We start from the raw sequence: 43,902 nt of genomic DNA, 5'->3' as shown, positions 1-43,902 counted from the left end.
CGTCACTAAAGGCGCGAAACTGGCTTGCTGAAAACCATAGAATCTCCCACAGGGTTATGTGCAGCCTTCAGGACCTGCGCAATACCTGTGGGAGCGGGTTCACCCGCGAAAGGGCCGGTACTGCCATCCGCAAGCTTCTGCCATATTCAGAAACCATGATCTACGCAGCACCTGTATCTCAGCCACTACCTTTGAAAAGTCACCTGCTTTTCAAGGAAGAAGCCAATGTCGCGAGCCCAGTCTCACCTGCTTCGCCGTGGTCGCTATTCAGAACTTGGCCGGCTCTATCTGCTGACCACCGTCACCCACCAGCGCAAGCCGCTGTTCCATGATTTCCACCATGCCCGGCTGGTCATTCACCAACTGCGACAATCAGACCAGGAACATGCCTGCCGATCATTGGCCTGGGTGCTGATGCCGGACCATCTGCATTGGCTGATTGAGTTGAAAGGTACGACGTTGGGCACCTTGATGCGAAGGTTCAAGTCCAGGTCCAGTCTGGTTTTGCATCAGGCGGGGGTTGAGCATGATCCGGTATGGCAGTCTGGGTATCAGGACCGGGCATTAAGAAGGGAAGAAAGCATGGTGCATGTCGCCAGGTACATTGTTGCCAACCCCTTGCGGGCAGGCCTGGTCAGAAGTGTCAGGGACTATCCACATTGGGATGCAGTCTGGCTTTGAATCTGTGCTGGGGCCTTCGCGGGTAAACCCGCTCCCACAGGGATTAACACAGGCTCGAGGCAGTGATATTCCTGTGGGAGCGGGTTCACCCGCGAAGAGGCCAGATCAGGCAGACGCCGCAACCTGCGCCGGGCGCTTCACCTGTGGCTGCGAAGCATTCGCTGCAGCGCCCTCTTCGATCGCCTGCTGTATCGCCTTGCGACGGCGCTCTTCGGCCTGGCGGCTGAAGTACCAGACGAAGAAGGTCACCAGCGATACCGACAGCAGGATCAAGCTTGCCACGGCGTTGATCTCCGGCTTCACGCCCAGGCGCACCGCCGAGAACACTTCCATCGGCAAGGTGGTCGAACCAGGGCCGGAGACGAAGCTCGCCAGTACCAGGTCATCCAGCGACAGGGCGAACGACATCATGCCGCCCGCAGCCAGCGACGGCGCGATCATCGGGATGGTGATCAGGAAGAACACCTTCCACGGCTTGGCACCCAGGTCCATCGCCGCTTCCTCGATCGACAGGTCCAGCTCCCGCAGGCGTGCCGACACCACCACCGCTACATACGCGGCACAGAACGTGGTATGGGCGATCCAGATGGTGACGATGCCGCGCTCCTGCGGCCAGCCAATCATCTGCGCCATGGCCACGAACAGCAGCAACAGCGACAGGCCGGTGATCACCTCAGGCATTACCAGCGGCGCGGTAACCAGGCCACCGAACAGCGTGCGGCCCTTGAAGCGGGTAACCCGGGTCAGCACGAACGCCGCCAAGGTACCCAGCGCCACCGCCGCCACCGCCGTGTAGCAGGCGATTTCCAGCGAACGCATCACCGAACCCATCAACTGGGTGTTGTCGAGCAGGCCGACGTACCACTTCACCGACCAGCCACCCCACACCGTCACCAGCTTGGAGGCGTTGAACGAGTAGATCACCAGGATCAGCATCGGCAGGTAGATGAACAGCAAGCCGAGCACCAGCATCAGCTTGGAGAAACTGAAGCGCTTCATGCCCTGCCCTCCATTTCTTTGGCCTGGCTGCGGTTGAACAGCAGGATCGGCACGATCAGGATCGCCAGCATGACCACCGCCAGCGCAGAGGCCACCGGCCAGTCACGGTTGTTGAAGAACTCTTGCCACAGCACCTTGCCGATCATCAGGGTTTCCGGGCCGCCAAGCAGTTCAGGAATCACGAACTCGCCCACCACCGGGATGAACACCAGCATGCAGCCGGCGATGATGCCGTTCTTCGACAGTGGTACGGTGATCTTCCAGAAGCTGTTGAAGGTGCTCGAACCCAGGTCCGAAGCGGCCTCGAGCAGGCTCGGGTCGTGCTTCACCAGGTTGGCGAACAGCGGCAGGATCATGAACGGCAGGTACGAATAGACCACGCCGATGTACACCGCCAGGTTGGTGTTGAGGATCTGCAGCGGCTGGTCGATCAACCCGGTCCACAGCAGGAAGCCGTTGAGCAGGCCGTTGTTGCTGAGAATGCCCATCCAGGCATAGACGCGGATCAGGATCGCGGTCCAGGTCGGCATCATGATCAGCAACAGCAGGACCGTCTGGGTCTCCTTCTTGGCGTTGGCAATGGCATAGGCCATCGGGTAGCCGATCAGCAGGCACAGCAGGGTGCTGAAGAAGGCCATCTTCAGCGAGCCCAGGTAGGCCGAGATATACAGCTCATCCTCGGTCAACAGGCCATAGTTGGCCAGGTTGAGCACCAGCTGCAGCTTGTCTTCGACGTAGCTGTAGATCTCGGTATACGGCGGGATCGCCACGTCGGCTTCGGCGAAGCTGATCTTCAGCACGATGAAGAACGGCAGCATGAAGAACAGGAACAGCCAGATGAACGGCACGCCGATCACCAGGTGCCGCCCCTCCGGGGTAATACGCTGGAAGGCTCGCTTGAGCTTGCGCAGTTTCATGACCGCAGTACCACGCCGCTGTCGTCTTCCCACCACACGTACACTTCATCGCCCCAGGTCGGGCGGGTGCCCTGGCGCTCGGCGTTGGCGACGAACGACTGGACGACCTTGCCACTCGGTAACTCGACGTAGAACACCGAGTGGCCACCCAGGTAGGCAATGTCGTGAACCTTGCCGCGCGACCAGTTGTGCTCGCAGGTCGGTTGCTGGGTGGTGACCAGCATCTTTTCCGGGCGCAGGGCGTAGGTGATGTGCTTGTCTTCCACCGACGTGGTGATGCCGTGGCCGACATAGATCTTGCGCTCCAGCTCCGGGCTGGCAATGATCGCGTGGCCTTCGGCGTCGTCGACCACTTCACCTTCGAACAGGTTGACGTTGCCGATGAACTCGCACACCAGGCGGCTGGTAGGCGTCTCGTAGATGTCCACCGGCGAGCCGATCTGGGCGATCCAGCCCAGGTGCATGATGGCGATGCGCTGGGCCATGGTCATGGCCTCTTCCTGGTCGTGGGTCACCATCACGCAGGTCACGCCAACGCGCTCGATGATCTCCACCAGTTCCAGTTGCATCTGCGAACGCAGTTTCTTGTCCAGTGCACCCATCGGCTCGTCGAGCAGCAGCAGCTTGGGGCGCTTGGCCAGCGAGCGGGCCAGTGCCACGCGCTGGCGCTGGCCGCCGGACAGCTGGTGCGGCTTGCGCTTGGCGTACTGGGTCATGTGCACCAGCTTGAGCATCTCGGCCACGCGGGCGTCGATCTCGGCCTTGGGCATCTTGTCCTGCTGCAGGCCGAAGGCGATGTTCTGCGCCACGGTCATGTGCGGGAACAGCGCGTAGGACTGGAACATCATGTTGATCGGCCGCTCGTAGGGCGGCATGTCGGTAATGTCGACGCCATCGAGGAAGATCCGCCCTTCGGTCGGGCGCTCGAAGCCGGCCAGCATGCGCAGCAAGGTGGACTTGCCGGAACCGGAGCCCCCCAGCAGAGCGAAGATCTCGCCCTTGCGGATTTCCAGGGACACATCGTCCACGGCTACCGTTTCGTCGAACTTTTTCGTGACCCGGTCGATCTTGACCAGCACCTGCTTGGGTTGCTGGCCACCCTCGAGGGCTTTTTTATAGGCACCGGAGGCAACTGCCATGAGTGAAACTCCCAACAAGATTTTTGTGCCCGCGAGCCCTGTTCTAAAGGTGCCGCCACGGGCCTGGATTTTTACTTGCCCGACTTGACCTTGGTCCAGCTACGGGTCATCAGCCGTTGCACCTTGGGTGGCAACTCTGAATTCACGAACATCTTGTTCAGCACTTCCTGCGGTGGGTAAACCGCGGCGTCAGTCCTCACGGCCTGGTCCATCAGGTCGCCAGCCTTGGGGTTCGGGTTGGCGTAACCGACGTAATCACTGACCTGGGCGATAACCTCAGGCTTCAGCAAATAGTTGATGAAGGCATGCGCCTCTTTGACGTTCTTGGCGTCCTTGGGAATCGCCAGCACGTCGAACCAGAGGTTGCCGCCTTCCTTGGGAATGGCGTAGGCCAGGTTCACGCCCTTCTTCGCTTCTTCGGCGCGGGTCTTTGCCTGGAACACATCACCTGAGAAGCCTGCCGCGACGCAGATGTCGCCGTTGGCCAGGTCGGTGATGTACTTGGACGAGTGGAAGTAGGTCACGTACGGGCGTACCGCCAGCAGTTTCTTCTCGGCGGCCTGGTAGTCCTTGGCATTGGTGCTGTTGGGGTCCAGCCCCATGTAGTTGAGCACCGCCGGCAGCATTTCGTCCGCCGAATCGAGGAAGGCCACGCCGCACTTGGCGAGCTTCTTCATGTTCTCGGGCTCGAACAGCACTGCCCAGGAGTCGATGGTGTCCACGCCCAGCGCGGCCTTCACCTTGTCGACGTTGTAACCGATGCCGTTGGTGCCCCACAGGTAAGGCACGGCGTACTGGTTGCCCGGGTCGTTCCTTTCCAGGCGCTTCATCAGCGCCGGGTCCAGGTTGGAATAATTGGGCAGCAGGTTCTTGTCGAGCTTCTGGAACGCGCCCGCCTTGATCTGCTTGCCGAGGAAATGGTTGGACGGCACTACCACGTCATAGCCGGTATTGCCGGCCAGCAGCTTGCCTTCCAGGGTTTCGTTGGAATCGAACACATCTTGCACGGGCTTGATGCCCGTGGCTTTCTCGAAGTCCGCGAGTGTGGTCGGGCCGATGTAGTCGGACCAGTTGTAGAAGTGCACCGTAGGCGCCGCTTGGACGCTGCATGCCAGCGTCAGGCCCGCTCCAGCCATCAAGGCCTTGCGGAATACAGAAATGGACAAGTGGGTGGTCCTCACAATCAGTGCCTGGGTAGCGACAATGCTGCCGCACACGCAAAACCGGCGCGCAACTTACCTTCGCAGCTTCGATGCCGCAATCATCAATTGCCTTTCACTGGCTCTGGGCCGGGATTCCCCGGCCCAGAGGTACCGCATCGGGCTTATTTGCCCGACTTGATCTTGGTCCAGCTGCGGGTGATCACACGCTGGGCAGAAGCTTCAGGCGCAGCGATCGCGTACAGCTGCTTCTTCACTTCAGCTGGCGGATAGATGCTCGGATCGCTGGTGATTTCCTTGTCCACGAACTGGGTGGCGGCAGCGTTGCCGTTCGGGAAGCGCACGGCGTTGGTGATCTCGGCCATGATTTCCGGCTGCATCAGGAAGTTCATGAACTGGTAGGCAGCGTCTTTATGCTCGGCATCCTTGGGGATGGCGACCATGTCGTAGAAGGTACCGGCACCTTCCTTCGGAATGACGTAGTCCACCTTGACCTTGTCGCCAGCTTCGTGGGCACGGGCCTTGGACTGCTCCAGGTCACCCGAGTAACCGACAGCTACGCAGATGTTGCCGTTGGCCATGTCGCCGATGTACTTGGACGAATGGAAGTAGGTGATCGAAGGACGGATCTTGAGGAACAGGTCCTCGGCGGCCTTCAGGTCTTCCTTCTTGGTGCTGTTGCTCGGCAGGCCCAGGTAGTGCAGCGCAGCCGGGAGCATTTCGGTCGGGGCATCGAGGAAGCTCACGCCGCAGCTCTTGAGCTTGGCGATGTTCTCAGGCTTGAACACCACGTCCCACGAGTCGATCTTGTCCACGCCCAGCGCGGCCTTGACCTTCTCCGGGTTGTAGCCGATACCGATCGAGCCCCACATGTACGGGAAGGCGTGCTTGTTGTCCTTGTCGCTGGCATCGCCAACGGCCTTGAGCAGGTCAGGGTCGAGGTTCTTCCAGTTCGGCAGCTTGGAGCGGTCCAGTTCCTCGTACACGCCAGCCTTGATCTGCTTGGCCAGGAAGTTGTTCGAAGGCACGACGATGTCATAGCCCGACTTGCCTGCCAGCAGCTTGGCTTCGAGGGTTTCGTTGCTGTCGAAGACGTCGTACTTGACCTTGATGCCCGACTGTTTCTCGAACTTGGCGATAGTGTCCGGAGCGATGTAGTCCGACCAGTTGTAGACGTTCAACACCTTGTCTTCAGCCTGAACAGCGGTAGCCATGGCACCCATCAGGGCGGTGGCCAGCAACGTCTTGCCCAATTTATTCATGCGTAATGCTCCAGAATTTTTTATTTAGCCATCTGTTCAGCAGCCAGGACCTACGGTGCAGAGCGCGCGGCGACTGAAACAGTCGCTAGTCTGGCAAGTTACAAGGCTCTGTATCAAGGAAAGCAGGGCCTTGTAACGACTTAATGTCACATCGCTAGCCTAGCAAACTGTCAACGAATCGCTTCGAGCGTCAGGTCCAGGCATTTGCGTGCCTTTTCCACCAGTTCGTCGATCTCTGCATGGCTGATCACCAGCGGCGGCGCAATGATCATGGTGTCACCCACCGCACGCATGATCAGGCCGTTTTCGAAGCAGAAGGTGCGGCAGATCATGCCTACGCCCTTGCCTTCGTAACGGCTGCGGGTGGCCTTGTCCTTGACCAGCTCGATCGCGCCGAGCAGGCCCAGGCCGCGTACCTCGCCCACCAGAGGGTGGTCCTGCAGCTCACGCAAACGCTTTTGCAAATAAGGTGCCGCTTCGGTGCGCGCCTTCTCGACGATTTTCTCGTCGCGCAGGATGCGCAGGTTTTCCAGGCCCACCGCCGCCGCTACCGGGTGGCCGGAGTAGGTGAAGCCGTGGTTGAAGTCGCCGCCTTCGCTGAGTACCTGGGCCACGGTGTCACGCACGATCACACCGCCCATGGGGATGTAACCGGAAGTCAGGCCCTTGGCGATGGTCATCAGGTCGGGCTTGAGGTCGTAGTAGTCGGAGCCGAACCACTCGCCGGTACGACCGAAACCGCAGATCACTTCGTCGGCGACGAACAGGATGTCGTACTTGGCGAGGATCTCCTTCACCTTCGGCCAGTAGGTTTCCGGCGGGATGATCACGCCGCCGGCGCCCTGGATCGGCTCGGCGATAAAGGCGGCGACGTTGTCTTCGCCGACTTCGAGGATTTTCTGCTCCAGCTGATCGGCCGCCCACACCCCGAACTCGTCCGGGGTCATGTCGCCGCCTTCGCCGAACCAGTAAGGCTGCGGGATATGCACGATGCCAGGAATCGGCAGGCCGCCCTGCTCGTGCATGCCGCTCATGCCGCCCAGGCTGGCGCCAGCCACGGTGGAGCCGTGGTAGCCGTTGATGCGGCCGATGATGGTCTGCTTCTGTGGCTTGCCTTTCAGCGCCCAGTAATGGCGGACCATGCGCAGCACGGTGTCGTTGCCTTCGGAGCCGGAGCCGGTGAAGAACACATGGGTCATGCCTTGCGGCGCCACGTCGGAGATTGCCTTGGCCAGTTCCAGCGCAGGCGGGTGGGCAGTCTGGAAGAACAGGTTGTAGTACGGCAGCTCGCGCATCTGCTTTTCTGCCGCCTGCACCAGTTCTTCACGGCCATAGCCCACAGCCACGCACCACAGGCCAGCCATGCCGTCGAGGATCTTGTGCCCCTCGCTATCCCACAAATGCACACCCTGGGCCTTGGTGATGATGCGCGGCCCCTTCTCCTTCAGCTGCTTGTAGTCGCTGAAGGGCGCGAGGTGATGCTCCCCGCTCAGGGTTTGCCATTCACGGGTTTGCGGGTTGTTGACGCTCATGTGCTTCTCCGTTGTTCGACAGCCGCGTCCTGCGGCACCAAGTTGATCAGACAGCAAACAGCAGGAACTCACGCTCCCAGGAACTGATGACTCGCTTGAAGTTCTCGTGCTCGGCGCGCTTGGTAGCGACGTAGCCGGTGATGAACTTCTTGCCCAGGTACTGCACCAGTGCACGGCTGTTTTCCATGCGTTCCAGGGCATCTTCGATGGTCAGTGGCAGGCGCAGGTTGCGGCGTTCGTAGCCACGGCCCTGCACCGGCGCGCTGGCGTCGATGCCTTCGACCATGCCGATGTAGCCACACAGCAGGCTGGCAGCGATGGCCAGGTATGGGTTGGCGTCGGCGCCTGGCAGGCGGTTCTCGACCCGGCGGCTTTGCGGGCCGGCGTCCGGCACGCGCAGGCCGACGGTACGGTTTTCCTCGCCCCACTCCACGTTCACCGGCGCCGAGGTGTCGGGCAGGAAGCGACGGAACGAGTTGACGTTGGGGGCGAACAGCGGCAATGCCTCGGGGATGAACTTCTGCAGGCCACCGATGTGGTGCAGGAACAGTTCGCTCATGCTGCCGTCGTCGTTGCTGAAGATGTTCTTGCCGGTGGCCACGTCGACCACGCTCTGGTGCAGGTGCATGGCACTGCCTGGCTCACCGGTCATGGGCTTGGCCATGAAGGTGGCGGCCACATTGTGCTTGAGCGCGGCCTCGCGCATGGTGCGCTTGAACACCAGGATCTGGTCGGCCAGGTGCAGGGCGTTGCCATGACGGAAGTTGATCTCCATCTGCGCCGTGCCGTCCTCATGGATCAGCGTGTCGAGATCCAACTGCTGCAGTTCGCACCAGTCGTAGACGTCTTCGAACAGCGGGTCGAATTCGTTGGCGGCTTCGATCGAGAACGACTGACGGCCGGTTTCCGGCCGGCCCGAACGGCCTACCGGGGGCTGCAGCGGGAAGTCCGGGTCTTCGCTGCGCTTGGTCAGGTAGAACTCCATCTCCGGCGCGACGATCGGCTGCCAGCCCTTGTCGGCGTAGAGCTTGAGGACTTTCTTCAGCACGTTGCGCGGCGACAGTTCGACCGGGTTGCCCTTCTTGTCGTAGGTATCGTGGATCACCTGGGCGGTCGGCTCGATGGCCCATGGCACCAGGAACACGGCGTTCTCGTCGGGGCGGCAGATCATGTCGATGTCCGCCGGGTCCAGCAGTTCGTAATAGATGTCGTCGTCGACGTAGTCGCCGGTCACGGTCTGCAGCAGCACGCTCTCGGGCAGGCGCATGCCTTTTTCGGCGATGAACTTGTTGGTAGGCGAAATCTTGCCGCGCGTGATGCCGGTCAGGTCACTGATCATGCATTCGACTTCGGTGATCTTGTGCTCTTTCAACCAATCGGTGAGCTGGTCGAGGTTGTTACTCATAAATACCTCAGGAGGTAAGGTGGTCCGCGCACTGATTCTGGATGGAGTACATTGCTAAAGCAAAAACCCCCGCGCAGAGCCGCAGTGGATACACTGAAAACAAGTGTGTCCGTAATGAGTTCGAAAGGCAGGAAGACGAAACGAAGGGCGGCAAGCCGCTACGAGGGCAGGTCCGGGAGCGCCAAACGTCAATTATTGCGGCCAGGGCGGCCACGCCATTGACGAAGCTTGCAAAAATGACGGATGTACCCGATGGCACTGCGCAGGCAGTACTTTCAGGTCTCGGCAAGCGGACCATGTGACCCTCGTATTATTGTGTTCTGGGTTGAGACCGAGCTTAGCCTTGTTCATTTTTTTACACAACACCTCCGTAAAAAATAAAACACGGTTGGTCGGAGATAGCCCTTTGCGAGGGAAATAGCGGATAATGGCTTGCCCCGATATGCAGCAAATCTGCCGTCGATGTGCCATTTCAGGGCATCATGGGGTTGGCTTGACATCAGTTTGTCTTTTCGATTGACTGGTCTTGCAAGCCCCCCTTGATTGATATTTTTAACAACAAAGGTGTTGCATCATGTCGGTACCCCCGCGTGCCGTTCAGCTTAACGAAGCGAACGCGTTCCTTAAGGAACATCCTGAGGTTCTCTACGTTGACCTTCTGATTGCAGATATGAATGGTGTGGTGCGTGGCAAGCGCATAGAGCGCACCAGCCTCCACAAGGTTTACGAGAAAGGCATCAACCTGCCTGCCTCCCTCTTCGCCCTGGACATCAACGGTTCCACCGTTGAAAGCACCGGGCTGGGCCTGGACATCGGCGATGCTGACCGCATCTGCTATCCAATCCCTGACACCCTCTGTAACGAGCCGTGGCAAAAGCGCCCAACCGCTCAGCTGCTGATGACCATGCACGAGCTCGAAGGCGAGCCGTTCTTCGCCGACCCGCGTGAAGTGCTGCGTCAGGTGGTGAGCAAGTTCGACGAACTGGGCCTGACCATCTGTGCCGCGTTCGAGCTGGAGTTCTACCTGATCGACCAGGAGAACGTGAACGGTCGCCCGCAGCCACCGCGCTCGCCAATTTCGGGCAAGCGCCCGCAGTCGACGCAGGTGTACCTGATCGACGACCTCGATGAATATGCCGACTGCCTGCAGGACATCCTGGAAGGCGCGAAGGAGCAAGGCATCCCGGCCGACGCCATCGTCAAGGAAAGCGCCCCGGCGCAGTTCGAAGTCAACCTGCACCACGTGGCCGACCCGCTCAAGGCCTGCGACTACGCAGTACTGCTCAAGCGGTTGATCAAGAACATCGCCTACGACCATGAAATGGACACCACCTTCATGGCCAAGCCCTACCCGGGCCAGGCAGGCAACGGCCTGCATGTACACATTTCCGTGCTGGACAAAGATGGCAACAACATCTTCACCAGCGAGGATCCCGAGCAGAACGCCGCGCTACGTCACGCTGTCGGCGGTGTGCTCGAGACCCTGCCCGCGTCCATGGCGTTCCTTTGCCCGAACGTCAACTCGTACCGCCGCTTCGGCGCGCAGTTCTATGTACCGAACGCGCCAAGCTGGGGCCTGGACAACCGCACCGTGGCCCTGCGCGTGCCGACCGGCTCGCCGGACGCCGTACGCATCGAGCACCGCGTGGCCGGTGCCGACGCCAACCCGTACCTGATGATGGCCGCCGTACTGGCCGGCGTGCACCATGGCCTGACCAACAAGGTAGAACCGGGTGAGCCGATCGAAGGCAACTCGTACGAGCAGCTGGAGCAGAGCCTGCCGAACAACCTGCGCGATGCCCTGCGCGAGCTGGACGACAGCGAGATCCTGAACAAGTACATCGATCCGAAGTACATCGACATCTTCGTCGCGTGCAAGGAGAGCGAGCTGGAGGAGTTCGAGCACTCGATCTCCGACCTCGAGTACAACTGGTACCTGCATACCGTGTAAACGAAAACGCCGCCCACAAGGGCGGCGTTCTTGTTCAAGATTGGTGTCGACTGCTTCGCGGGTAAACCCGCTCCCACAGGGACCGCGCCGGCCTCAGGCCCGGTGAAGATCCTGTGGGAGCGGGTTCACCCGCGAAGAGGCCAGTACAGGTTTACAAGGGCTTCTCGAAAATCTTCGAATTACGCTGGTAGTTGTACAGCGAAGCCCGCGCCGCTGGCAGTCGCTCGACCCCACTCGGCGCAAACCCGCGTTCGCGGAACCAGTGCGCGGTACGCGTCGTCAGCACGAACAGGGTGTTCAGCCCCAGCTGTCGCGCCCGGCTTTCGATGCGCTCCAGCAGCTCGTCGCCACGCCCGCCATGGCGGTACTCGGGGTTCACCGCCAGGCACGCCAGCTCGCCGGCGTCGGAGTCGGCAATCGGGTACAACGCCGCACAAGCGATGATCATGCCTTCGCGCTCGACCACGCTGAACTGCTCGATCTCCCGCTCCAGCACCTCACGCGAACGGCGTACCAGGATGCCCTGCTCTTCCAGCGGGCTGATCAGCTCCAGCAAACCGCCCACGTCCTCGATGGTCGCCTCGCGTACCACTTCGAACTGCTCCTGCGACACCAGCGTGCCGCCACCGCCACGGGTGAACAGCTCGGTCAGCAAGGCGCCGTCCTCGGCATAGCTGACAATATGGCTGCGCGCCACGCCGCCTTTGCAGGCTTCGGCCGCGGCATCCAGCAATTCGCCCTGGTAATCGCTGCCCAGACGCTGCAGATGCGGGGCAACCTGCTGCGGGCGCAGCTCACGTACCAGCTTGCCATCGGCATCCAGCAGGCCCGGCTCGGCACCGAACAGCAGCAGCTTGTCGGCACCCAGTTCGATGGCGGCGCGGGTGGCCACGTCTTCGCAGGCCAGGTTGAAGATTTCCCCCGTGGGCGAGTAGCCCAGCGGCGACAACAGCACGATGGAGCGTTCGTCGAGCAGGCGGCTGATGCCCTTGCGGTCGACCCGACGCACTTCGCCGGTGTGGTGGTAGTCCACGCCTTCGAGCACGCCGATCGGCCGCGCCGTGACCAGGTTGCCGGACGCCACGCGCAGGCGCGAACCCTGCATCGGCGAAGCGGCGATGTCCATCGACAAGCGTGCCTCGATGGCCAGGCGCAGGGCGCCGACGGCATCGATCACGCAATCCAGGGTGGCGGCATCGGTGATGCGCAGGCCACGGTGGTAGTGCGGGGTCAGGCCGCGATCAGCCAGGCGGCTTTCGATCTGCGGGCGCGAGCCATGCACCAGCACCAGGCGCACGCCCAGGCTGTGCAGCAGCACCAGGTCGTGGACGATGTTGCCGAAATTAGGGTGTTCCACCCCATCGCCAGGGAGCATGACCACGAAGGTGCAGTCGCGATGGGCATTGATATACGGGGAGGCATGACGCAGCCAGTTGACGTAGTCGGGCATGACAGGGCCTGTGGATAAGTGGACGGAGAACGGCGATACAGGGGGCGTTCAGGATCATCGTCGGAACAGGCTTGCGGTCACGCGCGGTCTCCTCTAGGCAGGAACGAAACAGTTCGGTTGACGTTTAGTCCAGGCAATAGTGCCGGATCAGGTCACGCAATAGACGCACGGTAGGCTCGATTCGTGACATTTCAAGGTATTCGCCGGGCTGGTGAGCACAGGCGATGTCGCCGGGGCCCAGCACGATGGTCTGGCAACCCAGTTGCTGAAGATAAGGCGCTTCGGTGCCGAACGCCACCGCTTCGGCGCGATGGCCGGTCAGGCGCTCCGCCACTTGCACCAACTCGGCGTCGGCTGCCTGCTCGAAAGGCGGCACCTCCGGGAACAACGGCGCATAGTCGATGCGCACCTCAAAGCGCTCTGCCACCGGCATCAGCTTGGCGCGAATGGCCGCGCGCAGTTGCTCCACATCCATGCCTGGCAGCGGGCGCAGGTCGAACTCCAGGGCACATTGGCCGCAGATTCGGTTGGGGTTGTCGCCGCCGTGGATGCAGCCGAAGTTCATGGTCGGGGTCGGTACGGTGAACTGCGGGTTGCGGTAGGTCTGCTGCCATTGCTGGCGCAACCCCATCAGCTCGCCCATCACTGCGTGCATGGCCTCCATGGCGCTGCGGCCCAGGCTTGGGTCCGAGGAGTGGCCGCTGCGCCCGAGGATGTCGATGCGGTCCATGAGGATGCCTTTGTGCATGCGGATCGGCCGCAGCCCGGTGGGCTCGCCGATCACCGCCGCACGGCCGAGCGGCTGGCCAGCCTCGGCCAGGGCACGGGCCCCGGACATGGAGCTTTCTTCGTCACAGGTGGCGAGGATCAGCAGCGGCTGCTTGAAATCGTGCTCCAGCAATGGGATGACCGCTTCGATGACCAGGGCGAAGAAGCCCTTCATGTCACAGCTGCCCAGGCCGACCCAGCGGCCGTCGGTTTCGGTCAGTTTCAGCGGGTCGCTGGCCCACAGCTGTTCGTCGTAGGGCACCGTGTCGCTGTGCCCCGCCAGCACCAGGCCACCCGGGCCGGTGCCACGGCTGGCCAGCAGGTTGAACTTGCCGGGGCTGACCTGCTGGATGTCGCACTTGAAACCCAGGTCGCCCAGCCAGCCGGCCAGCAGGTCGATGACCTGGCGATTGGACTGGTCCAGCGCAGGCTGGGTGCAACTGACCGAGGGCGCGGCGATCAGGGCGGCGAACTGGTCTTTCAGCGTCGGCAACGGCATGCGCGTACTCCTCGGAAGCGTTGCCCATCATAACAATGCCGTCCAATCGTGTGGGCTTCTTCGCGGGTAAACCCGCTCACACAGGGAAAGCGCCGCACCTGAGGGCAGCACAGGACCTGTGGGAGCGGGTTCACCCGCGAAGAAGCCAACCACGATCCAACAGACGAGAGCCGACTCCTGTAGACTGCTGGGCAACCACGCCCCTCCTTCGAGCCTGTGATGCACAAAGAAACCGAACTCAAGCTCCGCGCCAGCCGCGAGACCCTTGCCGCCCTGCGCGAGCACCCTCTGCTGAAAAAGCGCAACAAGTCCGGCTGGCAGACCCGCGAACTGCTCAACCAGTACTTCGACACCCCCGAGCGCGAGCTCTCCGCCGCCCGTGTCGCCCTGCGCCTGCGCCGCGATGGCGAGGCCATCATCCAGACCCTCAAGTGCCGCGGCACCAGCGTGGCCGGCCTGTCCGAGCGCAACGAGCATGAATGGCAACTGGACAAGGTCAAGCTCGATCTGAAGAAGCTCGACGACAGCTGCTGGCCCGCGCAACTGGCCAACCTGGACAAAAAGACCATCAAGCCGTTGTTCACCACCGACTTCAGCCGTGAATACGCCGAAATCGCCTGGGGCCGTGGCAAGAGCAAGGTGGTGATCGAGGCCGCGCTGGACCAGGGTTTCGTGATCGCCGGCAAGCGCAAGGAAGAAATCTGCGAGCTGGAACTGGAACTGCGTGAAGGTGAGCCGCAGGCACTGCTGGAACTGGCCGCCGAGCTGGCCGCCAGCCTGCCGCTGATGCCATGCGACATCAGCAAGGCCGAGCGTGGCTACCGTCTGCTGGAGCCGGACAGCTACGAGCTGGGCCTGCCGCACACCGAGCTGGAAGCCGAAATGGCCGTGGACGACGCCTACGCCGCACTGGCCTGGCAACTGCTGGGTAGCAGCCAGCGTCTGGCCGAGCAATACCGCCACAACGGCCACTGGCGCCTGCTGCAGGATTGGGTCGAGTGCCTGAGCGAGCTGCGCGCCATTACCGCTAGCCTGGGCCAGGCCGCGCCACGCGCCACCACCCGCGACCTGCGCAGCAGCCTGGACGCCTTGCTCGAAGACTGGCGTCCGCTGGTGCAGGCCGGTAACGAAGACGAAGATATCCGCCGCGCCGCCCCAGAGCAGTTCGCCGAAGAGCTGGAGGACGTGCGCTGGGGCCAGTTCTCGCTGGAAACCTCGCGCTGGCTGCTGGCCCGTGCCTGGACCGTGGAGCGCAAAGGCCGTGGCGAGCGCCAGGGCAAGGCGCAGCTGGCAAGCTGGCTGGCGCACCTGCTGGGCGAAGAAGGCCGAGCGTTGAAGCTGCCGCTGTACACGCAGCGTCCGGAAGATCTGGCCGAGCAACTGCCGCGTATCGAGCAGCTGCTGGCCTGGCTGCACCACGCTCGTCAGGTGCTGGAAGCGCCGCAGATGGACCGCCTGTATGGCGACCTGAAGAAGCTGCACGAGCTGGCTGAGCAGCCGATCAGCGATGAAGTGCTGGAAGCGCGTATCGAACAGGCTCGTGCAGTGGATCAGAGCCGCGGCTGGAAGCACTTGCTCAAGGCGTGATACCGCGTCGCATTCTTCGCGGGTAAACCCGCTCCCACAGGGGTCGCGCTGCTCTCTGGCTCACTGATAACCCTGTGGGAGCGGGTTTACCCGCGAATGCCTCAGCGCGACAGTGGCAGGCTGGTGGTGGACTTGATCTCCGACAGCGCCACGATCGAGTTCACTTCCTGTATCCCCGGCACGTTCGACAGCTTTTCGAAGAAGAACCGTTCATAAGCCTCGATATCCGGGGTGACGATGCGCAACAGAAAGTCCACCGACCCCATCAGCACATAACACTCCAGCACCTCCGGAAACCCGCGGATTGCGTCGGTGAACTCTGTGAAGTTGGAGCGCCCGTGGGCGTTCAGTTTCACCTCGGCGAAAATCTGCGTGTTCAGGCCGACCTTCTTGCGGTCCAGCAAGGTCACCTGCCCACGAATCACTCCCTCCTCCTTCAACCGTTGGATACGCCGCCAGCACGGCGATTGCGACAGCCCCACGCGTTCGGCGATCTGCGCGCTGGACAGCGAAGCGTCCTCCTGCAGCAGTTCGAGGATACGGCGGTCGTAGGCATCCAGCTCGCTGTGCATCAATAATTCTCCTGAACAGCACTTCATGAATATAACAATTCGCCAATACAGCGAAATGATCAAATCATAGCGAAAAAATACCGCCGCCAACGTGCAAGAATTTCTCCAACATTTGCGGAGACCAGCATGAACGCACAGCCCCGTACCGACGCCTGGGCCGCCAGCAGCGCCCACAGCACCGTGCACTATCGCCTGCAGGCCGAGGCCGAGCCTGACAGCCTGTGCCGGGTGCTCAACCTGTTTGCCCTGCAGTTCCTGACCCCGCACAGCGTGCAGGTCAGTCAGCAGGACGACTGGCTGGATATCGAGGTCGGCATCGGCGGCCTCAGCTGGCACCGGGCCGAGGTGATTGCGCAGAAACTGCGCAACCTGGTGTGTGTGGGTGAAGTGAGCCTGAGCAACCTGCAGCGGGTGGAGCTGGCGGTGGTCTGAGCCATGCTCGGTGCTTGTGCCGGCCTCTTCGCGGGTAAACCCGCTCCTACAGGTACTGCACAACATTCAAGTTTGTGCGGTCATGTGGGAGCGGGTTTACCCGCGAAGAGGCCGGCACAAGCAAAGCAAAATTTCGAAACCTTTCACCCTCGGTAACCCTCCCTCGCCCGGCTAGCCTTGATCAGCACTCCCCTATCAGGCACGGACGCCAATCATGCACACCCCCGACAACCCGGCACTCGACCTCAAGCGCGTACTCCAGGGCCTGCTCACCGACCAGCACCTGCACGCCAACGACACCCTGCAGGTACTCGAGCACGCCGCCAATCACCCCACCGCCCACCCGCTGGAACAGATCGCCGCCTGCGCCCTGGAAGACCGCCGACACCCTGGCAAGCCCCTGGACCTGGATCGCCTCTGCCAATGGCTGGCCAACAAGGTCGGCCAGCCCTACCTGCGCATCGACCCGCTGCAACTGGACCTGCCCCAGGTCACCGGCCTGATATCCCCGGCCTTCGCCCAGCGCCACGGCATCCTTATCGTCGCCGCCGACGCCTCCAGCGTCACCGTCGCCAGCGCCCAGCCCTACCAGGACGACTGGCTGGCCGACCTCACCCGCAGCCTGGGCCGGCCGATCCGGCGCGTGCTGGCCAGCCCGCAGCAGGTCCGCCAGGCAGGGCAGTCGTTCCACCGCCTGGCCCAATCGGTAAAGGGCGCGCAACACCAGCAGTCAGCCAGCCTGGGCGAACTCGAACAGCTGCTGGAGCTGGGCAAGCGCCAGGCCGAGGCCAGTGCGGACGACGCGCACATCGTGCATATCGTCGACTGGCTGCTGCAGTACGCCATCGAGCAACGCGCCAGCGATATCCACCTGGAACCACGCCGCGAACAGGGCCAGCTGCGCTACCGCATCGACGGCCTGCTGCACAACGTCTATGCCTTCCCCGCCGGCGTGACCTTGGCGCTGGTCAGCCGCCTGAAACACCTGGGGCGCATGGACGTCGCGGAAAAGCGCCGGCCGCAGGATGGCCGGTTGCAAAGCCGCCTGCCTGGCGGCGGCGAGGTGGAACTGCGGCTGTCGACCTTGCCGACTCCGTTCGGCGAGAAACTGGTGCTGCGCCTGTTCGACCCGCAACAGTTGCAAGAAGGCTTCGACCGGCTCGGCCTGGACGGGGCGCAACTGGACCAGTGGCAAGGCCTGCTGCGTCATCGTCAGGGCATCATTCTGGTTACCGGCCCGACCGGGTCCGGCAAGACCAGCACGCTTTACGCCAGCCTCAAGCTGCTGGCCACGCCGCAGGTCAACCTGTGCACCATCGAAGACCCGATCGAGCGCCTGGAACCCGCCTTCAACCAGTTGCAGGTGCAACCCGCCCTGGACCTGGGATTCGCCAATGGTGTGCGGGCCATGCTGCGCCAGGACCCGGACATCATCATGATCGGCGAAATCCGTGATCGCGAGACCGCCCTGGTGGCGGTGCAGGCAGCCCTGACCGGGCACCTGGTGCTGTCGACCCTGCATACCAACGACGCCTGTGGCGCGATCACCCGCCTGCAGGAACTGGGTGTGGCCGACTACCTGATCAAGGCGACGCTGGTGGGGGTCATGGCCCAGCGGCTGGTGCGCACACTGTGCGCGGATTGCCGGGGTGATACAGCGCTGCGCGAAGGGCAGCCATGCCGTACCTGTCGTGGCACGGGGTTCCATGGCCGCACAGGGTTGTTCGAGCTGCTGATACCCAGCGATAGACTGCGCGCCCTGATAGGCCCGGACAGCGATCTGGCCAGTTTGCGGCGCCAGGCCGTGGCCGATGGCTTGCTCGATCTGCGCCGCTGCGGCGAAGCCAAGGTAGCCTGTGGGCAGACCCGCCTAGAGGAAGTGCTACGGGCCTGTTCCTGAGCAAAAATCCTTTGTATTCAAGGAACTTGCACCCCTGCGGCAGGATCAAATCGCGCATCTTCAACCCTCACCCTTCGAGGTGTTTCAACATGCGTTTCAAAACCGCCATCGCTGCCGCTGCCTTGCTTTCGCTGCCTATCGGCTCGGCCATGGCCGATACCTTCTGGCGTAACGTGATGACTACCGGTGCTACCACGGCATCGAGCTACCTGACTTCCGGGGATCACAAGCTGGTGATGGCGGCGCAGGATGACGCCGGCAGCTTCGTGGCCAGCGAAGGCGCGATCCGTGGGCCGTTCCTCGAAGCGGCAATTCGCCAGGCTCGCGCGGAGAACCCGGGGATGCAGGCTTCCGACATGGAACTGGCCAATGCCATCCTGGCCAAGAATGCGGTAGCCGAGTAACCGCGTCGCCTGCTTAGCGGGTGAACCCGCTCCCACAGGTACTGCACAGTATTCGAAACTTGTACAAGTCCTGTAGGAGCGGGTTTACCCGCGAAGGGGCCGGCACAGGCAAACCACAATTAGCGATACGCCTCCACCGGCACACAAGCACAGAACAGATTCCTGTCCCCATAAACGTTGTCGACCCGGTTCACCGCTGGCCAGTACTTGTGCTGGCGCACGTGAGCACTGGGCGCCACCGCCTGCTCCAGGCTGTAAGGCCTGTCCCACACCGTCAGCACATCGGCCAGGGTATGCGGCGCATGCTTGAGCGGGTTGTTCTCCGCAGGCCAGTTGCCCTCCTGAACTTCGCCAATTTCCGCCCTAATCGCCAGCATCGCCTCGACGAATCGGTCCAGTTCAGCCTTCGATTCACTCTCGGTCGGCTCGACCATCAGCGTGCCCGGCACCGGGAACGACATGGTCGGCGCATGGAAGCCATAGTCCATCAGGCGCTTGGCCACGTCCTCTTCACTGATGCCGGTCAGCGCCTTCAGCGGCCGCAGGTCGAGGATGCACTCATGCGCCACCCGCTGGTTGCGCCCGCGGTAGAGCACTGGGAAGGCACCACCCAGCTGGCTGGCCAGGTAATTGGCCGAGAGGATCGCCACCTCGCTGGCATCGGCCAGTTGCGGGCCCATCATCGCTATGTACATCCAGCTGATCGGCAAAATGCTCGCACTGCCCCAGGGCGCAGCACTGACCGCGCTGTTGTTCGGGTCCAGGCCGGGTACCGGCACCACCGGATGGCTGGCAACGAACGGCTTGAGGTGCGCGCGAATGCCGATCGGGCCCATGCCCGGGCCGCCACCACCGTGGGGGATGCAGAAGGTCTTGTGCAGGTTCATGTGTGAAACGTCGGCGCCGATATCCGCCGGACGCGCCAGGCCCACCTGGGCATTGAGGTTGGCGCCATCCATGTACACCTGACCACCATGCTGGTGGACCACTTCGCAGATTTCGCGAATCCCCTCCTCATACACGCCGTGGGTCGATGGGTAAGTGATCATCAGGCACGACAACCGATCCCCGGCCGAGTGGGCCTTGGCCTTGAGGTCGGCCAGGTCGACGTTGCCATCGTCGTCGCAATCGACGATCACCACCTCCATGCCGGCCATTTGCGCCGATGCCGGATTGGTGCCGTGGGCCGACGACGGGATCAGGCACAGCGTGCGTTGCGGCTGGTGGCGGCTGCGATGATAGCGGGTAATGGCCATCAGGCCGGCATACTCGCCCTGGGCGCCGGAGTTGGGCTGCATGCAGATGGCATCAAAGCCGGTAATGGCGCACAGCCAGCTTTCCAGTTCGTCGATCATCGCCTTGTAGCCGGAGGCCTGGGCCGCCGGGGCAAACGGGTGCAGCTGGGCAAAGCCGGGCCAGGTGATGGGGATCATCTCGCTGGTAGCGTTGAGCTTCATGGTGCACGAGCCCAGCGGGATCATCGACTGGTTCAGCGCCAGGTCCTTGTTCTCGAGTTGCTTGAGGTAGCGCAGCATCTCGGTTTCGCTGTGGTGCAGGTTGAACACCGGGTGGGCGAGAAACGGTGTGCGCCGCACCAGGCTGGCAGGGATGCCTTCGGGCAGCGCCAACTGGTCGAGTGCGGCTATATCCAGGCCGTGATCCACCCCCAGGAAGATATCGAACAGGCGCAGCACCGTCTGCTCCGAGCAAGTCTCGTCCAGGCTCACGCCCAGGTGCCCGCGGCCGAGGATTCGCAAGTTGATCTGGGCGGCCTCGGCGCTTTCGATGATGGCCGCCTGGGCACCGCCGACGTCCAGGGTAAGGGTGTCGAAGAAGTGCTGGTTGAGGCGCTTGATGCCCTTGGCCTCAAGGCCGGCGGCCAGGATGAAGGTCAGCCGGTGCACGCGCTGGGCAATGCGCTGCAGCCCTTCGGGGCCATGGTATACCGCATAGAAGCCGGCAATGTTGGCCAGCAGCACCTGGGCCGTGCAGATGTTGGAGTTGGCCTTCTCGCGGCGGATATGCTGCTCGCGGGTCTGCAGGGCCATGCGCAACGCGGTGTTGCCACGGGCATCGCGCGACACGCCGATGATGCGCCCCGGCATGGCTCGCTTGTAGTCATCGCGGCAGGCGAAATAGGCCGCGTGGGGGCCGCCATAGCCCATCGGTACGCCAAAGCGTTGGGTTGAACCCAGCACCACATCGGCTCCCAGCTCCCCGGGCGGTGCCAGCACCACCAGGCTGAGCAGGTCGGCGGCTACGCAGGCCAGGGCATGCTGGCTGTGCAAATGGTCGATCAGCGGGCGCAGGTCGCGCACCTCGCCGTGGGTATCCGGGTACTGCAGCAAGGCCCCGAAAACCGCGTGTTTGCCAAGGTTATCCACAGAGTCGACGATCAGCTCGAAGCCGAAGCCCTCGGCACGGGTCTTGAGTACCGACAGGGTTTGCGGGTGACAGTGCTCATCGGCGAAGAAGGCATTGCTCTTGTTGCGCGCCACCCGCTTGGCCAGGGCCATTGCCTCGGCGGCGGCGGTGGCTTCGTCGAGCAGCGAGGCATTGGCCAGGGCCAGCCCGGTGAGGTCGATGACCATCTGCTGGAAGTTCAGCAGCGCCTCCAGCCGGCCTTGGGCAATCTCGGGCTGATAAGGCGTGTAGGCGGTGTACCATCCCGGGTTCTCCAGCACGTTGCGCAGGATGACCGTGGGGGTGATGGTGCCGTGGTAGCCCATGCCGATCAGGCTGGTCCAGACCTGGTTCTGCCTGGCGTAACCGGCGAGCTTGGCCAGGGCGGCCTGTTCGTCCAGTGCAGGCGGCAGGTCGAGGGGGCGGTTGAGGCGGATGTCTGGCGGTACGGTCTGCTCGATCAGCTCACTGCGGCTGGCGACACCCAGCGCGTTGAGCATGGTCTGCTGCTCCGCGGCATCCGGGCCAAGGTGGCGACGCAGGAATGGGTTGAGCTCTTGCAGTTGATGCAGGGATGGCGACTGGGACATGACGACGCTCTCTTCCTGGAACAGCTCTCATGGAGACTTACAAGTCTAGGAAGGGATTGCCGATTCTGCGGGGAAAGTTGCTCGCAGGCCCGGCCTCTTCGCGGCTAAAGCCGCTCCCACAGGGACCGCACACGTATCAGACGCTGTGCAGTACCTGTAGGAGCGGCTTTAGCCGCGAAGAAGGCGACGCGGTCTTACTCGCCGATCGCGGCCTTGTAGCCCGCAGCATCCAGCAGCTTGTCCAGCTCGGCCGGGTTGCTTGGCTTCAGCTTGAAAATCCACGAATCGTAAGGTTCTTCGTTGAGCAGCTCAGGGCTGTCAGCCAGCTCTTCGTTGACCGCAATCACTTCGCCACCGACCGGGGCGTAGATGTCCGAAGCGGCCTTGACCGACTCGACCACACCGGCCGCATCGCCAGCGGCGAATACCTTGCCGACTTCGGCCAACTCGACGAACACCACGTCACCCAGGGCTTGCTGGGCGTGGTCGCTGATACCCACGGTCACGGTGCCGTCGGCTTCCAGGCGAGCCCACTCGTGGCTTTCGGCAAAACGCAGTTCGGCGGGGATATTGCTCATGTCTTGAATTCCTCGATTGGCTCAGCGGTACGCCCGCCGGTTAAAAATTGTTCAGATCAGGATCTTGCCGTGACGCACGAAGGTCGGTTTGACCACCCGCACCGGGTACCACTTGCTGCGAATTTCCACCTCGGCCCGGTCGCCAGTGGCCATGGGCACGCGTGCAAGGGCAATGGACTTGCTCAGCGTAGGCGAGAAACTACCACTGGTGATCTCCCCTTCGCCAATCCCGGCTACACGCACCACCTGGTGGGCACGCAGCACGCCACGCTCTTCCAGCACCAGGCCGACCAGTTTTTCCTGCACGCCGTGCTCGATTTCCGCCAGCAGCCCAGCGCGCCCGATGAAGTCGCGCTCGGCCGGCTCCCAGGCGATGCTCCAGCCGAGGTTGGAGGTGAGCGGTGTGTGGTTTTCGTCGATGTCCTGGCCGTACAGGTTCATGCCGGCTTCCAGGCGCAGGGTATCGCGGGCACCAAGGCCGCTGGGGGCGATGCCGGCACCGACCAGGTCGTTGAAGAAGGCCACGGCCTGCTCGCCGGGCAGGATGATCTCCAGGCCGTCTTCACCGGTATAACCGGTGCGGGCAATGAACCAGTCGCCTTCGGCAAAGCCTTCGAAAGGACGCAGTTCGCGGATCAGCGCCGCACGCGAGGGGCTGAGCAGGGCTGCAACCTTTTCTCGAGCATGCGGGCCCTGGATGGCAAGGATGGCCAGGTCTGGGCGGACCTGGAAGTCCACGGCAAAACCGCCACGCTGCTGCTGCAGCCAGTCGAGTACCTTGGCACGGGTGGCGGCGTTGGTGACCAGGCGATAGCCATGTTGTGTGCGGTAGACGATCAGGTCGTCGATCACCCTGCCCTGTTCCTGCAACAGCGGGCTGTACAGCGCCTTGCCGGTGTCGTCGAGGCGGGCCACGTCGTTGGCCAGCAGACGCTGCAACCAGGCGGTGGCGTCGCTACCATCGACATCGATCACGGTCATGTGGGAAACATCGAACACCCCGCAATCGCTGCGCACCTGATGGTGCTCCTCGACCTGCGAGCCATAGTGCAGGGGCATGTCCCAGCCACCGAAATCGACCGTCTTGGCGCCAAGCGCCAGGTGCAGGTCATACAAAAGCGTGCGCTGTCCCATGGGTTTCTCCTTCCGGGCGTGGCGAAGCGGCGGCGGTCGATGACGTCGGGTCGTCAGCTCTTCTTGTGTAGGACCCGCCGCGCGAATGCCGCGCATTGTAGCCGCAAGGGCGCGGGCTGGCACCCTCAGTGACTGTGACCAGGTCGACGTGCCGAACGGCGGATCAGGCCGATGACCGGCAGCAGGCCCACCAGCACCAGGGTCATTGCCGGCAGCGATGCACGCGCCCACTCACCCTCGCTGGTCATCTCGAACACCCGTACCGCCAAGGTATCCCAGCCGAACGGGCGCATCAGCAAGGTGGCCGGCATTTCCTTGAGCACGTCGACGAACACCAGCAGGGCGGCGCTGAGCGCGCCAGGCACCAGCAGCGGCAGATACACCTTGAAGAACAACCCCGCGCCACCGACGCCGAGGCTACGGGACGCCTCGGGCAGTGACGGGCGGATACGCTCCAGGCTGCTCTCCAGCGGCCCGTAGGCCACCGCGATGAAGCGCACCAGATAGGCCAGCAGCAACGCGGCCAGGCTGCCCAGCAGCAGCGGCTTGCCGGCACCACCCAGCCAGTTGGACAGCGGGATGACCAGGTGGTTGTCGAGGTAACTGAACGCCAGCATGATCGAAACCGCCAGCACCGAGCCGGGCAAGGCATAGCCCAGGTTGGCCAGGCCCACCCCGGCGCGAATACCACTCGTCGGCGCCTGGCGCCGGGCAAAGGCCAGCAGCAACGCCACGCACACCGTGACCAGCGCCGCCATGCCGCCCAGGTACAGGGTGTGCAACACCAGGCCGACATAGCGCTCGTCCAGGTCATGCCGGCCACGCTGCCAGAACCACGCCAGCAGTTGCAGCAGCGGGATGACGAAGGCGCAGGCGAACACCAGCAAGCACCAACCGCTGGCCAGCAACGCCTTGACCCCGTGCAGGTGGTACAGCGCCTGCCCGCGCGGCCGCTCGTTGCCGCTGCGGCTGGCACCCCTGGCACGGCGCTCGCCATACAGCACCAGCATCACCGCCAGCAGCAACAGGCTGGCCAGCTGGGCCGCGCTGGAGAGGCTGAAGAAGCCGTACCAGGTCTTGTAGATGGCCGTGGTGAAGGTGTCGAAATTGAACACTGCCACCGCGCCGAAGTCGGCCAGGGTTTCCATCAGGGCCAGGGCAATACCGGCGCCGATCGCCGGCCGTGCCATGGGCAGGGCCACACGCCAGAACGCTTGCAGCGGGGACAGCCCCAGCACCCGCGCGGCTTCCATCAGGCCCTTGCCCTGGGCCAGGAATGCGCTGCGCGCCAGCAGGTAGACATAGGGGTAGAACACCAGCACCAGAACGACGATCACCCCGCCGGTGGAGCGCACCCGCGGCAGGCGCATCGGCCCGAACACCTCGCGCAGGGCGCTCTGCACCGGGCCGGCGAAGTCCAGCAGGCCGACGAAGACGAACGCCAGTACATAGGCCGGGATGGCGAACGGTAGCATCAGCGCCCAGTCCAGCCAGCGCCGGCCAGGGAACTCGCAGAGGCTGGTCAGCCAGGCCAGGCTGACGCCCAGCACGGTGACGCCGATGCCCACACCCACCACCAGCGTCAGGGTATTGCCCAGCAGGCGAGTCATCTGGGTGTCGAGCAGGTGCGACCAGATCTGCAGGTCGATCGACTGCCAGGACAACAGCAGGACGCTCAGGGGCAGGAGCACCAGGGCGGCGACCAGGGTGACCGGGAGGTACCAGCGGCGTTGGGGGGAGTGGGGCAAGGTTTGATTCTCGATTGCGATGGCGACCGCTGCGCGGTCGTTCGCGGGTAAACCCGCTCCCACAGGATCTGCACTGCCTTTGAGGGTTGTGCGGTCCCTGTGGGAGCGGGTTTATCGGAACGCCGAACCGCCGCGAATGGGCCCTTGCAGGCCCCGGAAGGATAAAGCCTGGCGCTTAGTTCCAGCCAGCCCGATCCATCAAGCGAATCGCTTCAGCCTGGCGCTTGCCAGCGATTTCAACCGGAATGCTGTCAGCCTTGAAGCTGCCCCACGCTGCCACTTCTTCCGATGGCTTGACCTTCGGGTTGGCCGGGAACTCCTGGTTGATGTCGGCGAACAGCTTCTGCGCCTCTTCACCAGTCATCCATTCAACCAGCTTCTTCGCCGCCTCCGGGTGTGGTGCATGCTTGGTCAGGCCGATGCCCGACAGGTTCACGTGCACGCCACGGTCACCCTGGTTGGGCCAGAAGATCTTCACCGGCAGTTTCGGGTTCTGGTTGTGCAGGCGACCGTAGTAGTAGGTGTTGACCACGCCCACATCGCACTGGCCGGCCTCGATGGCCTGGATCACTGCGTTGTCGTCGGAGAACACGTCGGTGGACAGGTTGTTGACCCAGCCTTTGACGATCTGCTCGGTCTTCGCCTCGCCGTGGGTCTCGATCAGGGTGGCGGTGAGCGACTGGTTGTACACCTTCTTCGCCGTGCGCAGGCACAGGCGGCCTTCCCACTGCTTGTCGGCCAGGGCTTCGTAGGTGCTCAGCTCTTGCGGCTTGACCCGCTCGGTGGAGTAGATGATGGTGCGCGCGCGCAGGCTCAGGCCGGTCCAGTCGTGGGACGAGGCGCGGTACTGCGACGGGATGTTCTGGTCGATGATGTCGGACTTGATCGGCTGCAGGATGCCCATCTGCTCAGCCTGCCACAGGTTGCCGGCATCGACGGTCAGCAGCAGGTCGGCCACGCCGTTTTCGCCCTCGGCCTTGATGCGCTGCATCAGCGGGGCTTCCTTGTCGGTGATGAACTTGATCTTGACCCCAGTCTTGGCGGTATAGGCATCGAACACCGGCTTGATCAGCTCGTCGATGCGCGAGGAGTACACCACCACTTCGTCCGCTGCCTGGGCGGTGCCGCCGAACAGGGTCAGGGCCAGGGCGGCCAGTAGGGGCTTGCGTGGCAACATGGAAAGCACTCCTCGGATCGTATGAGAGGCGCAAATGGTAGTGAATCCCATTTTCCGACTCATCTACATAGGCGTTACTGGATGTTGCAGAGGGGCTGCTGCGCAGCCCCTACAATCTCAAGCCTTGGCGAGATCCGGCAGATCACCGCTCAAACCCAGCGCCTGTCGCACAAATATCGCCTTGGCCTCCGGCATCTGCTCCACCAGCTTCAACCCGCTGTTACGCAACCAGCGCAACGGCAACGGGTTGGCCTGGAACAACCGCTCGAACCCTTCCATCGCCGCCATCAGCGCCAGGTTGTGCGGCATGCGCCGCCGCTCGTAACGGCTTAGCACCTTCACATCCGCCAGCCGCTCGCCACGCTCGCAGGCGTTGACCAGCACCTCGGCCAGCACTGCAGCATCGAGGAAGCCCAGGTTGACGCCCTGCCCGGCCAGCGGATGAATGGTGTGCGCGGCATCGCCGATCAATGCCAGGCCTTCATCCACATAGCGCTTGGCGTGGCGCTGGCGCAGCGGCACGCACACCCGAGGGTCGGCTTGCAGTACATCACCCAGGCGCCCCTCGAAAGCCCGCTCAAGGGCCTTCAGGAACGCAGCTTCATCCAGCGCCATCAACTGCTCGGCATGCTCCGGCGTGGTCGACCACACGATCGAGCACCAGTCCTGCTGGCCGTCGCGGGTCAGCGGCAGGAACGCCAATGGTCCTTCGTCGGTAAAGCGCTGCCAGGCCGTGGCCTGGTGCCCGGCGCTGCAACGCACGCTGGTGACAATGGCGTGGTGCAGGTAATCCCACTCGCGGGTTGCGCAGCCGGCCAGGCGCCGCACTGCCGAGTTGGCACCGTCGGCCGCGATCACCAGCGGCGCACGCAGCTGGCGGCCATCGGCGAGGGTCAGCAGCCACTCGTCGCCGGAGCGTCGCAGCTGTTCGAGCCGCGCATTGGGCAGCAGGCCGATATCGCTGTCATGCAGGCGCTCCAGCAGCCCATCCTGCACCACCCGGTTCTCGACGATGTGACCGAGCACTTGAGCATGCACGCTGGCAGCCGAGAAGTGAATCTGCCCGGTGCCGCTGCCATCCCATACATGCATGTCCGAGTATGGCGTGGCACGCCGGCGGGCGATGCCATCCCAAGCGCCAAGGCGCTCGAGGATGCGCTGGCTGGCTGCCGACAGCGCGCTGACACGCGGCTCGAACGGGGCCTGGGCATCGAACGGCTTGACCGTCAGCGGGCCGCCGTCGAGCAAGAGGATTTGCAAGCCACTGTGGCGCAACGCCAGGGCCAGTGCGCTGCCGACCATACCGGCACCGACAATCAACAGATCTGCGCGCATTTCCATGCCTTACGCCAGCCTCGCTTGCGGCTTGAGCCGCACATATAGGGTTTTATCGACCCGCGCCACCAGCTCGCCGGCGCCGTCGCGGATATCGACCTGCAAACGCGGCAGGCACTTCTTGCCGGTGGCAGTCTGCTGGCGGATTTCGTCCAGCAGCGCGTCATCGACGTGGAGTTCGGCATACACCGGGCCTTTGCCCGGCGAAATGAAATCGATGCTGGCGGCCTTGTCCCAGACGATGTAGTCACGCCCCAGCTGCTCGATCAACAGCAGCATGTAGAACGGGTCGACCATGCCGTACAGGCTGCCGCCGCACTGGGTGCCGACGTAGTTGCGGTTCCAGCGGGTCAGCTTCATCGCCACCTTGACGCTGCGCAGGTCCGGGCTGATGTGCTGTACGCGGATACCAGCGCCGAGGTGCGGCGGGAACAGGTTCAGCCGCCAGCGCAACAGGCACGCCCGGCGCGCCAGCCTGCGCGTGTTGTCACTCATGCCTGACCTCGCGGATCGGGGCGGGTGCCCAGGCCCATGGCCTGGCGGGCGAACCAGCTTTTGGCCGGTGGCAGCAGGTCGAGCCCGAGCAGGCCAAGGTTGCGGCCGGCGGCCAGCAATGGCTGGCTGCTGCCGAACAGACGGGTGACCTGGTCGGAAAAGCCGATGGTCATGGCCTGGTCCACGCGCTGGCGCTGGTGGTAGGCCTGCAATGTTGTCAGGTCGCCAGGCTGCTGCGGGCCGGCCAGCAGCGCCTCGGCAAGCGCCTGCACGTCACGCAGCGACAGATTGAAGCCTTGGCCGGCAATAGGGTGCAGGCTGTGCGCGGCGTTACCCAGCACCACCAGATGCGGCCGCACCTGCTCCTGGGCCTCGATCAGCGACAGTGGGTAGAGGTGCCGCGCGCCGACCTGGCGCAAGGCGCCCAGGCGATAGCCGAACACGCCCTGCAGTTCACGCAGGAAATTGCGCTCGTCGATGTCGGCCAGACGCCGCGCGTCCATGCCCTGGCGGGTCCAGACCAGCGCGCAGCGGTTATCCGGCAGCGGCAGCAGGGCCATGGGGCCTTCTTCGGTGAAACGTTCGAAGGCCTGGCCGCCGTGGGCCTCGCCCGGGGTTATGTTGGCGATCAGCGCGCTCTGTTGGTAGGGCGTGTGGCGCACGTGGATACCCAGTTGTTCGCGCAGGCCGGAACGGCCACCGTCGGCCAGTACAGCCAGGTCGCACTCCAACTGGGTGTCATCGTTCAGCTGCAGGCGGTAACCACCTTCGATGGCCTGCATCGCAGTCACTTCCGCCGGGCAGCGCCAGCTCACCACCTCGCTGTCCAGCCCTTGCCAAAGGCACTGGCCCAGCCAGGCGTTTTCCACCACGTAGCCAAGCGCCGGCACACCCTCTTCCCGGGCATCCAGGCGGGTGGCACCGAAACGGCCGCGGTCGGACACGTGAATCTGCAAGATCGGTTCGGCGCGATGGCCGATGGCCTGCCACAGGCCCAGCTGCTGGTAGATCTGCTGGGTACCGAACGACAGTGCCGACGAACGCGCGTCGTAGCTGGGCTGGAAGCTGTCACCGGGGGCGAACGGCTCGATCAGCAGGATCTTCCAACCTCGCGCCTTGGCCCCCGCCTGCAGGGCCAGGGCCAGGCTCGCGCCCACCAGGCCGCCACCGATGATCGCCAGGTTTACCCGATTCATGCCGCGTCCTTGCGGGCGGCCTGCATCAGCGCCTCGATCTCGGCGACCGTGCGCGGCACGCCCGAAGTCAGGATTTCACAGCCTTGCCTGGTCACTACCACGTCGTCCTCGATCCTTACACCAATGCCGCGCCATTTCTTGGCCACGGCCTGATTGTCGGCGCCTATGTAGATGCCCGGCTCGACGGTCAGCGCCATGCCGGGTTCGAGCACCCGCCACTCGCCGCCCACCTTGTACTCGCCCACATCGTGCACATCCATGCCCAGCCAGTGCCCGGCGCGGTGCATGTAGAAGGCACGATAGGCCTCGCTGTCGATCAGCGCCTGTACCTCGCCCGTCAGCAGGCCCAGTTCCACCAGGCCCTCGGTAATGACCCGCACGGTCGCCTCATGGGCGTGGTTCCAGTGCTTGCCAGGGGCGATTTCGGCAAACGCCGCTGCCTGGGCCTTGAGCACCAGCTCGTAGATGGCCCTCTGCTCGGGCGAAAAACGCCCGCTGACCGGGAAGGTACGGGTGATGTCGCTGGCGTAGCAGTCGATCTCGCAGCCGGCATCGATCAACACCAGGTCACCATCCTTGAGCGGGGCGTCGTTCTGCTGATAGTGCAGGATGCAGCCATTGCGCCCGGCCGCGACGATCGAGCCGTAGGCCGGCATCTTCGCCCCGCCCTTGCGGAATTCGTAGTCCAGCTCGGCTTCCAGGCTGTATTCGTGCAACCCGGCCCGGCAGGCCTGCATGGCTCGCACGTGGGCCCGCGCCGAGATGTCTGCGGCAGCGCGCATCACCTTCACTTCCGCTGCCGATTTATACAGACGCATGTCGTGCAGCAGATGATCCAGCGCAACGAACTCGTTCGGCGGCTGGGCACCCAGGCGGGCCTTGGAGCGGATCACGTTGATCCAGTCCATCAGCCGGCGGTCGAACTCGGGGTTGCTGCCCATGGCGCTGTATACCCGCTCACGGCCTTCGATCAGGCCCGGCAGGATCTCGTCGATGTCGGTGATGGGGAAGGCATCGTCTGCGCCAAAATCGCGCACCGCACCTTCCTGACCGGCCCGCAGACCATCCCACAGCTCGCGCTCGGGGTTGCGTTCACGGCAGAACAGCACGTATTCGCCATGCTCGCGACCGGGAATCAGCGCAATCACCGCTTCCGGCTCGGGGAAACCACTGAGGTACTGGAAGTCGCTGTCCTGGCGGTAAACGTGCTCGACGTCGCGGTTACGGATGGCAACCGCGGCGGCGGGCAGGATGGCGATGCTGTTGGGGACCATCTGCGCCATCAGCGCCTTGCGCCGACGGGCATACTCGGCCTTGGGAATGTGGCTCATGGGCAGACTACCCCTGGTTGATCAGTGCAGCGATGGCTTGGGTGCAGGGGCGGCCGGCTTGGCCAGCTCGGAGAACAGCAGCAACGGCGCCACACGCAGGTATTCCATGACTTCCATGTAATCGCTCTCGCCATCCTCGGACTCCTCGAGGGCTTCCTGGACCTGGGAAATGGCCACCAGGTCCTGCAGCACTTCCTTGGCCTCGTCGGACAAGTCCTTGCCACCGGCATTCAGGCCGAAACCAGTGATGAAGCCCTGGCACCACTGGCCCAGCGCGGTGGCGCGATCGCTCAGGGCGGCGTCGTCGGAAGGCAGCAGCAGGACGATCGCCATTTCGTCGCTGGTCAGTTCGCCCTTGACCATTTCCTGCAGGCCGACCAGGGCGTTGCGTACGGTGTCACCGGGCTCGGTTTCCAGCAGCTGGGCGGCATCGGCCAGCCAGCCGTCGGCGCCGAAGCCGGCACCGGCGCAGCTGCGGCCGATCAGCAGGCCGTGCAGTTCGGCCGGGGTTACAGGATGGCCATTGCTGGACAGCAGCATGGCGAAGGCGATGTAGGGCGATTGGGTATTGGGCATGGGCAGCTAGGCGCCAGACGGCGCAATGACTAGAATGGAGACCTTGTATCCTAGCACCGGCAGGCGCGCCAAGACCATCGGCACTGGCCGTCGCCGCCCAGGGAGAGGCATCATCGCCAGGTGACTCAACGACGGAGCGAATCGAGTGCAACCCACGCAAGAGAACGACCTGCAGGCACTGATGAACCGATTCGAGTTGCTGATCGAACGTGTCGAGCAACTAAAACGGCAAAATGCACTCCTAGTAGCTCAGGAAAAGTCCTGGCGCGAAGAGCGCGCCCACCTCATCGAAAAGAACGAGATCGCCAAGCGCAAGGTCGAGTCGATGATTTTACGCCTCAAGGCTCTGGAGCAAGACTCATGAGTTCAAGCAATAGCGTCACCGTGCAGATCCTCGACAAGGAATATTCGATCATCTGCCCGCCGGAAGAGCGCAACAACCTGGTCAGTGCCGCGCGCTACCTGGACGGCAAGATGCGCGAAATCCGCAGCAGCGGCAAGGTGATCGGCGCCGACCGCATCGCGGTCATGGCAGCGTTGAACATCACCCACGAAATGCTGCACCGCCAGGAAGACCGCAACGATGCCCCGGCAGGCGGCACCACCCGCGAACAGGTGCGCGACCTGCTGGAACGGGTCGACCAGGCACTGTCCGACGACGCGGATACCAAAATCGGCTGAGATTGGTATACTGGCGCCACTCCCTGGGGGATGCGCCAGTCGGTTATGTCCCTGAGCCGATACGCACAACCACGGGGGTTGCACGCTGGGGCCGGTGTGCATGTCCGCCCGACGGAAAGCCTTAACGCCCCCTGCAATCTCCACCTTGAACTTTCGGGTTCAAGGGCTACACCGATAGCGGTCTTATCGGGGAGCCTGAATTCTCTTGCCCGCCCCTTCCGGCGGGCAATTCGTATTGGCCGACCACGTCGGCCAGCACCTGGGATCGCCCGTGCCATGACCGACACCGCGCAGCTCACCCGCCCCCAGCTCCGTCGCTTGCTCCGCAATGCCCGCCGCGCCCTTACCCCTGCTCAGCAACGCCAGGCCGCCCTTGGCCTTTACCGCCAGCTGGCGCAGCACCCGCTGTTCCGACGCGCCCGGCACATTGCCCTGTACTTGCCCAACGATGGCGAAATCGACCCTTACCTGCTGCTGCGCGAGGCCCAGCGCCGCGGCAAGCGCACCTACCTGCCGGTGCTGCACGCCTGGCCACGCACGCGCATGGTGTTCCAGCGCTTCGAGCAAGGCGAGAAGCTCAAGCCCAACCGCTTTCGCATTCCCGAGCCGGTCACCGAGCGCAAGCGCCAGCGCCCGATATGGTCGCTGGACCTGATCCTGCTACCGTTGGTCGGTTTCGACGAAGTGGGCGGTCGCCTGGGAATGGGCGGTGGTTTCTATGATCGCAGCCTGGCCTACCAGGCACGTCGCCAGACCTGGAAAAAACCATTGCTGTTGGGGCTGGCACATGAATGCCAGAAGGTCGAGCGGCTGGCTCAGGCCAGTTGGGACGTACCGCTACAGGGGACGGTCTCGGACCGTGGCTGGTACCTGGCGCCGCGTTGAGCGGCGCCGGCGGGGGCATCAACGTTGCGGCTGGCTGGCGTCGACCGGCATCTGATAGGCGTTGTCCAGCTTGCGCTCCCAGATCCCTTGCGCATAACCGGTAGTGACCACACCCAGGCCAAAAATGAACACCAGGATCCACAGCAGATCCGGCTTGTTACGTTGATTCATCGAAGATTGCCCCCCAGGCAAACTGTTCAGGCTCGGCAATTTTCTGGGTATTGCCGGAGCATCGCGCTTTAAACGGGGCGCATTTTCCGACAACCTGCGTCTGCACGCAAACCTTGACGCCAACCGGCTGTCGGTTTCGTCCAACAGGTTATTTCAAACCTTTTCAGGAGCAGTTCCCATGGCCTACTGGCTGATGAAATCCGAGCCCGACGAGCTCTCCATCGAAGCCCTCAGCCGGCTCGGCGAAGCGCGCTGGGACGGCGTGCGCAACTATCAGGCACGCAATTTCCTGCGGGCCATGAACGTTGGCGACGAGTTCTTCTTCTACCACTCCAGCTGTCCGCAGCCGGGCATCGCCGGCATTGCCAGGATCACCCGCGCAGCCTACCCGGACCCAACCGCGCTGGACCCGCAAAGCCCCTACTACGATGCCAAGGCCACGGCCGACAAGAACCCTTGGAGCGCGGTCGATGTTGCCCATGTGCAAACCCTGCCACGGGTGCTGGAGCTGGGCTGGCTGAAACAGCAGACAGGCCTGGCCGAACTGCCGCTGGTGCAGAAGGGCAGCCGCCTGTCGGTGATGCCGGTGACGCCAGAGCAATGGGCGGTGATTGTCGCTTTGCGTTGAAACGGCGGCTAAGGTCAGTCTTTGCACAGTTACTCGGTACTGTGGGAGCGGCCTTGCGTCGCGAAAGGGCTGCGAAGCAGCCCCATAGATTTGTGCAGGGGCGCGAAAATCCTGGGGCCGCGTTGCGGCCCTTTCGCGACACAAGGCCGCTCCCACAGGCACCGCATAAGGACTTTGACCGGCATCAACACATCGCCAATGGCCGCAGGCCATGATGCAGTGTGCATGACCGCAAGGATGCAGACCGATGAACCGATACGCCCCCAGGATCTTCGCCACCGCGCTGATCGCCCTACTCGCAGCAGCCGGTGGGCTGGGGTACTGGAAGTCGATCCACGACCAGTTGCCCGAAGGCCTGAGCATGGGCAACGGCCGCCTGGAAGCCACCGAAGTGCAGATCGCCAGCAAAATCCCTGGCCGCCTGGCCGAGGTGCTGGTCGACGAAGGTGACAAGGTGTCTCGCGGCCAACTGCTGGCACGCATCGACACCCGTACCATGGAAGCCCAGCGCAGCCAGGCCGAAGCCGAAGTGCTGCGCGCCCGGGAAAACTACGCCGCTGCCCAGGCCAGCGTGCAGCTGCGCCAAAGTGAACTGCTGCTGGCCAGCCAGGAGCTCAAGCGCGTGCGTGAGATCTTCCAGCGCAAATACGCTAGCCAGCAATTGCTCGACCAACAGCAGGCGCGCTTCGACACAGCCAACGCGGCCGTGGTCGCCGCCCGCGCCCAACTGGCGGCGATCAAGGCCGCCATCGGCGCCGCCGAGGCCCAGGTAGCGCAGCTCACCAGCGAAATCGACGACAGCAGTCTGCGCGCACCGATCAACGGCATCATCCAGCTGCGCCTGGCCGAGCCCGGTGAAGTGCTGGGTGCCGGCGGCCGCGTGCTGATGTTGATCGACCCCAGCGACCAGTACATGAACCTTTACCTGCCCGCTTCCACCAGCGGCCGGCTGACCGTCGGCGACCAGGCACGGATCGTGCTCGACGCCCTGCCCGAGCGGGCGCTGCCGGCGAAGGTGGCCTTTGTCGCGGCCAAGGCCCAGTTCACCCCCAAGCAGGTGGAAACCCGCGACGAGCGGCAGAAGCTGGTGTTTCGGGTCAAGCTGCGCCTGACCGACCCGGGCGCCGTGCCGCAGGCCAAGCCGGGCATGCCAGGCGCCGGCTATGTACGCACGGCTGAGGTGGACTGGCCGGCCAACCTGCAATGAACGCCCCGGCACTGCTGGCCGAGGGTATCAGCCATCGCTACGGCGACCTGGTGGCCCTGCATCCCCTCGGGTTCAGCCTGCCGGCGGGCACCCGCTGCGCGCTGATCGGCCCTGACGGGGCTGGCAAATCGACCCTGCTGGGGCTGATCGCCGGCGTCAAGCGCCTGCAACAGGGCGAACTGCAGGTGCTGGGTGGCTCGATCCGCCAGCGGCGCCATCGCGCGGCGCTGTACCCGAAAGTGGCGTTCATGCCGCAGGGGCTGGGCAACAACCTGTATCCGGAGCTGTCGATCAGCGAGAACATCCGCTTTTTCGCCACCCTGTTCGGCCTCGGCCGTCGCGAATGCGAACAGCGCATGGCCAACCTGCTACAGGCCACCGACCTGCAGCGCTTTGCCGAGCGCCCGGCGGGCAAACTGTCGGGCGGCATGAAGCAGAAGCTTGGCCTATGCTGCGCGCTGATCCACGAGCCGGACCTGCTGATCCTCGACGAGCCGACCACCGGCGTCGACCCGCTGTCACGGCGGCGCTTCTGGGAGCTGGTCGAAAAAGTGCGTGCACAGCGCCCGCAACTGACCCTGCTGGTGGCCACCGCCTACATGGAGGAGGCCGAACAGTTCGAGCATTGCCTGATGCTCGATGGCGGCCGCCTGCTGGCCGCCGGCCCCAGCCATGAGCTGGCCGCGGTCACCCCCAGCGGCAAGCTGGACGACGCCTTCACCCACTACCAGGGCGCGGGCAAGGCACAACACCCTCCGCTCATCATCCCGCCGCGCCCGGCCGCTGACAGCCCGGTCGCCATCGAGGCCCACGACCTGACCCTGCGCTTTGGCGATTTCACTGCCGTGAACAAGGTCAGCTTCGCCATTGGCCGCGGGGAGATTTTCGGCTTCCTGGGCTCCAACGGCTGCGGCAAGACCACCACCATGAAAGTGCTCACCGGCCTGATGCCGGCCAGCGAAGGCAGCGCCAGCCTGCTCGGCCGCCCGGTGGATGCCAGTGACCTGGCCACGCGCAAACGGGTCGGTTTCATGTCGCAGAGTTTTTCGTTGTATGGCGAGCTGAGCACCCGGCAGAACCTCACTCTGCATGCACGCCTTTTCGACCTGCCCAAGGCCGAGAGCGCCCAGCGCATCGACGAGCTGATCGAGCGCTTCGACCTGGTTGCTATCGCCGACCAGCCATCCGGCGCCCTGCCCCTCGGCCTGCGTCAGCGCCTGTCACTGGCGGTAGCGGTGCTGCACCGCCCGGAAGTGCTGATCCTCGACGAACCCACCTCCGGCGTCGACCCGGCTGCCCGTGACGACTTCTGGCGCCTGCTGGTGGAGCTTTCACGCGGGCAGGGCGTGACCATTTTCCTTTCTACCCACTTCATGAACGAAGCCCAGCGCTGCGACCGTATCTCGCTGATGCATGCAGGCCGGGTACTGGCCTGCGACACGCCGGATGCCCTGCAACGCCACTACCAGGGCAACACTCTGGAAGACGCGTTCGTGCGCTGCCTGGAACAGGCTCAGGAACTGGCGCCGCAAGCCACCGACAACACCGTGCTGGAGCAGACCGCCACGCCTGCGCCGACGCTGCGCCAGGGCTTCAGCCTTAGTCGCCTGCTGGCGGTGGCCAGCCGTGAGGGCAAGGAGCTGCTGCGTGACAAGGTGCGCCTGGCCTTCGCCCTGCTGGGGGCGATGTTCATGATGGTGATCTTCGGCTATGGCATTTCACTGGATGTGGAAAACCTCGCCTTCGCCGTACACGACCAGGACCAGAGCCCGCAAAGCCGGGCCTACCTCGAAGCCTTCCGTGGTTCACGCTATTTCGCCGAACAGGCGCCCATCCGCGACACCCGCGAAATGCACCAGCGCCTGCAGCGCTCGGAAATCAAACTGGCACTGGAAATTCCACCCGGCTTCGGCCGCGACCTCTACGCCGGGCGTCAACCGGTGGTGGCCGCCTGGCTCGATGGCGGCATGCCGTTCCGCGCCGAAACCAGCCGCAATTACGTGGAAGCCGTGCACCAGGCCAACCTCGAGCAACTGGCCAAAGCCAGCCCACAGCCGCAGCCGCGCCAGGACCTGGTGCGCCTGGAAACCCGTTTTCGCTACAACCAGGATGTGGTCAGCGTGAACGCCATCGGCCCTGGGGTAATGGCGCTGATCCTGGCCTTCATCCCGGCCATGCTCACCGCGCTGGGTATCGTCCGCGAGAAAGAGCTCGGCTCCATCACCAACTTCTACGCCACACCCCTCACCCGCCTGGAGTTCCTCCTCGGCAAGCAGATGCCCTACCTGGCCGTGAGCCTGGTCAACCTGGCACTGCTGGTGGCGATGAACCGCTGGCTGTTCGCCGTGCCGCTAAAGGGCAGCGTGCTCGCCCTGGCCTGTGGCGGCGTCGCCTACCTGCTGGCTACCACCAGCCTGGGCCTGCTGATCTCGGCCTTCACCCGCACCCAGATCGCCGCCATCCTGGGCACCATGATCATCACCAGCCTGCCGACCATCCAGTTCTCCGGGCTGATCGTGCCACGCTCGTCGCTGGACGGCGCGGCGGCGGTGATGGGCCAACTGTTCCCGGCGGGCTACTTCCTCGATATCGCGGTCGGCACATTCACCAAAGCGCTGGGACTGCGCGAGCTGTGGCCGCAGTGCCTGATCCTGCTCAGCTTCTTTGCCGTGTTCACCGGCCTGAGCCTGGCCATGCTGAAGAAGCAGGAGGCCTGATATGTCACGCCTGAACCACACTCTGCGTCTTGGCCTGAAAGAGCTGACCAGCCTGCGCCATGACAGCGTGCTACTGCTGTTCCTGCTGTATGCCTTCAGCGTGGCCATTTACATGCCGGCAGCCGGCTCGGTGATCGGCGTGCACAACGCCAGCGTCGCGATGGTGGACGAAGACCACAGCCTGCTATCGCGCAAGCTTGGTGAAGCCCTGCAACCACCCGAGTTCCAGCCCGCCGTGCCACTGCCCCCACAGCGTCTGGACCAGGCCATGGACAGCGGCCAGTACACCTTCGTGATCAACGTGCCGGTGAACTTCCAGAGCGACCTGCTGGCCGGGCGCTCGCCGGAACTGCAGATCTATGTCGACGCCACGGCCATGAGCCAGGCGTTCATGGGTGCCGGCTACATCGGCCGCATCTTCGAACGCGAGTTGCTCGACTACAGCCAGCGCAGCAACACACAGAGCCCGGTGGTAATAAACGCCAAGGCTCTGTTCAACCCCAACCTGGAGGGCGGCTGGTTCCTTGCGGTGATCCAGATCGTCAACAACATCACCATACTGGCGATCATTCTCACCGGCACCGCGTTGCTGCGCGAGCGCGAGCACGGCACCCTCGACCACCTGCTGGTGCTACCGCTGACCGCGCTGGAAATCATGCTGGCGAAGATTGCCAGCAACGCGCTGGTAGTTGTGATCTGTACCTGGATTTCGCTGGTGGTGGTGGTCAAGGGCGCGCTTGGCGTGCCGCTGTCCGGTTCGATGGGCCTGTTTCTGGCCGTGACGGCGCTCTACCTGTTCGCCAGTACCGCACTGGGCATCTTCCTCGCCACCCTGGCGCGCTCGACGCCACAATTCGGCCTGCTGGCGATCCCGGTAATCATCCCGATGCTGTTGCTGTCCGGCGGCAGCACACCGCTGGACAGCATGCCGCAGTGGCTGCAGTGGGTGATGCAGGGGTCGCCGTCGACACATTTCGTAAGCCTTGGCGCCGCAATTCTGTTTCGTGATGCCGGTTGGACGGTGGTGTGGCCGGACATCCTGGCACTGGCCGTGATCGGACTGGTGTTCTTCGGCGTGGCGCTGGCGCGGTTTCGCCGAAGCCTGGCGTCCTGATCCGCGCATACCCGGCTCAAAATCTGAAAGATTGCGCGATTCCTGTGGGAGCGGGTTTACCCGCGAACACCGGCGCAGCCGGTGCCATGCACCGCGTTGGATTCTTCGCGGCTAAAGCCGCTCCCACAGGGATCGCGCCACAGTGCGGATTGCGCTGTTCCTGAGAGAGCCGGCTTGCCGGTCACTGCACGATCAGGTTGTTGAACAACAAGTCTTCAACGATCGGTTTGCCCTCTTCGGCTTCCATCACCTGCTGCACCTGTTTCAGCGCTTCCTGGCGAAGATGCTCCTTGGCCTCGACATTGCTCATGCTGTCCACCGACTGTTGGGTGAACAGCGCCACCAGCTGGTTGCGGATCAGCGGCTCGTGGTGCTTCACCGCCTTGGCGGCTTCGTCGCCGGTCACGCGCAGGGCCACGTCGGCCTTGTACACGCGCAGCCGCGGGCTACCGTCGAGGGCGTAGTTGCCCACAAAGGGCGGGCTCAGGCTGATGTAGGCGACTTTCGGCGCCCCTTCCTTGGCTTCCTCGCCCATGGCCGCAGCCGGCAGCAGCAGCGCCAGCACCATCAAGATCCACGCTTTCAAGAATTCGCTCCTCAATACAGTTGGTGCCAGCTTACCCAGCATGCCGCTCAAACCCAAGCCCGTGCTTGTGCCGCCGCTTATGCCTGCACATCAGGGCGCCCCATGCTCGTTGACCGGGCAGGCGGCCCTCCTACACTTATCGGCCACGACCCGCAAAGGAATAGCCCCGATGAAAGCTGTGTTGTGCAAAACCCTAGGCCCGGCGCGCGACCTGGTGTTGGAAGAGGTAGCCAGCCCGGTGCCGAAGAAAAACGAGATCCTGCTGGATGTGCAGGCCGCAGGGGTCAACTTCCCCGACACCCTGATCATTGAAGGCAAGTACCAGTTCCAGCCACCGTTGCCGTTCTCCCCCGGCGGCGAGGCAGCGGGCGTGGTGGCCGCAGTCGGGGAAAAGGCCGGCGCGTTCAAGGTCGGTGACCGGGTCATGGCGCTGACCGGCTGGGGTGCATTCGCCGAGCAGGTGGCGGTACCGTTCTACAATGTGTTGCCGATCCCGGCGAGCATGGACTTCACCACTGCCGCGGCATTCGGCATGACCTACGGCACCTCCATGCACGCCCTGCGCCAGCGCGGCCAGTTGCAGGCGGGCGAGACCCTGTTGGTGCTGGGTGCGTCCGGCGGGGTCGGCCTGGCGGCGGTGGAGATCGGCAAGGCCATGGGCGCGCGGGTGATCGCGGCCGCCAGCAGTGCGGAAAAACTGGCCGTGGCCAAGGCAGCCGGCGCGGATGAACTGATCGACTACAGCCAGGCCAGCCTGCGTGACGAGATCAAGCGCCTGACCGGTGGCCAGGGTGTAGACGTGATCTACGACCCGGTGGGTGGCGAGTTGTTCGAGCAGGCCGTGCGCGGGCTGGCCTGGAATGGCAGGTTGCTGGTGGTGGGCTTTGCCAGCGGGGCCATTCCGCAACTGGCGGCCAACCTGGTGTTGCTCAAGGGCGCGGCGGTGCTCGGGGTATTCTGGGGTGCGTTTGCCCAGCGTCAGCCGGAGGACAATGCGGCCAACTTCCGGCAGCTGTTTGCATGGCACGCCGAAGGCAAGTTGAAACCGCTGGTGTCGCAGACTTATCCACTGGCTGAGGCAGGGGCTGCCATTGAAAAGTTGGGGCAGCGTCAGGCTGTGGGTAAGTTGGTGGTGCTGGCCAGGTAAGACAGTTCCGGCCTTTTCGCGGGTGAACCCGCTCCCACAAGGACCGCACCGCCCTCAAGGAATGTGCAGTACCTGTGGGAGCGGGTTCACCCGCGAAAAGACCGGCACAGGTGATCAAACCTCCCGCAGGTTATGGCAGCGCCTGAAACGCGCCTCCAGGTTGCGATCGGGCATCTGGTGGCTGCGCAGGGCATTCAGGGTCTGCTCGACATAATCACGCGTGGTGCCATAGCGCCCCTTGGCACTGGCCAGGATCTGGCTTAGCAGGGTGTCCGGCAGGTTCCCGGCATAGCACGGCAAATGCCGCTCCAGCACGAAGCCCAGGGCCTGCACCTTGCTGCCATCATCCAACCGGCAGCTGAGCCAGTGCGGCCGGTACGCCGGGTACGGCATCTCGCGCTGCCACAAGGCCATCAGCGAATCGTCCAGGCTGCTGTCATCCAGCCGGTAGGCAAAACCGCTGCAGGAGCCACCACGGTCCAGGCCGAACACCAGGCCAGGGGTTTCCGGGGTGCCACGGTGCTCATGCGACCACAGGTACAAGCCACGGTGGTAACCATGTACCCGCGCGCGTTGGCGTTCCACCGAGTTGCACTCCGGCCGCCAGATCAACGAACCATAGGCGAACAGCCACACCGGCCCACCCTGATGGCGAGACATGGTTGTCTTCATGGAGTTGAACAACTGTTCGCGAGTATGTTGCTGACCGAAGTCGAGTGTCGGTGGATATGAAACTTCCCAGGACATACTTTCAAGTGCCGACATAAGCTGCCGCCATTATCCCTGTGAACTACGGATGTAGCGAGATTCGATTAAGATGCGACCCCAAGCCTCTGTACCAGGGGCGCTTGCAGTAACCATAGGACAGAAGTGCAGAAATACTCAAGCCCTCCCGCCAGAGTTTCATCCTCGCTCCCGACGACTGGAAAGTACTGTTTCAGCAACTGTGAAAGTTATTAGCCAAGGCGGTAACAATTACCGCCTTATACCAATACTTTCAAACTCCAGTTATTAGCCGCGCGGTGCGTAGGCAAACACATCGGCACGCATGCGATGCGCATCCATGCCGGCTTCGACCAAGGCGTCGAGCGTGGCATAGATCATGTTCGGCGAGCCGCTGGCATATACATGCACGCTGTTGAGATCGGCGATGTCTTCGCAGACCGCCTCATGCAGCATGCCGCAACGGCCTTCCCAACCGCACAGGTCGCTGACCACCTGGTGCAGGAACAGGTTGGGCAGGCGCTGCCATTCGTCCCAGTGCTCGATCTGGTAGAAGTCCTCGGGCCGACGCACGCCCCAGTACAGGTGCACCGGGTGCTTGAAACCCTGTGCCCGGCAATGCTCGACCAGGCTGTGCATCTGACCCATGCCGGTGCCAGCAGCGATCAGCACCAGCGGCCCATCGGGCAACTCGGCCAGGTGGGTGTCACCGAACGGCATTTCAATGCGCGCCAGGCCGTCGCGCTTGAGCTGCTCGATGAGTTGCAGCGCACTGGGCTCGCGCGCCAGCACATGCAGCTCCAGCTCGCGCCCGGCATGGGGTGCGGAAGCCAGCGAAAACGCCGCCTGCTTGCCGCCTTCGCGCTCGATCATCAGGTACTGCCCCGCGTGATAGCGCGGCGGCCTGCCAGCCGGCGCGCGCAACCGCACGCGCCAGACGTCGCCACCGACCTCGACGCACTCACTGACACTGCACGCCAGTTTGCGCACCGGCAGCTCGCCAAGGGCGAGCACACCATCCCAGAGCAACACGCAGTCCTCCAGCGGTTCGGCAATGCAGGTGAACAGCTCGCCATGGTCGCGGACTTCACCGTCCTGGCGTACCCGGCCTTCGACCAACAACGCGGCGCAGACATGGCAATTGCCATTGCGGCAGCTGTTCGGGCAGTCATAGCCCAGCCGCCGCGCTCCATCCAGGATCCGTTCCCCGGGTTCGAGCGCCAGCACCGCCCCGGACGGCTGCAACGTTACCTGCATCAATCTATTCCCAACTGATCCCACAGCTCATCGATACGGCGGGTGACGGCTTCGTCCTTGACGATGACCCGTCCCCATTCGCGTGTAGTCTCGCCCGGCCACTTGTGCGTGGCATCCAGGCCCATCTTCGACCCCAGCCCGGATACCGGTGACGCGAAGTCCAGGTAGTCGATCGGGGTGTTGTCGATCATCACCGTATCACGCTTGGGGTCCATGCGTGTGGTGATGGCCCAGATCACGTCATTCCAGTCACGGGCATTGATATCGTCATCGGTGACAATAACGAACTTGGTGTACATGAACTGTCGCAGGAACGACCACACACCCAGCATCACGCGCTTGGCGTGGCCCGGGTACTGCTTCTTCATGGTCACCACCGCCATGCGATACGAGCAGCCTTCCGGTGGCAGATAGAAATCGACGATTTCCGGGAACTGCTTCTGCAGGATCGGCACAAACACTTCGTTCAGCGCCACGCCGAGGATCGCCGGCTCATCTGGCGGGCGGCCGGTGTAGGTGCTGTGGTAGATCGGTTTCTGCCGATGGGTGATGCGCTCGACGGTAAACACCGGGAAGCTGTCCACTTCGTTGTAGTAGCCGGTGTGGTCGCCATACGGGCCTTCCGGGGCCATTTCGCCCGGGTGGATCACGCCTTCCAGGATGATTTCGGCGGTGGCCGGTACCTGCAGGTTGCTGCCCCGGCACTTGACCAGTTCGGTGCGGTTGCCACGCAACAGGCCGGCAAAGGCATACTCGGAGAGGGTGTCCGGCACCGGGGTCACGGCGCCGAGGATGGTGGCCGGGTCGGCGCCCAGGGCCACGGCGACCGGGAACGGCTGGCCAGGGTTCTTCTCACACCATTCGCGGTAGTCCAGGGCGCCGCCACGGTGGCTGAGCCAGCGCATGATGACCTTGTTGCGGCCGATAACCTGCTGGCGGTAGATGCCCAGGTTCTGACGGTCCTTGTTCGGGCCGCGGGTGACGGTAAGGCCCCAAGTGATCAGCGGTGCCACGTCGCCCGGCCAGCAGTGCTGGATTGGCAGAGCGCCGAGGTCGACGTCATCGCCCTCGATGACCACTTCCTGACACACCGCGTCCTTGACCACTTTCGGCGCCATCGACACGACTTTCTTGAAGATCGGAAGCTTGGACCAGGCATCCTTCAGACCCTTCGGCGGCTCGGGCTCCTTGAGGAAGGCCAGCAGCTTGCCGATTTCCCGCAGTTCATCGACCGACTCGGCACCCATGCCCATGGCCACACGTTCCGGGGTGCCGAACAGGTTGCCCAGCACCGGGATGTCGAAGCCAGTGGGCTTTTCGAACAGCAATGCAGGGCCCTTGGCACGCAAGGTGCGGTCGCAGACCTCGGTCATTTCCAGGACGGGGGAGATCGGAACCTGGATGCGCTTGAGCTCGCCGCGCTGTTCCAGGCCACGGATGAAGTCGCGCAAGTCGCGATACTGCATGCAGAAGCCTCATGTTGGCCGTATCGGTCGGGGGTGCAGAGTGTAGCGCCGTTCAGTGCTTAATAGCCAAAAATGACTTGGGGCCGCTTCGCGCCCCAT

Annotated in this window: 40 protein-coding genes and 1 other RNA gene; 16 read left to right on the top strand and 25 right to left on the bottom strand. The window is 63.5% G+C overall.

Annotation, left to right across the window (positions count from 1 at the left end; translation table 11 throughout):
* Positions 1 to 225: 225 nt before the first annotated feature.
* Entirely contained in the window at positions 226 to 681 is a 456-nt protein-coding gene (locus tag MJ643_RS18855; RefSeq protein WP_013974702.1) for a transposase, read from the top strand.
* Positions 682 to 786: 105 nt separating this feature from the next.
* On the opposite strand, the gene MJ643_RS18850 is transcribed toward MJ643_RS18855, so the two are convergent.
* The 7 genes from MJ643_RS18850 to MJ643_RS18820 form a co-directional block, all read right to left on the bottom strand.
* Positions 787 to 1,680: an ABC transporter permease subunit gene (locus MJ643_RS18850; protein ID WP_003258560.1), complete on the bottom strand. Its 894-nt coding sequence runs from the start codon at positions 1,678 to 1,680 to the stop codon at positions 787 to 789.
* Positions 1,677 to 2,597: an ABC transporter permease subunit gene (locus tag MJ643_RS18845; protein ID WP_013974703.1), complete on the bottom strand. Its 921-nt coding sequence runs from the start codon at positions 2,595 to 2,597 to the stop codon at positions 1,677 to 1,679. Before MJ643_RS18845 ends, MJ643_RS18850 begins: the two co-directional genes overlap by 4 nt.
* A complete protein-coding gene (potA, locus tag MJ643_RS18840) occupies positions 2,594 to 3,736 on the bottom strand; it encodes a polyamine ABC transporter ATP-binding protein (RefSeq protein WP_013974704.1) in 1,143 nt (380 codons plus the stop codon). The genes MJ643_RS18845 and potA overlap by 4 nt, the downstream gene beginning before the upstream one ends.
* A gap of 71 nt (positions 3,737 to 3,807) precedes the next feature.
* Positions 3,808 to 4,902: a polyamine ABC transporter substrate-binding protein gene (locus tag MJ643_RS18835; protein WP_015272218.1), complete on the bottom strand. Its 1,095-nt coding sequence runs from the start codon at positions 4,900 to 4,902 to the stop codon at positions 3,808 to 3,810.
* Positions 4,903 to 5,060: 158 nt separating this feature from the next.
* Complete coding sequence (locus tag MJ643_RS18830) at positions 5,061 to 6,158, bottom strand: polyamine ABC transporter substrate-binding protein (RefSeq protein WP_023660780.1); 1,098 nt, start codon at positions 6,156 to 6,158, stop codon at positions 5,061 to 5,063.
* A gap of 170 nt (positions 6,159 to 6,328) precedes the next feature.
* Positions 6,329 to 7,690, bottom strand: a complete 1,362-nt coding sequence (locus MJ643_RS18825) for an aspartate aminotransferase family protein (protein ID WP_023660779.1) — start codon at positions 7,688 to 7,690, stop codon at positions 6,329 to 6,331.
* Positions 7,691 to 7,736: 46 nt separating this feature from the next.
* On the bottom strand, positions 7,737 to 9,095 hold the full coding sequence (locus tag MJ643_RS18820; RefSeq protein ID WP_013974708.1) for a glutamine synthetase family protein: 1,359 nt from the start codon (positions 9,093 to 9,095) through the stop codon (positions 7,737 to 7,739).
* Between the two features lie 41 nt (positions 9,096 to 9,136).
* Here MJ643_RS18820 and MJ643_RS18815 point away from each other — a divergent pair, with 41 nt between their 5' ends.
* Complete coding sequence (locus tag MJ643_RS18815) at positions 9,137 to 9,397, top strand: hypothetical protein (RefSeq protein WP_023663073.1); 261 nt, start codon at positions 9,137 to 9,139, stop codon at positions 9,395 to 9,397.
* A 272-nt stretch (positions 9,398 to 9,669) separates the two neighbouring features.
* The gene (locus tag MJ643_RS18810) at positions 9,670 to 11,046 is read left to right on the top strand and encodes a glutamine synthetase family protein (RefSeq protein ID WP_003259348.1); all 1,377 of its coding nucleotides are present in this window, start codon (positions 9,670 to 9,672) and stop codon (positions 11,044 to 11,046) included.
* A gap of 151 nt (positions 11,047 to 11,197) precedes the next feature.
* Here MJ643_RS18810 and argA read toward each other — a convergent pair whose 3' ends face one another.
* Positions 11,198 to 12,496 (bottom strand): amino-acid N-acetyltransferase, encoded by a 1,299-nt coding sequence (gene argA / locus MJ643_RS18805; RefSeq protein WP_013974710.1) that lies wholly within the window; start codon positions 12,494 to 12,496, stop codon positions 11,198 to 11,200.
* A 124-nt stretch (positions 12,497 to 12,620) separates the two neighbouring features.
* Positions 12,621 to 13,763, bottom strand: coding sequence for an acetylornithine deacetylase (argE, locus tag MJ643_RS18800; protein WP_013974711.1), 1,143 nt, complete (start codon positions 13,761 to 13,763; stop codon positions 12,621 to 12,623).
* Between the two features lie 219 nt (positions 13,764 to 13,982).
* On the opposite strand from argE, the gene MJ643_RS18795 reads away from it, so the two are divergent.
* Entirely contained in the window at positions 13,983 to 15,350 is a 1,368-nt protein-coding gene (locus MJ643_RS18795; protein WP_003259352.1) for a CYTH domain-containing protein, read from the top strand.
* Between the two features lie 101 nt (positions 15,351 to 15,451).
* On the opposite strand, the gene MJ643_RS18790 is transcribed toward MJ643_RS18795, so the two are convergent.
* Positions 15,452 to 15,922 carry an Lrp/AsnC family transcriptional regulator gene (locus tag MJ643_RS18790; protein ID WP_015272225.1) on the bottom strand — a complete coding sequence of 157 codons (471 nt, stop codon included), beginning with the start codon at positions 15,920 to 15,922 and terminating at the stop codon, positions 15,452 to 15,454.
* A 126-nt stretch (positions 15,923 to 16,048) separates the two neighbouring features.
* Here MJ643_RS18790 and MJ643_RS18785 point away from each other — a divergent pair, with 126 nt between their 5' ends.
* The 3 genes from MJ643_RS18785 (at position 16,049) to MJ643_RS18775 (ending at position 18,658) form a co-directional block, all read left to right on the top strand.
* Positions 16,049 to 16,354 carry a hypothetical protein gene (locus tag MJ643_RS18785; RefSeq protein WP_003259353.1) on the top strand — a complete coding sequence of 102 codons (306 nt, stop codon included), beginning with the start codon at positions 16,049 to 16,051 and terminating at the stop codon, positions 16,352 to 16,354.
* Positions 16,355 to 16,568: 214 nt separating this feature from the next.
* Positions 16,569 to 18,254: a GspE/PulE family protein gene (locus MJ643_RS18780; RefSeq protein WP_169775116.1), complete on the top strand. Its 1,686-nt coding sequence runs from the start codon at positions 16,569 to 16,571 to the stop codon at positions 18,252 to 18,254.
* Between the two features lie 89 nt (positions 18,255 to 18,343).
* Entirely contained in the window at positions 18,344 to 18,658 is a 315-nt protein-coding gene (locus MJ643_RS18775) for a DUF2388 domain-containing protein (RefSeq protein ID WP_003259356.1), read from the top strand.
* 119 nt (positions 18,659 to 18,777) lie between these two features.
* Here MJ643_RS18775 and gcvP read toward each other — a convergent pair whose 3' ends face one another.
* The 10 genes from gcvP to MJ643_RS18725 all read right to left on the bottom strand — a co-directional run bounded on the left by gcvP (position 18,778) and on the right by MJ643_RS18725 (position 31,221).
* Positions 18,778 to 21,651 carry an aminomethyl-transferring glycine dehydrogenase gene (gene gcvP / locus MJ643_RS18770; protein ID WP_013974714.1) on the bottom strand — a complete coding sequence of 958 codons (2,874 nt, stop codon included), beginning with the start codon at positions 21,649 to 21,651 and terminating at the stop codon, positions 18,778 to 18,780.
* A gap of 194 nt (positions 21,652 to 21,845) precedes the next feature.
* Entirely contained in the window at positions 21,846 to 22,229 is a 384-nt protein-coding gene (gcvH, locus tag MJ643_RS18765) for a glycine cleavage system protein GcvH (protein ID WP_013974715.1), read from the bottom strand.
* A 51-nt stretch (positions 22,230 to 22,280) separates the two neighbouring features.
* Positions 22,281 to 23,363: a glycine cleavage system aminomethyltransferase GcvT gene (gene gcvT, locus MJ643_RS18760; RefSeq protein WP_015272229.1), complete on the bottom strand. Its 1,083-nt coding sequence runs from the start codon at positions 23,361 to 23,363 to the stop codon at positions 22,281 to 22,283.
* A gap of 125 nt (positions 23,364 to 23,488) precedes the next feature.
* Positions 23,489 to 25,111 carry an iron ABC transporter permease gene (locus MJ643_RS18755; protein WP_023660975.1) on the bottom strand — a complete coding sequence of 541 codons (1,623 nt, stop codon included), beginning with the start codon at positions 25,109 to 25,111 and terminating at the stop codon, positions 23,489 to 23,491.
* A gap of 175 nt (positions 25,112 to 25,286) precedes the next feature.
* A complete protein-coding gene (locus MJ643_RS18750; protein ID WP_013974718.1) occupies positions 25,287 to 26,288 on the bottom strand; it encodes an extracellular solute-binding protein in 1,002 nt (333 codons plus the stop codon).
* Between the two features lie 117 nt (positions 26,289 to 26,405).
* A complete protein-coding gene (locus MJ643_RS18745) occupies positions 26,406 to 27,623 on the bottom strand; it encodes a 2-octaprenyl-3-methyl-6-methoxy-1,4-benzoquinol hydroxylase (RefSeq protein WP_169775117.1) in 1,218 nt (405 codons plus the stop codon).
* A gap of 9 nt (positions 27,624 to 27,632) precedes the next feature.
* Positions 27,633 to 28,118 (bottom strand): DUF4442 domain-containing protein, encoded by a 486-nt coding sequence (locus MJ643_RS18740; protein WP_013974720.1) that lies wholly within the window; start codon positions 28,116 to 28,118, stop codon positions 27,633 to 27,635.
* On the bottom strand, positions 28,115 to 29,314 hold the full coding sequence (ubiH, locus tag MJ643_RS18735; protein ID WP_015272233.1) for a 2-octaprenyl-6-methoxyphenyl hydroxylase: 1,200 nt from the start codon (positions 29,312 to 29,314) through the stop codon (positions 28,115 to 28,117). The genes MJ643_RS18740 and ubiH overlap by 4 nt, the downstream gene beginning before the upstream one ends.
* Positions 29,311 to 30,645: a Xaa-Pro aminopeptidase gene (pepP, locus tag MJ643_RS18730; protein ID WP_015272234.1), complete on the bottom strand. Its 1,335-nt coding sequence runs from the start codon at positions 30,643 to 30,645 to the stop codon at positions 29,311 to 29,313. Before pepP ends, ubiH begins: the two co-directional genes overlap by 4 nt.
* A 21-nt stretch (positions 30,646 to 30,666) precedes the next feature.
* The gene (locus MJ643_RS18725; RefSeq protein ID WP_208209456.1) at positions 30,667 to 31,221 is read right to left on the bottom strand and encodes a YecA family protein; all 555 of its coding nucleotides are present in this window, start codon (positions 31,219 to 31,221) and stop codon (positions 30,667 to 30,669) included.
* Positions 31,222 to 31,402: 181 nt separating this feature from the next.
* On the opposite strand from MJ643_RS18725, the gene MJ643_RS18720 reads away from it, so the two are divergent.
* The 4 genes from MJ643_RS18720 to MJ643_RS18705 all read left to right on the top strand — a co-directional run bounded on the left by MJ643_RS18720 (position 31,403) and on the right by MJ643_RS18705 (position 32,787).
* Positions 31,403 to 31,585 (top strand): TIGR02449 family protein, encoded by a 183-nt coding sequence (locus MJ643_RS18720; protein WP_169775121.1) that lies wholly within the window; start codon positions 31,403 to 31,405, stop codon positions 31,583 to 31,585.
* Entirely contained in the window at positions 31,582 to 31,902 is a 321-nt protein-coding gene (locus MJ643_RS18715) for a cell division protein ZapA (protein WP_003259368.1), read from the top strand. Before MJ643_RS18720 ends, MJ643_RS18715 begins: the two co-directional genes overlap by 4 nt.
* Positions 31,903 to 31,919: 17 nt before the next feature.
* A non-coding RNA gene (gene ssrS, locus MJ643_RS18710) (6S RNA) lies at positions 31,920 to 32,099 on the top strand.
* A gap of 79 nt (positions 32,100 to 32,178) precedes the next feature.
* Positions 32,179 to 32,787, top strand: coding sequence for a 5-formyltetrahydrofolate cyclo-ligase (locus tag MJ643_RS18705; protein WP_003259369.1), 609 nt, complete (start codon positions 32,179 to 32,181; stop codon positions 32,785 to 32,787).
* Positions 32,788 to 32,805: 18 nt separating this feature from the next.
* Here the strand turns inward: MJ643_RS18705 and MJ643_RS18700 are convergent, their stop codons facing one another.
* Positions 32,806 to 32,958: a hypothetical protein gene (locus tag MJ643_RS18700; RefSeq protein WP_013974724.1), complete on the bottom strand. Its 153-nt coding sequence runs from the start codon at positions 32,956 to 32,958 to the stop codon at positions 32,806 to 32,808.
* A 178-nt stretch (positions 32,959 to 33,136) separates the two neighbouring features.
* Between MJ643_RS18700 and MJ643_RS18695 the strand changes: the two genes are divergently transcribed.
* The 4 genes from MJ643_RS18695 (at position 33,137) to MJ643_RS18680 (ending at position 38,624) form a co-directional block, all read left to right on the top strand.
* Positions 33,137 to 33,586 (top strand): EVE domain-containing protein, encoded by a 450-nt coding sequence (locus MJ643_RS18695; protein WP_169775118.1) that lies wholly within the window; start codon positions 33,137 to 33,139, stop codon positions 33,584 to 33,586.
* Between the two features lie 247 nt (positions 33,587 to 33,833).
* Positions 33,834 to 34,793 carry an HlyD family efflux transporter periplasmic adaptor subunit gene (locus MJ643_RS18690; RefSeq protein WP_013974726.1) on the top strand — a complete coding sequence of 320 codons (960 nt, stop codon included), beginning with the start codon at positions 33,834 to 33,836 and terminating at the stop codon, positions 34,791 to 34,793.
* Positions 34,790 to 37,510, top strand: coding sequence for a ribosome-associated ATPase/putative transporter RbbA (gene rbbA, locus MJ643_RS18685; protein ID WP_013974727.1), 2,721 nt, complete (start codon positions 34,790 to 34,792; stop codon positions 37,508 to 37,510). Before MJ643_RS18690 ends, rbbA begins: the two co-directional genes overlap by 4 nt.
* Before the next feature lies 1 nt (position 37,511).
* On the top strand, positions 37,512 to 38,624 hold the full coding sequence (locus MJ643_RS18680) for an ABC transporter permease (protein WP_013974728.1): 1,113 nt from the start codon (positions 37,512 to 37,514) through the stop codon (positions 38,622 to 38,624).
* A gap of 181 nt (positions 38,625 to 38,805) precedes the next feature.
* Here MJ643_RS18680 and MJ643_RS18675 read toward each other — a convergent pair whose 3' ends face one another.
* Positions 38,806 to 39,210 carry a flagellar basal body-associated protein FliL gene (locus MJ643_RS18675; protein WP_003259380.1) on the bottom strand — a complete coding sequence of 135 codons (405 nt, stop codon included), beginning with the start codon at positions 39,208 to 39,210 and terminating at the stop codon, positions 38,806 to 38,808.
* 169 nt (positions 39,211 to 39,379) lie between these two features.
* Between MJ643_RS18675 and MJ643_RS18670 the strand changes: the two genes are divergently transcribed.
* Positions 39,380 to 40,357 carry an NADPH:quinone oxidoreductase family protein gene (locus MJ643_RS18670; protein WP_013974730.1) on the top strand — a complete coding sequence of 326 codons (978 nt, stop codon included), beginning with the start codon at positions 39,380 to 39,382 and terminating at the stop codon, positions 40,355 to 40,357.
* Positions 40,358 to 40,471: 114 nt separating this feature from the next.
* On the opposite strand, the gene MJ643_RS18665 is transcribed toward MJ643_RS18670, so the two are convergent.
* The 3 genes from MJ643_RS18665 to ubiD all read right to left on the bottom strand — a co-directional run bounded on the left by MJ643_RS18665 (position 40,472) and on the right by ubiD (position 43,803).
* Positions 40,472 to 41,122 (bottom strand): gamma-glutamylcyclotransferase, encoded by a 651-nt coding sequence (locus tag MJ643_RS18665; protein WP_044047173.1) that lies wholly within the window; start codon positions 41,120 to 41,122, stop codon positions 40,472 to 40,474.
* A 246-nt stretch (positions 41,123 to 41,368) separates the two neighbouring features.
* Positions 41,369 to 42,337 (bottom strand): CDP-6-deoxy-delta-3,4-glucoseen reductase, encoded by a 969-nt coding sequence (locus MJ643_RS18660; protein WP_013974732.1) that lies wholly within the window; start codon positions 42,335 to 42,337, stop codon positions 41,369 to 41,371.
* Positions 42,337 to 43,803, bottom strand: coding sequence for a 4-hydroxy-3-polyprenylbenzoate decarboxylase (gene ubiD, locus MJ643_RS18655; protein WP_013974733.1), 1,467 nt, complete (start codon positions 43,801 to 43,803; stop codon positions 42,337 to 42,339). The genes MJ643_RS18660 and ubiD overlap by 1 nt, the downstream gene beginning before the upstream one ends.
* Positions 43,804 to 43,902: the final 99 nt, after the last annotated feature.

This window comes from Pseudomonas sp. PNPG3 (assembly GCF_023093815.1).
Classification (GTDB): Bacteria; Pseudomonadota; Gammaproteobacteria; order Pseudomonadales; family Pseudomonadaceae; genus Aquipseudomonas; species Aquipseudomonas asiatica.
The sequence above is the reverse complement of the archived record's forward strand: the minus strand, read 5'-3'. Positions and strand labels throughout refer to the sequence as shown.

Excerpts from the sequence above, each read along its gene's own strand:
- MJ643_RS18855 (WP_013974702.1), top strand. The coding sequence starts at position 226 with ATGTCGCGAGCCCAGTCTCACCTGCTTCGCCGTGGTCGCTATTCAGAA.
- MJ643_RS18850 (WP_003258560.1), bottom strand. The coding sequence starts at position 1,680 with ATGAAGCGCTTCAGTTTCTCCAAGCTGATGCTGGTGCTCGGCTTGCTG.
- MJ643_RS18845 (WP_013974703.1), bottom strand. The coding sequence starts at position 2,597 with ATGAAACTGCGCAAGCTCAAGCGAGCCTTCCAGCGTATTACCCCGGAG.
- potA (WP_013974704.1), bottom strand. The coding sequence starts at position 3,736 with ATGGCAGTTGCCTCCGGTGCCTATAAAAAAGCCCTCGAGGGTGGCCAG.
- MJ643_RS18830 (WP_023660780.1), bottom strand. The coding sequence starts at position 6,158 with ATGAATAAATTGGGCAAGACGTTGCTGGCCACCGCCCTGATGGGTGCC.
- MJ643_RS18825 (WP_023660779.1), bottom strand. The coding sequence starts at position 7,690 with ATGAGCGTCAACAACCCGCAAACCCGTGAATGGCAAACCCTGAGCGGG.
- MJ643_RS18820 (WP_013974708.1), bottom strand. The coding sequence starts at position 9,095 with ATGAGTAACAACCTCGACCAGCTCACCGATTGGTTGAAAGAGCACAAG.
- MJ643_RS18815 (WP_023663073.1), top strand. The coding sequence starts at position 9,137 with ATGGAGTACATTGCTAAAGCAAAAACCCCCGCGCAGAGCCGCAGTGGA.
- MJ643_RS18810 (WP_003259348.1), top strand. The coding sequence starts at position 9,670 with ATGTCGGTACCCCCGCGTGCCGTTCAGCTTAACGAAGCGAACGCGTTC.
- argA (WP_013974710.1), bottom strand. The coding sequence starts at position 12,496 with ATGCCCGACTACGTCAACTGGCTGCGTCATGCCTCCCCGTATATCAAT.
- argE (WP_013974711.1), bottom strand. The coding sequence starts at position 13,763 with ATGCCGTTGCCGACGCTGAAAGACCAGTTCGCCGCCCTGATCGCCGCG.
- MJ643_RS18795 (WP_003259352.1), top strand. The coding sequence starts at position 13,983 with ATGCACAAAGAAACCGAACTCAAGCTCCGCGCCAGCCGCGAGACCCTT.
- MJ643_RS18790 (WP_015272225.1), bottom strand. The coding sequence starts at position 15,922 with ATGCACAGCGAGCTGGATGCCTACGACCGCCGTATCCTCGAACTGCTG.
- MJ643_RS18785 (WP_003259353.1), top strand. The coding sequence starts at position 16,049 with ATGAACGCACAGCCCCGTACCGACGCCTGGGCCGCCAGCAGCGCCCAC.
- MJ643_RS18780 (WP_169775116.1), top strand. The coding sequence starts at position 16,569 with ATGCACACCCCCGACAACCCGGCACTCGACCTCAAGCGCGTACTCCAG.
- MJ643_RS18775 (WP_003259356.1), top strand. The coding sequence starts at position 18,344 with ATGCGTTTCAAAACCGCCATCGCTGCCGCTGCCTTGCTTTCGCTGCCT.
- gcvP (WP_013974714.1), bottom strand. The coding sequence starts at position 21,651 with ATGTCCCAGTCGCCATCCCTGCATCAACTGCAAGAGCTCAACCCATTC.
- gcvH (WP_013974715.1), bottom strand. The coding sequence starts at position 22,229 with ATGAGCAATATCCCCGCCGAACTGCGTTTTGCCGAAAGCCACGAGTGG.
- gcvT (WP_015272229.1), bottom strand. The coding sequence starts at position 23,363 with ATGGGACAGCGCACGCTTTTGTATGACCTGCACCTGGCGCTTGGCGCC.
- MJ643_RS18750 (WP_013974718.1), bottom strand. The coding sequence starts at position 26,288 with ATGTTGCCACGCAAGCCCCTACTGGCCGCCCTGGCCCTGACCCTGTTC.
- MJ643_RS18745 (WP_169775117.1), bottom strand. The coding sequence starts at position 27,623 with ATGCGCGCAGATCTGTTGATTGTCGGTGCCGGTATGGTCGGCAGCGCA.
- MJ643_RS18740 (WP_013974720.1), bottom strand. The coding sequence starts at position 28,118 with ATGAGTGACAACACGCGCAGGCTGGCGCGCCGGGCGTGCCTGTTGCGC.
- ubiH (WP_015272233.1), bottom strand. The coding sequence starts at position 29,314 with ATGAATCGGGTAAACCTGGCGATCATCGGTGGCGGCCTGGTGGGCGCG.
- pepP (WP_015272234.1), bottom strand. The coding sequence starts at position 30,645 with ATGAGCCACATTCCCAAGGCCGAGTATGCCCGTCGGCGCAAGGCGCTG.
- MJ643_RS18725 (WP_208209456.1), bottom strand. The coding sequence starts at position 31,221 with ATGCCCAATACCCAATCGCCCTACATCGCCTTCGCCATGCTGCTGTCC.
- MJ643_RS18720 (WP_169775121.1), top strand. The coding sequence starts at position 31,403 with ATGAACCGATTCGAGTTGCTGATCGAACGTGTCGAGCAACTAAAACGG.
- MJ643_RS18715 (WP_003259368.1), top strand. The coding sequence starts at position 31,582 with ATGAGTTCAAGCAATAGCGTCACCGTGCAGATCCTCGACAAGGAATAT.
- MJ643_RS18705 (WP_003259369.1), top strand. The coding sequence starts at position 32,179 with ATGACCGACACCGCGCAGCTCACCCGCCCCCAGCTCCGTCGCTTGCTC.
- MJ643_RS18700 (WP_013974724.1), bottom strand. The coding sequence starts at position 32,958 with ATGAATCAACGTAACAAGCCGGATCTGCTGTGGATCCTGGTGTTCATT.
- MJ643_RS18695 (WP_169775118.1), top strand. The coding sequence starts at position 33,137 with ATGGCCTACTGGCTGATGAAATCCGAGCCCGACGAGCTCTCCATCGAA.
- MJ643_RS18690 (WP_013974726.1), top strand. The coding sequence starts at position 33,834 with ATGAACCGATACGCCCCCAGGATCTTCGCCACCGCGCTGATCGCCCTA.
- rbbA (WP_013974727.1), top strand. The coding sequence starts at position 34,790 with ATGAACGCCCCGGCACTGCTGGCCGAGGGTATCAGCCATCGCTACGGC.
- MJ643_RS18680 (WP_013974728.1), top strand. The coding sequence starts at position 37,512 with ATGTCACGCCTGAACCACACTCTGCGTCTTGGCCTGAAAGAGCTGACC.
- MJ643_RS18670 (WP_013974730.1), top strand. The coding sequence starts at position 39,380 with ATGAAAGCTGTGTTGTGCAAAACCCTAGGCCCGGCGCGCGACCTGGTG.
- MJ643_RS18665 (WP_044047173.1), bottom strand. The coding sequence starts at position 41,122 with ATGTCGGCACTTGAAAGTATGTCCTGGGAAGTTTCATATCCACCGACA.
- MJ643_RS18660 (WP_013974732.1), bottom strand. The coding sequence starts at position 42,337 with ATGCAGGTAACGTTGCAGCCGTCCGGGGCGGTGCTGGCGCTCGAACCC.
- ubiD (WP_013974733.1), bottom strand. The coding sequence starts at position 43,803 with ATGCAGTATCGCGACTTGCGCGACTTCATCCGTGGCCTGGAACAGCGC.